The sequence below is a fragment of the Roseococcus sp. GW821-FHT12F05 genome, from assembly GCF_058806835.1.
Window position 1 is genome coordinate 55497 of sequence record NZ_JBXAQB010000012.1, and the last position, 54616, is coordinate 110112.

The 54616-nt window shown below is 70.4% G+C and carries 56 protein-coding genes (2 of these 56 only partly in view); 27 read left to right on the forward strand and 29 right to left on the reverse strand.

Features of this window, described 5'->3' with window-relative positions:
• From AC1ROY_RS24175 to AC1ROY_RS24230, 12 genes are all read right to left on the reverse strand, one after another.
• Positions 1-2402, reverse strand: the 5' portion of a protein-coding gene (locus tag AC1ROY_RS24175) for an ATP-binding protein (RefSeq protein WP_493151463.1). It extends 268 nt beyond the left edge of the window; 2402 of the gene's 2670 nt are visible here — the first part of the coding sequence; its start codon is at positions 2400-2402; the stop codon falls past the left edge of the window.
• A gap of 25 nt (positions 2403-2427) precedes the next feature.
• Positions 2428-2967, reverse strand: a complete 540-nt coding sequence (kdpC, locus tag AC1ROY_RS24180) for a potassium-transporting ATPase subunit KdpC (protein ID WP_493151464.1) — start codon at positions 2965-2967, stop codon at positions 2428-2430.
• Between the two features lie 2 nt (positions 2968-2969).
• Entirely contained in the window at positions 2970-4997 is a 2028-nt protein-coding gene (gene kdpB, locus AC1ROY_RS24185; RefSeq protein WP_493151465.1) for a potassium-transporting ATPase subunit KdpB, read from the reverse strand.
• Positions 4998-5007: 10 nt separating this feature from the next.
• On the reverse strand, positions 5008-6702 hold the full coding sequence (gene kdpA / locus AC1ROY_RS24190) for a potassium-transporting ATPase subunit KdpA (RefSeq protein ID WP_493151466.1): 1695 nt from the start codon (positions 6700-6702) through the stop codon (positions 5008-5010).
• A gap of 2 nt (positions 6703-6704) precedes the next feature.
• Positions 6705-6794: a K(+)-transporting ATPase subunit F gene (kdpF, locus tag AC1ROY_RS24195; protein WP_131548786.1), complete on the reverse strand. Its 90-nt coding sequence runs from the start codon at positions 6792-6794 to the stop codon at positions 6705-6707.
• Between the two features lie 215 nt (positions 6795-7009).
• Positions 7010-7978: a Bug family tripartite tricarboxylate transporter substrate binding protein gene (locus AC1ROY_RS24200; RefSeq protein WP_493151467.1), complete on the reverse strand. Its 969-nt coding sequence runs from the start codon at positions 7976-7978 to the stop codon at positions 7010-7012.
• The gene (locus AC1ROY_RS24205; RefSeq protein WP_493151468.1) at positions 7975-8871 is read right to left on the reverse strand and encodes an NAD(P)-dependent oxidoreductase; all 897 of its coding nucleotides are present in this window, start codon (positions 8869-8871) and stop codon (positions 7975-7977) included. The genes AC1ROY_RS24200 and AC1ROY_RS24205 overlap by 4 nt, the downstream gene beginning before the upstream one ends.
• 120 nt (positions 8872-8991) lie before the next feature.
• Complete coding sequence (locus AC1ROY_RS24210; RefSeq protein ID WP_493151469.1) at positions 8992-10011, reverse strand: LacI family DNA-binding transcriptional regulator; 1020 nt, start codon at positions 10009-10011, stop codon at positions 8992-8994.
• Complete coding sequence (locus tag AC1ROY_RS24215) at positions 10011-10775, reverse strand: SDR family oxidoreductase (protein ID WP_493151470.1); 765 nt, start codon at positions 10773-10775, stop codon at positions 10011-10013. The genes AC1ROY_RS24210 and AC1ROY_RS24215 overlap by 1 nt, the downstream gene beginning before the upstream one ends.
• Positions 10776-11732: a Bug family tripartite tricarboxylate transporter substrate binding protein gene (locus AC1ROY_RS24220; protein WP_493151471.1), complete on the reverse strand. Its 957-nt coding sequence runs from the start codon at positions 11730-11732 to the stop codon at positions 10776-10778.
• Between the two features lie 39 nt (positions 11733-11771).
• The gene (locus AC1ROY_RS24225; protein ID WP_493151472.1) at positions 11772-12731 is read right to left on the reverse strand and encodes a Bug family tripartite tricarboxylate transporter substrate binding protein; all 960 of its coding nucleotides are present in this window, start codon (positions 12729-12731) and stop codon (positions 11772-11774) included.
• Between the two features lie 34 nt (positions 12732-12765).
• Positions 12766-13557, reverse strand: coding sequence for an SDR family NAD(P)-dependent oxidoreductase (locus tag AC1ROY_RS24230; RefSeq protein WP_493151473.1), 792 nt, complete (start codon positions 13555-13557; stop codon positions 12766-12768).
• Between the two features lie 148 nt (positions 13558-13705).
• Here AC1ROY_RS24230 and AC1ROY_RS24235 point away from each other — a divergent pair, with 148 nt between their 5' ends.
• Genes AC1ROY_RS24235 through AC1ROY_RS24250 form a run of 4 tightly spaced genes read left to right on the forward strand, consistent with a single transcriptional unit; the run spans position 13706 to position 17862 of the window.
• Positions 13706-14680 (forward strand): Bug family tripartite tricarboxylate transporter substrate binding protein, encoded by a 975-nt coding sequence (locus AC1ROY_RS24235; protein WP_493151474.1) that lies wholly within the window; start codon positions 13706-13708, stop codon positions 14678-14680.
• Positions 14681-14690: 10 nt separating this feature from the next.
• Complete coding sequence (locus AC1ROY_RS24240) at positions 14691-16028, forward strand: MmgE/PrpD family protein (RefSeq protein WP_493151475.1); 1338 nt, start codon at positions 14691-14693, stop codon at positions 16026-16028.
• 11 nt (positions 16029-16039) lie between these two features.
• On the forward strand, positions 16040-16843 hold the full coding sequence (locus AC1ROY_RS24245) for an N-acyl homoserine lactonase family protein (protein WP_493151476.1): 804 nt from the start codon (positions 16040-16042) through the stop codon (positions 16841-16843).
• A gap of 59 nt (positions 16844-16902) precedes the next feature.
• The gene (locus AC1ROY_RS24250) at positions 16903-17862 is read left to right on the forward strand and encodes a Bug family tripartite tricarboxylate transporter substrate binding protein (protein ID WP_493151477.1); all 960 of its coding nucleotides are present in this window, start codon (positions 16903-16905) and stop codon (positions 17860-17862) included.
• On the opposite strand, the gene modC is transcribed toward AC1ROY_RS24250, so the two are convergent.
• The 4 genes from modC to AC1ROY_RS24270 form a co-directional block, all read right to left on the reverse strand.
• Positions 17863-18963, reverse strand: coding sequence for a molybdenum ABC transporter ATP-binding protein (gene modC / locus AC1ROY_RS24255; protein ID WP_493151478.1), 1101 nt, complete (start codon positions 18961-18963; stop codon positions 17863-17865).
• A gap of 91 nt (positions 18964-19054) precedes the next feature.
• Positions 19055-19750 (reverse strand): molybdate ABC transporter permease subunit, encoded by a 696-nt coding sequence (gene modB, locus AC1ROY_RS24260; protein ID WP_493151479.1) that lies wholly within the window; start codon positions 19748-19750, stop codon positions 19055-19057.
• Positions 19751-19904: 154 nt separating this feature from the next.
• On the reverse strand, positions 19905-20660 hold the full coding sequence (locus AC1ROY_RS24265; RefSeq protein ID WP_493151480.1) for a sulfite exporter TauE/SafE family protein: 756 nt from the start codon (positions 20658-20660) through the stop codon (positions 19905-19907).
• A complete protein-coding gene (locus AC1ROY_RS24270; RefSeq protein WP_493151481.1) occupies positions 20657-20824 on the reverse strand; it encodes a DUF3553 domain-containing protein in 168 nt (55 codons plus the stop codon). Before AC1ROY_RS24270 ends, AC1ROY_RS24265 begins: the two co-directional genes overlap by 4 nt.
• A gap of 223 nt (positions 20825-21047) precedes the next feature.
• On the opposite strand from AC1ROY_RS24270, the gene AC1ROY_RS24275 reads away from it, so the two are divergent.
• The 7 genes from AC1ROY_RS24275 (at position 21048) to AC1ROY_RS24305 (ending at position 28514) form a co-directional block, all read left to right on the forward strand.
• Entirely contained in the window at positions 21048-21662 is a 615-nt protein-coding gene (locus tag AC1ROY_RS24275; RefSeq protein ID WP_493151482.1) for a histidine phosphotransferase family protein, read from the forward strand.
• Between the two features lie 124 nt (positions 21663-21786).
• Entirely contained in the window at positions 21787-24336 is a 2550-nt protein-coding gene (locus AC1ROY_RS24280; protein WP_493151483.1) for a hybrid sensor histidine kinase/response regulator, read from the forward strand.
• 15 nt (positions 24337-24351) lie between these two features.
• Positions 24352-24840 (forward strand): chemotaxis protein CheW, encoded by a 489-nt coding sequence (locus AC1ROY_RS24285; protein ID WP_493151484.1) that lies wholly within the window; start codon positions 24352-24354, stop codon positions 24838-24840.
• Between the two features lie 11 nt (positions 24841-24851).
• Positions 24852-25229: a response regulator gene (locus AC1ROY_RS24290; protein ID WP_493151485.1), complete on the forward strand. Its 378-nt coding sequence runs from the start codon at positions 24852-24854 to the stop codon at positions 25227-25229.
• Positions 25226-26305 (forward strand): chemotaxis-specific protein-glutamate methyltransferase CheB, encoded by a 1080-nt coding sequence (gene cheB, locus AC1ROY_RS24295; protein ID WP_493151486.1) that lies wholly within the window; start codon positions 25226-25228, stop codon positions 26303-26305. The genes AC1ROY_RS24290 and cheB overlap by 4 nt, the downstream gene beginning before the upstream one ends.
• The gene (locus AC1ROY_RS24300; RefSeq protein ID WP_493151487.1) at positions 26302-27138 is read left to right on the forward strand and encodes a CheR family methyltransferase; all 837 of its coding nucleotides are present in this window, start codon (positions 26302-26304) and stop codon (positions 27136-27138) included. Before cheB ends, AC1ROY_RS24300 begins: the two co-directional genes overlap by 4 nt.
• Before the next feature lie 32 nt (positions 27139-27170).
• The gene (locus AC1ROY_RS24305; RefSeq protein WP_493151488.1) at positions 27171-28514 is read left to right on the forward strand and encodes an LLM class flavin-dependent oxidoreductase; all 1344 of its coding nucleotides are present in this window, start codon (positions 27171-27173) and stop codon (positions 28512-28514) included.
• On the opposite strand, the gene AC1ROY_RS24310 is transcribed toward AC1ROY_RS24305, so the two are convergent.
• The 3 genes from AC1ROY_RS24310 to AC1ROY_RS24320 all read right to left on the reverse strand — a co-directional run bounded on the left by AC1ROY_RS24310 (position 28511) and on the right by AC1ROY_RS24320 (position 30721).
• Entirely contained in the window at positions 28511-29353 is an 843-nt protein-coding gene (locus AC1ROY_RS24310) for a LysR substrate-binding domain-containing protein (RefSeq protein ID WP_493151489.1), read from the reverse strand. The two genes, AC1ROY_RS24305 and AC1ROY_RS24310, sit on opposite strands and share 4 nt — an antisense overlap.
• Positions 29354-29427: 74 nt before the next feature.
• Positions 29428-30201 (reverse strand): DUF2076 domain-containing protein, encoded by a 774-nt coding sequence (locus AC1ROY_RS24315; protein WP_493151490.1) that lies wholly within the window; start codon positions 30199-30201, stop codon positions 29428-29430.
• A gap of 109 nt (positions 30202-30310) precedes the next feature.
• Complete coding sequence (locus tag AC1ROY_RS24320; RefSeq protein WP_493151491.1) at positions 30311-30721, reverse strand: CoA-binding protein; 411 nt, start codon at positions 30719-30721, stop codon at positions 30311-30313.
• Between the two features lie 53 nt (positions 30722-30774).
• Here AC1ROY_RS24320 and AC1ROY_RS24325 point away from each other — a divergent pair, with 53 nt between their 5' ends.
• Positions 30775-31590 (forward strand): S49 family peptidase, encoded by an 816-nt coding sequence (locus AC1ROY_RS24325; protein ID WP_493151492.1) that lies wholly within the window; start codon positions 30775-30777, stop codon positions 31588-31590.
• 5 nt (positions 31591-31595) lie between these two features.
• Here AC1ROY_RS24325 and AC1ROY_RS24330 read toward each other — a convergent pair whose 3' ends face one another.
• Positions 31596-32006, reverse strand: coding sequence for a ketosteroid isomerase-related protein (locus tag AC1ROY_RS24330; RefSeq protein WP_493151493.1), 411 nt, complete (start codon positions 32004-32006; stop codon positions 31596-31598).
• On the reverse strand, positions 32003-32674 hold the full coding sequence (locus AC1ROY_RS24335) for an aspartate/glutamate racemase family protein (protein WP_493151494.1): 672 nt from the start codon (positions 32672-32674) through the stop codon (positions 32003-32005). Before AC1ROY_RS24335 ends, AC1ROY_RS24330 begins: the two co-directional genes overlap by 4 nt.
• A gap of 70 nt (positions 32675-32744) precedes the next feature.
• Here AC1ROY_RS24335 and AC1ROY_RS24340 point away from each other — a divergent pair, with 70 nt between their 5' ends.
• The 3 genes from AC1ROY_RS24340 to mtnA all read left to right on the forward strand — a co-directional run bounded on the left by AC1ROY_RS24340 (position 32745) and on the right by mtnA (position 34912).
• Positions 32745-33164: a DUF983 domain-containing protein gene (locus AC1ROY_RS24340; RefSeq protein WP_493151495.1), complete on the forward strand. Its 420-nt coding sequence runs from the start codon at positions 32745-32747 to the stop codon at positions 33162-33164.
• Positions 33165-33168: 4 nt separating this feature from the next.
• Entirely contained in the window at positions 33169-33639 is a 471-nt protein-coding gene (locus AC1ROY_RS24345) for a UPF0262 family protein (RefSeq protein WP_493151496.1), read from the forward strand.
• 193 nt (positions 33640-33832) lie between these two features.
• Complete coding sequence (mtnA, locus tag AC1ROY_RS24350) at positions 33833-34912, forward strand: S-methyl-5-thioribose-1-phosphate isomerase (protein WP_493151497.1); 1080 nt, start codon at positions 33833-33835, stop codon at positions 34910-34912.
• Between the two features lie 164 nt (positions 34913-35076).
• Here the strand turns inward: mtnA and AC1ROY_RS24355 are convergent, their stop codons facing one another.
• Positions 35077-35442 (reverse strand): hypothetical protein, encoded by a 366-nt coding sequence (locus AC1ROY_RS24355; protein ID WP_493151498.1) that lies wholly within the window; start codon positions 35440-35442, stop codon positions 35077-35079.
• On the opposite strand from AC1ROY_RS24355, the gene AC1ROY_RS24360 reads away from it, so the two are divergent.
• The 3 genes from AC1ROY_RS24360 (at position 35441) to AC1ROY_RS24370 (ending at position 37707) form a co-directional block, all read left to right on the forward strand.
• The gene (locus AC1ROY_RS24360) at positions 35441-36280 is read left to right on the forward strand and encodes a transporter substrate-binding domain-containing protein (RefSeq protein WP_493151499.1); all 840 of its coding nucleotides are present in this window, start codon (positions 35441-35443) and stop codon (positions 36278-36280) included. The two genes, AC1ROY_RS24355 and AC1ROY_RS24360, sit on opposite strands and share 2 nt — an antisense overlap.
• A 67-nt stretch (positions 36281-36347) precedes the next feature.
• Positions 36348-37028 carry an amino acid ABC transporter permease gene (locus tag AC1ROY_RS24365; RefSeq protein WP_493151500.1) on the forward strand — a complete coding sequence of 227 codons (681 nt, stop codon included), beginning with the start codon at positions 36348-36350 and terminating at the stop codon, positions 37026-37028.
• A gap of 4 nt (positions 37029-37032) precedes the next feature.
• The gene (locus tag AC1ROY_RS24370) at positions 37033-37707 is read left to right on the forward strand and encodes an amino acid ABC transporter permease (protein ID WP_493151501.1); all 675 of its coding nucleotides are present in this window, start codon (positions 37033-37035) and stop codon (positions 37705-37707) included.
• Here AC1ROY_RS24370 and AC1ROY_RS24375 read toward each other — a convergent pair.
• Genes AC1ROY_RS24375 through AC1ROY_RS24385 form a run of 3 tightly spaced genes read right to left on the reverse strand, consistent with a single transcriptional unit; the run spans position 37694 to position 41772 of the window.
• On the reverse strand, positions 37694-38548 hold the full coding sequence (locus AC1ROY_RS24375; RefSeq protein WP_493151502.1) for a MaoC family dehydratase: 855 nt from the start codon (positions 38546-38548) through the stop codon (positions 37694-37696). The genes AC1ROY_RS24370 and AC1ROY_RS24375 overlap by 14 nt on opposite strands.
• Positions 38545-40653 (reverse strand): acetate--CoA ligase family protein, encoded by a 2109-nt coding sequence (locus AC1ROY_RS24380; RefSeq protein WP_493151503.1) that lies wholly within the window; start codon positions 40651-40653, stop codon positions 38545-38547. Before AC1ROY_RS24380 ends, AC1ROY_RS24375 begins: the two co-directional genes overlap by 4 nt.
• Positions 40654-40692: 39 nt before the next feature.
• Positions 40693-41772: a M20 family metallopeptidase gene (locus tag AC1ROY_RS24385; protein WP_493151504.1), complete on the reverse strand. Its 1080-nt coding sequence runs from the start codon at positions 41770-41772 to the stop codon at positions 40693-40695.
• 135 nt (positions 41773-41907) lie between these two features.
• On the opposite strand from AC1ROY_RS24385, the gene AC1ROY_RS24390 reads away from it, so the two are divergent.
• From AC1ROY_RS24390 to AC1ROY_RS24410, 5 genes are read left to right on the forward strand one after another with little or no spacing between them, the layout of a single operon-like run.
• On the forward strand, positions 41908-42939 hold the full coding sequence (locus AC1ROY_RS24390) for a pyridoxal-phosphate dependent enzyme (protein WP_493151505.1): 1032 nt from the start codon (positions 41908-41910) through the stop codon (positions 42937-42939).
• Positions 42936-44435, forward strand: a complete 1500-nt coding sequence (locus tag AC1ROY_RS24395; RefSeq protein WP_493151506.1) for a M81 family metallopeptidase — start codon at positions 42936-42938, stop codon at positions 44433-44435. Before AC1ROY_RS24390 ends, AC1ROY_RS24395 begins: the two co-directional genes overlap by 4 nt.
• Positions 44432-45523, forward strand: a complete 1092-nt coding sequence (locus tag AC1ROY_RS24400) for an alanine racemase (RefSeq protein ID WP_493151507.1) — start codon at positions 44432-44434, stop codon at positions 45521-45523. The genes AC1ROY_RS24395 and AC1ROY_RS24400 overlap by 4 nt, the downstream gene beginning before the upstream one ends.
• On the forward strand, positions 45520-45930 hold the full coding sequence (locus AC1ROY_RS24405; RefSeq protein ID WP_493151508.1) for a 4Fe-4S dicluster domain-containing protein: 411 nt from the start codon (positions 45520-45522) through the stop codon (positions 45928-45930). The genes AC1ROY_RS24400 and AC1ROY_RS24405 overlap by 4 nt, the downstream gene beginning before the upstream one ends.
• On the forward strand, positions 45927-46760 hold the full coding sequence (locus AC1ROY_RS24410) for a heterodisulfide reductase-related iron-sulfur binding cluster (protein ID WP_493151509.1): 834 nt from the start codon (positions 45927-45929) through the stop codon (positions 46758-46760). Before AC1ROY_RS24405 ends, AC1ROY_RS24410 begins: the two co-directional genes overlap by 4 nt.
• Positions 46761-46779: 19 nt before the next feature.
• Here the strand turns inward: AC1ROY_RS24410 and AC1ROY_RS24415 are convergent, their stop codons facing one another.
• The 3 genes from AC1ROY_RS24415 to trxB all read right to left on the reverse strand — a co-directional run bounded on the left by AC1ROY_RS24415 (position 46780) and on the right by trxB (position 50779).
• Complete coding sequence (locus AC1ROY_RS24415) at positions 46780-48507, reverse strand: GGDEF domain-containing protein (RefSeq protein WP_493151510.1); 1728 nt, start codon at positions 48505-48507, stop codon at positions 46780-46782.
• A 407-nt stretch (positions 48508-48914) separates the two neighbouring features.
• A complete protein-coding gene (locus AC1ROY_RS24420) occupies positions 48915-49808 on the reverse strand; it encodes a LysR family transcriptional regulator (RefSeq protein ID WP_493151511.1) in 894 nt (297 codons plus the stop codon).
• Complete coding sequence (trxB, locus tag AC1ROY_RS24425; protein WP_493151512.1) at positions 49808-50779, reverse strand: thioredoxin-disulfide reductase; 972 nt, start codon at positions 50777-50779, stop codon at positions 49808-49810. The genes AC1ROY_RS24420 and trxB overlap by 1 nt, the downstream gene beginning before the upstream one ends.
• A gap of 158 nt (positions 50780-50937) precedes the next feature.
• On the opposite strand from trxB, the gene AC1ROY_RS24430 reads away from it, so the two are divergent.
• From AC1ROY_RS24430 to AC1ROY_RS24445, 4 genes are all read left to right on the forward strand, one after another.
• Positions 50938-51396, forward strand: a complete 459-nt coding sequence (locus tag AC1ROY_RS24430) for an Lrp/AsnC family transcriptional regulator (RefSeq protein ID WP_493151603.1) — start codon at positions 50938-50940, stop codon at positions 51394-51396.
• A gap of 98 nt (positions 51397-51494) precedes the next feature.
• Positions 51495-52487, forward strand: coding sequence for a TRAP transporter substrate-binding protein (locus tag AC1ROY_RS24435; RefSeq protein WP_493151513.1), 993 nt, complete (start codon positions 51495-51497; stop codon positions 52485-52487).
• Between the two features lie 89 nt (positions 52488-52576).
• Complete coding sequence (locus AC1ROY_RS24440) at positions 52577-53086, forward strand: TRAP transporter small permease (protein ID WP_493151514.1); 510 nt, start codon at positions 52577-52579, stop codon at positions 53084-53086.
• Positions 53086-54405, forward strand: a complete 1320-nt coding sequence (locus AC1ROY_RS24445) for a TRAP transporter large permease (RefSeq protein ID WP_493151515.1) — start codon at positions 53086-53088, stop codon at positions 54403-54405. Before AC1ROY_RS24440 ends, AC1ROY_RS24445 begins: the two co-directional genes overlap by 1 nt.
• Before the next feature lie 63 nt (positions 54406-54468).
• Here the strand turns inward: AC1ROY_RS24445 and AC1ROY_RS24450 are convergent, their stop codons facing one another.
• A protein-coding gene (locus tag AC1ROY_RS24450) for a threonine ammonia-lyase (RefSeq protein ID WP_493151516.1) crosses the window boundary here: on the reverse strand, positions 54469-54616 show its 3' portion. The gene runs 1055 nt beyond the window's last position; 148 of the gene's 1203 nt are visible here — the last part of the coding sequence; its start codon lies beyond the right edge, outside the window; its stop codon occupies positions 54469-54471.

Below are 54616 nucleotides of genomic sequence, written 5' to 3' on the forward strand. Positions count from 1 at the left end.
CCCGAATACTTCAACGCATTGTCCACGAGGTTCTCCAGCACGCGATCCAGCAGGGCCGGATCGAGGCGCGGTTTCGGAAGGCTGGACGGCACGTCGATGTCGATGCGCCGGCCAGGATAGGTCTTCTTCGCCCGCTCCGCGGCATTCTCCATCGCCTGCCCGACATCGAGAGGCTCGCCGCGCGGGGTGAGCTGTCCCGTCTCCAGCCGCACGATGTCGAGGATGGCCGACATCCAGCGCGCCAGCCGGGTCGCCTCCTCCTCGATGCTGGCGAGCAGGTCGGCGCGGGTGGCTTCGGACAGTTTCGAGATGCGCAGCGTCTCCGCCGCGCCACGGATCACGGTGAGCGGCGTGCGCAGGTCGTGGCCGAGGCTGGTGAGCAGCGCCGTGCGCAGCGCCTCCGTCTCGCCACGGGCGCGGTCGCGAGCGGCGGCATCGACAAGCCGCGCGCGCTCCAGCGCGACGGAGACCTGGTCCACCAGCGCCGCCAGAGCGCGATCGGCCTCCGGGTCCGGATGATCCTGCTCCGGGCGGATACCGAGCAGGCCGAGCATCGCACTCTCGCCGTCACGCAGCGCGGTGAGGGGAATGAAGCGCCAGGCGCTGTTGGGCAGGGTCGACGTGCCGCGGCCGGCCTCGCGCCCGTTGGCCATGGCCCAGCGCGCCGAGGCCATGGCGCTGTCGTCCAGCGTGGCATGGTCCGGCGTGATGGCGCGCAGCACGGGCTCGTCCGTCGAGGCTTCGCGCGCGAACTGGCCGGGGAGAGTGGCGGCCAGCGCATCGTCCAGCGGCAGCAGCAGGCAGGCGGGGCCGCCGGCGATGCGCGACGCTTCCTCGACGATGGCGGTCTGCAGCTCCGGCAGCGTGGCCTGCGCGTTCAGCCGGCGCGAGAGCGCGGCGAGGCGCCGCAGCGCGGCGAGGCGCGCGGCCGCCAGGCGCACGTTCCGGCCGAGGCGTCCCGTCGTGCCCGTCAGCAGCGCGGCGACGGCGCCAAACATCACGGCGCCCAATACGTCCTGCGCGGAGGCGATGGTCAGCGTGTAGCGCGGCGGCAGGAACAGATAGTTCCAGGCGAAGAAGGACAGCACCGCACCGAGGCTCGCCTGGACGGGGCCGGTGATCGCGGCGATCGCGACGATGGCGGCGAGGTAGACCATGCCGAGCCCGGCCTCGGGAATCCTGCCGTCCAGCGCGTCGCAGACCAGGGTGGCGCCGCCCACCAGGAGCGGGATGGCGAACCAGCTCGTCCAGGCGGGCCAGGGCCGAGGCGGCGGCGTGGGGCGGACGGCGGCATTGGGCACGACATGCAGCGCGAACTCCGTCGCGCGGCGGGCCAGCGCCATGATGAGCGTGCGGCCGAGGAGCCGCCGCAACAGCGGCGGGTTGCCTCGGCCGACGACGATATGCGTCGCATTCCGGGCGCGCGCATGGGCGAGAATCGCGGTGGGAAGGTCGCTCGCCGTCGTCACCTCCGTCTCGGCGCCGAGCTGCTGCGCGAGGGCAAGGCCGGGGCCGGGATCGCCGGGCTGGCCGGGCTGCTCCACATGCAGCGCCAGCAGCGGCGCGCGCAGCGCCACGGCGATGCGCTTCGCCTGGTGCAGCACTGCATCCGCCGGTGCATTGCCCGGCACCAGGGCCAGCACGCGGTCGCCCACCGGCCAGGGGCCGGCCACGGCGTTGCGGCGCATCCAGCCGGTGACGTCGGCATCCACGCGGTCGGCGGTGCGGCGCAGCGCCAGCTCGCGGAGCGCGGTGAGCGCGCCTTCCTTGAAGAAGCCGCGCATGGCCCGCTCGGCCTGCTCGGGGCGGTAGATCTTTCCCGCGCGCATGCGCTCCAGCAGCTCGGCGGGCGGGATGTCCACCAGCTCCACCGCATCGGCGCCGGCGAGCACGCTGTCCGGCACCGTCTCGGCGACGCGCACGCCGGTGACGCGGGCCACGGCCTCGGCGCTGCTTTCGAGGTGCTGGACGTTCATGGTCGTCCAGACCTCGACGCCCGCGTCGCGCAGCTCCTCGACATCCTGCCAGCGCTTGGGGTGGCGGCTGCCGGGCGCGTTGGTGTGCGCGAGCTCGTCGAGCAGCAGGATGGCGGGATGCCGCTGCAGCGCGGCGTCGAGGTCGAATTCCTGGAGCACCTGGCCGCGATAGGCGATGGCGCGCAACGGCAGGAGGGGGAGCGGGGCGATCGCCGCCTCTGTCTCCGCGCGGCCGTGGGTCTCGACGAGGCCCACCAGCACGTCGCGCCCGGCGGCCAGGACGCGCTTGCCCTCGGCCAGCATCTCGACGGTCTTTCCCACACCTGGCGCGGCGCCCAGGAACACCTTGAGGCGGCCGCGCCCCTCCCGCGCCGCAAGCTCGGCGAGGGCATCGGGGTCGGGTCGGGCGGATTCGGTCTCGGCCATCCGCCCGACTATAGCGCCAAGTCGCTCAGCGCAGGTTCTGAAGCGCCAGGTTGAGCCGCAGCACGTTCACGCGCGGCTCGCCGAGCAGGCCGAACTCGCGCCCCTCGACGAACTGCTGGACCAGCGCCGCCACCTGCGTCGCCGGCAGGTTGCGGGCGGTGGCGACGCGCTGGACCTGGGCCCGCGCATTCTCCGGGCTGATATGCGGGTCCAGGCCCGAGCCGCTGGCGGTCACGGCATCGGCGGGCACGTCGCGGGCGCCGCCGAGCCGTTCCTTGATCGTGTTCAGCAAGGTTTCGCTGGTCGGGCCCTGCTGCGACGCGGCCGAGGAGGACGCATCATAGGGCGCGGCCGAGGTTGCCGAGGGGCGCGGGTGGAACCACTCGTCGCCCTCGAAGTTCTGGCCGATCAGCGCTGAGCCGATAACGCGGTCGCCCTGCCGGACGAGGCTGCCGCCGGCCCGCTCGGGCATCACGCGTCCGGCGACGGCGGTGACCGCCAGCGGAGCCGCGACGCCCAGCAGCAGCGTAGAGCCGAGCAGCAGGGAAAGAAGGGGGCGCAACATGTTCAGGCAACTCCCAGGACAGTGAGGATCACGTCGATGATCTTGATGCCCACGAAGGGCGCGACGATTCCGCCGACGCCATAGATCAGCAGGTTCCGCCGCAGCAGCGACGCCGCGCCGACGGGCGCGTAGGACACGCCGCGCAGCGCGAGCGGAACCAGGCTCACGATGATCAGCGCATTGAAGATGACGGCCGAGAGGATGGCGCTCTGCGGGCTCGTCAGGTGCATCACGTTCAGTGCCATCAGCCCCGGATACTGCGCGACGAAGATCGCCGGCAGGATCGCGAAGTACTTCGCCACGTCGTTGGCGATGGAGAAGGTCGTCAGCGCGCCGCGCGTGATGAGCAGCTGCTTGCCGATCTCCACCACCTCGATGAGCTTGGTGGGGTCGCTGTCGAGGTCGACCATGTTGCCGGCTTCGCGCGCGGCCTGGGTGCCGGTCTGCATGGCGAGGCCGACATCGGCCTGGGCCAGGGCCGGTGCGTCGTTGGTGCCGTCGCCGGCCATGGCGACCAGGCGTCCTTCGGACTGCTGGGCCCGGATGTAGTCCAGCTTGTCCTGCGGCTTGGCCTCGGCGAGGAAGTCGTCCACGCCCGCCTCGGCCGCGATGGCCGCCGCCGTGAGCCGGTTGTCGCCCGTGACCATGACGGTCCGGATGCCCATCCGGCGCAGCTCGGCGAAACGCTCGCGGATGCCGGGCTTCACGATGTCCTTCAGCTCGATCGCACCGAGGATCCGGCCGTCCTTCGCCACGGCCAGAGGCGTGGCGCCGGCGCGGGCGATGCGGTCGATCCCGGCCGCCAGCTCCGGCGGCACGGGCTTCTTCAGCGCCGCCGAAAGGCTGTCCACCGCGCCCTTGCGGTAGGAGCCCTGCGGCAGGTCCATGCCCGAGAGACGGGTCTGCGCGGTGAAAGGCACGGGGCGCGCCTCGGAAGGCATCGGCGGGGCCACGACGCCGTGCCTGTCCTTCGCGAAGGCGAGGATGCTGCGGCCCTCCGGCGTCTCGTCGGCGAGGCTTGCCAGCACGGCGGCTTCGGCCACCTCCTGGATGTTCACACCGGGCGCGGCGATGAAGGAGGCCGCCGCGCGGTTGCCGAAGGTGATGGTGCCGGTCTTGTCCAGCAGCAGCACGTCCACGTCGCCAGCCGCCTCCACGGCGCGGCCCGAGGTGGCCAGCACATTGAAGCGCACCAGCCGGTCCATGCCCGCGATGCCGATGGCGGAGAGCAGCCCGCCGATGGTCGTCGGGATCAGCGTCACCAGCAGCGCGGAGAGCACGACCACCGAGGCCGCGGCGCCGCTGTAGCTGGAGAAGCCGACCAGCGTGGCGACGGCGATCAGGAAGACGATCGTCATGCCCGCCAGCAGGATGTCGAGCGCGATCTCGTTCGGCGTCTTCTGGCGTGAGGCGCCCTCGACCATCGCGATCATGCGGTCGAGGAAGGTGCTGCCGGGCTCGGCGGTGATGCGGACCAGGATGCGGTCGCTCACCACGAGGGTGCCGCCGGTGACGGCGCTGCGGTCGCCGCCGGCCTCGCGGATGACGGGCGCGCTCTCGCCCGTCACGGCGCTCTCGTTCACGCTGGCGATGCCCTGCACCACCTCGCCGTCGGAGGGGATGATCTCGCCGGCCTCGACCAGCACATGGTCGCCGCGGCGGAGCTCCGAGGCGTTGCGCGGGGCGGTGATGACGGGATCGTCCGGGTTCGGGACCCAGCGCGCCACCGTCTCGCCGCGCGAGGCGCGGAGCGAGGCGGCGCGCGCCTTGCCGCGGCCCTCGGCGACGGCCTCCGCGAAGGTCGCGAAGAGCACGGTCATCCAGAGCCACAGCGCGACGCCGGCCTGGAAGCCCCAGGTGCCGCCGAGCGCGGCGTCGCGGATGGCGAGCAGCGTGACGAGGATGGAGACCACCTCCGTCACGAAGATCACGGGGTTGCGGACCAGCTGCCGCGGATTGAGCTTTCGGAACGCGTCCCAGACGGCGGCCCGGATGATGGGGCCGTCCAGGAGGGCGGGTGCGGTGGTCATGTTCGTTCTCTCAGAAGGTGGTGCCGGCGAGCATCGCGAAATGCTCAGCGATCGGACCGAGGGCGAGGGCGGGCAGGTACTGCAGCCCGCCGAGGATCAGGATCACGCCCGCCAGCAGGCCGGCGAAGAGCGGGCCATGGGTGGGCAGCGTGCCCGGGCCTTCCGGCGTGCGCGGCTTGGCCGCCAGGCTGCCGGCAATGGCGAGCACGGGGATCACGTAGCCGAAGCGGCCGAGCGCCATGGCGATGCCGAGCGTCGTGTCGAGCCAGGGCGTGTCCGCCGTCAGCCCGCCGAAGGCCGAGCCGTTGTTGCCCGCCGCCGAGGTGTAGGCGTAGAGCATCTCGGTCAGGCCGTGCGGGCCGGCATTCGCCAGCGAGGACGAGCCGATGGCGATGTTCAGCGCGACGGCCGAGAAGCCCAGGATCACCGCCGGCAGCACGAGCACCGCCAGCATGGCGAGCTTCACCTCGCGCGCCTGCACCTTCTTGCCAAGATATTCGGGCGTGCGCCCGACCATCAGGCCGGCCACGAAGACGCTGAGCAGCGCGAAGACCACCATGCCGTAGAGGCCCGAGCCCACGCCGCCCGGCACGATCTCGCCGAGCTGGATGAGGAAGAGCGGGATGGCGCCGCCCAGGGGCGTGAAGCTGTCGAACATCGCGTTGACAGCGCCGCAGGAGGCGCCGGTGGTGGTGGCCGTGAAGAGCGCCACGAGCGCGTTGCCGAAGCGGACGTCCTTGCCCTCCATGTTGCCGAGATCCGGCGCCACGCCGGCCGCGATGTGCAGCGGGTTGCCGCCGGCCTCGGCCGCGTAGATGCCGAGCGTTGCGACGAGCACGAAGCCCACCATCACGGCGAGCAGAGCGCGGCCCTGCCGGCGGTCGCCGACGATGCGGCCGAAGGCGAGGCAGAGCCCGAAGGGAATCGCCACCTGCAGGATGATCTGGAAGGCTGTGGCCAGCGCCGAGGGCCCCTCGAAGGGGTGCAGCGAGTTCACGCCGAAAAAGCCGCCGCCATTGGTGCCCAGATGCTTGATGGCGAGCTGGAAGCCGACGGGGCCGAGCGGGATGGTCTGCTCCGCGCCGCCGAGCGTGGCCGCGGCGGCGCTGGCGTCCAGCGTCTGCGGCACGCCCATCGCGATGAAGGCGAAGGCCGCGACGAGGGAGACCGGCAGCAGGATGTAGAGCGTGACGCGCGTCATGTCCGCCCAGAAATTGCCGAGCTGCTGCAGCCCGCCGCGCGCGAAGGCCCGCGCCACCGCGAAGGCCAGCGCGATGCCGGTCGCGGCGGAGAGGAAATTCTGCACGGCGAGGCCGGCCATCTGGCTGAAGTGCGACATCGCCGCCTCGCCGGAATAGGCCTGCCAGTTGGTGTTGGTGACGAAGGAGATCGCCGTGTTGAAGGCCAGGAAGGGCGGGATCGCGGCGAAGCCCTGCGGGTTCAGCGGCAGCACGTCCTGCAGGCGCAGGATCATGTAGAGCAGCGCGAAGCCGCCCGCGTTGAAGGCCAGCATGGCGAGGAGGTAGCGCTGCCAGCTCTGGCCCGCGGGGTCCACGCCCGCGGCGCGCAGCAGCGCGCTGTCGAATTTGGAGAGGACACCGAGGCGCCCCTCCGCGATGGCGGCGAGCCATCTGCCGACGGGCACCGCCGCGATCACGGCGATGCCCAGCACGAGCGCGATCTGCGCCCAGCCGTTGAAGGTCATGTTCAGAGGCTTTCAGGCCGCAGCAGGGCCCAGAGGAGATAGACGAGCAGGCCGAATGCGACGGCGCCGCCGAGCCACAGTTCGAGCGTCATGGTCACACGCGCTCGCAGGCATGAACGTAGAGGGCGAGCACGGCGAAGAGGCCGAGCCCGCCCGGGAGAAGCAGGATGTCGAGCATGGCTGTCCCTATGGGTTCAGGGTGCAGACCATGCCGCCGCGGCGCGTAGCGCCGCGATATGGAAGGCGGGGCCGTCGTGTAAGTGCGACGTAAGGGGTGCGCCTGATCCGTGGACCAGGCACCCGAGGCTCAGTCGATCTTGATGTCCAGGGCGCGGATCGGCTCCTCCCACCGCGCCCGGTCCTCGGCGATGAAACGGGCGAAGGCCTCGGGCGTATTGGTGGCGAGCACCGCGGCCTGCGTGCGGAACACCTCCATCACGGCCGGCACGCGGGTCGCTTCGGCGATGGACTGGGCCAGCTTGTTGGCCGCCTCCATCGGCGTGCGCGCCGGCGCCAGCAGGCCGAACCAATTGCCGCCCTCGACCGAGACGCCGGCCTCGCGCAGCGTCGGCACGTCGGGCATCAGCGGCACGCGCTCCGCCGAGGAGACCACGAGCACCTTCACGCGCCCGTCGCGCGAAGCGGCCTCGGCGCCGCCGGCGGTGAGGAACATGCTGTCCACCTGGCCGGCGATGACCGCCGTGATGCCCGGCGCCTGGCCGGTGAAGGGCGCGTGCAGCGCCTCCAGATTGGCGGAGCGGAGCAGCAGCTCCATCGTCAGGTGCGAGGTGCTGCCAACGCCCCAGGAGGCGAAGCTGACCCGGCCCGGCTGCGCGCGGACCTTCGCCATGAAGCCGGCGAGGTCGTTGACACCCATGGCCTGGTTCACCGCCAGCGCGAAGGGAGCGCGGGCGAAGAGGCTGACGGGCTGGAAGTCCGCGGGGTTGTAGGCGAGACGGCGATAGACCAGCGGGTTGATCGCATGCGTCTCGGCATTGCCGAGGATGAGCGTGTGCCCGTCCGGGGCGGAGCGCGCGACGAATTCCGTGCCCAGCGCGCCGGTCGCGCCCGGGCGGTTCTCCACGACGATGGGCTGGCCGAGCGAGGTCTGCATGGGCTGCGCGAGCGCCCGCATGACCACGTCGGCGAAGGCGCCCGGCGGCCAGGGCACGATGACGCGCACGGGCCGATCCGGGAAGGCGGCCAGCGCCGGCGTGGCGAGCGCGGTCGTGCCGGTCAGCGCCAGCAGCGCGCGGCGGTTGATATTCGTGTTCATGATTTCTTGATCTCCACCCCTGCCCAGTTTTCCAGGATCTTCGCGACCGACGTGAAGTCGCTTTCCTTGCCGTAGGTGGCGGCGGTGACGCCCAGCATCTGGAGCACGGCGCTGCCGACCACCATCGGGACACCCATCCCCTCGGCCTCGCTTACGCAGAGGCCGACATCCTTCATCGAGAGCCCCGTGGTGAAGCCGAAATCGAAGGTGCGGGGGATGACGGCGCGCGGGAACTTGTCCTGCGTGGCGGAGTTGCGGCCGCTGCTGGCATTGATCACCTCGCACATCAGCGCGGGATCGAGCCCGGCCTTCACGCCCATGGCGATCGCTTCAGACGAGGCGACGAGCGCCGTGGCGGCCAGCATGTTGTTGCAGAGCTTCATCACCTGCGCCGAGCCCGGCTTCTCGCCGCAGAAGAACGGCTTGCCGAAGACCTTCAGCACCGGCTCCAGCGCGTCGTATTCGCCGCGGGGGCCGGAGACCATGAGCGCCAGCGTGCCGGCGGCCGCGCCGGATTTTCCGCCGCTCACCGGGCAGTCGAAGACGGAGCGGCCGGCCTCGGCGAAGCCGGCGGCGACCTCGCCGGCGATGCGCGGGCCGGTGGTCGAGAGGTCCACGAAGCAGCGGGCGCGCTGGCCGGCGATCACGCCGTCCGGGCCGAGCGCCACGTCGCGCAGGATGGCGGGGGTGGGCAGGCTGGCGAAGACGAGGTCCGCGCGGTCGCCGACCTCGCGCGGGCTGGCCGCCTCGGTGGCGCCCTTCGCGACGAGCTCGGCGACGATGCTGGCCACGCGGTCGCAGACGACGACCTTGTGGCCGGCCTCGAGCAGGCGCGCCGCCATGCGGCTGCCCATCTGGCCGAGGCCGATGAAACCCAGAACCTGGTCCGCCACTCGCGGTCCTCCCTTTAGCGATACCCTGGACGAGACGGCCATTCACGCAGCCTGGCGCCGCATGTTCAGCCCTCAAATGATACCGATACCATAATCACGACGCTTTTCCTGTCCAGCCCGTCACGTGCTGCCGCGATGGATGATCTCGAAGCGCAGATCCACTGCCACGGCGGCCGAAGAGCGGCCCTGGATGCGGTCCAGCAGCACCTCCGCGCTGCGCCGGCCGATCTCCAGCCGTGGCAGCTTCAGTGTGGTGACGGGCGGCACGAGATGGCCGAGCAGGTCGAAATTGTCGAAGGCCGCGATGGCGACCTTACCCGGCACCGGCCAGCCGCGCCGCGCGCATTCCAGCGAGGCGCCCATGGCCAGCACGTCGCCGGCGAAGAAGATCGCGTCGGGATTGCCGCCGCCCTCGACGAGCCGCAGCAGCGCCTCGGCGCCGGAGGCGAGGCCGGGCGGCATCTCCAGCATCAACCGCGGGTCGAAGCCCTGGCCCAGCTCCTCCAGCGCCGCCTTGTAGCCCCGCTGGCGGTCGCGGCTGCGCTGGTTCGCGGCCGCGGGCAGGCTGACGAAGCCGATGCGCTTGTAGCCGAGCCGTGCGAGATGCTGCGTCATGGCCTTCGACGCGTCGTGATTGGAGTAGCTCACCACCATGTCGAGCGGCTCGGGCGTCAGCGTGCCGTTCTCCACCACCGGCACGCCGGAGCGGCGGATCATGTTCACGGCGTCGGGCGTGTGCGTCGTGTCGTGCAGGATGAGTCCGGCCACGCGCTGCTCCAGGAAGGCGCGGATCGCCGCCTCCTCCGCCTCCGGGCTATAGGCGGAATCCGCGATCATGAGCTGATGGTCGTGCCGCCGCAGCACGTCGGAGATGCCCTGGATGGTGCTGGCGAAGAGCGAGTTCTCGATGCTCGGCACCACCAGCCCGATCACCTTGGAGCGGCTGGAGGAGAGGCTTCCCGCCACCTTGTTCGGAACGTAGCCGACGGCGCTCACCGCCTCGGCCACCCGCGCGCGCACGTCGGGCGAGACCTTGCTGGGATCCATCAGCGCGCGCGAGACGGTCATGGTCGACACCTGCGCGACGCGCGCCACGTCGCGCATGCGCACGGCGCCCTTGCGGGTGTCGTCGAGTGCCATCAGACGGCGCGCACCCAGCCGCCATCCACATCCAGGATGGAGCCCTGGATGTAGCTGGCGCCAGGTCCGGCGAGGAAGGCGACGACCTCGGCGATCTCCTCCGGCTCGCCGAAGCGCGCGACGCCGGTGTCGGCGGCCAGCGCGGCGGCGGCCTGCTCGGTGTCGAGGCCGCGTTCCTCCATCACCGTCGCGATGCGGCCGGTGAGGCGGTCGGTGCGGATGCTGCCCGGGTTCACGCAGTTCACGCGCACGCCGTCCTGCACGCCGCGATCGGCCATGGCCTTGGTGAAGTTCATCAGCGCGGCGTTGACCGAGCCGCCGATGGTGAAGTCCGCGCTGGTGACGCGGCCGCCGACGCCGGCGATCAGCACGGCATTGCCCTGCGCCTTTACCAGATGCGGCCAGGCCGCGCGCAGCAATCGCACGGCGCCGAAGAGCTTCAACGCGTAGCCGTCTTCCCAGGCGTCATCACCCAGCTTGAGGAAATCGCCGCGCTGTGTGGCGCCCGCGCTATGCGCGAAGATATCGAGCCGGCCCAGCCGCGCGACCGTCTCCTCCACGGCCATCGCCGCCGAATCCGCGTCGCGCAGGTCGGCGGCGATCGCGATCGCGCCGCGCAGCTTCGCCGCCTCCTCGTGCAGCGCCTCGGCCGATCGCGCGACCAGCGCCACCTGCGCGCCGGCGGCCGCCAGCCGCCTCGCGATCGCGAGCCCGATGCCGCGGCTCGCGCCGCTGACCAGCGCGACCTTTCCCGTCAGTGCCATCTATTCCATCCGGATGTCGGCGGCGCGCACCACGCGGCCGATCTTGTCCACCTCCTCGCGCATGAAGCGCGAGAAATCGTCGGCGCTGCCGGCCACGACCTCGGCGCCCATGTCGAGCAGGCGCGCCCGCTCGGCGGGCTGCGTGACGATGCTGTTCAGCCCCGCATTCAGCCGCTCGACGATGGGCTGCGGGATGCCGGCGGGGCCGACGAAGGCGTACCACTCGTCGATCACCACGCTGGGCAGGCCGGATTCGGCGATGGTCGGCACATTCGGCAGATAGGGCGCACGCTGGGCCGAGGTCACCGCGATCGCCCGGAGCTGGCCATCGCGCACATAGGGCAGGGTGGAGCTGGCATTGCCGAACATGAGGTTGAGATGGCCGCTGATCAGGTCCGTCAGCGCCGGCCCGCCGCCGCGATAGGGCACGTGCACCATGTCCACGCCCGCGGCCAGCGCGAACATCGCGCCGGCGATGTGCACGGAGGTGCCGATGCCGGGCGAGCCATAGGTGAGGCCGGGGTTGCGCTTCGCGTGCTCGACCAGGTCGCTCACCGTGCGGATCGGCGAGGACATGGGCACCACCAGGATATCCGCCACGCGGGCCAGCAGCTGGATCGGCGTGAGGTCGCGCAGCGCATCATAGGGCTGGCGCGAGATCAGCGTGGAGGAGATGACCGTGCTGATCACCATGCCGAAGGTGTGCCCATCCGGCTGCGCGCGCGCGATCTCGACGGTGCCGATGGCGCCCGAGGCCCCGCTGCGGTTCTCGACCACCACGGGCTGGCCGAAGACCTCGGACATCTTCGGCTGGAGCTGGCGCGCCAGGATGTCGGTGGTGCCGCCGGGCGGGAAGGTCACGACAAGCCGGATGGGCCGGGAGGGAAAGCTTTGCGCCAAGGCGAGGGAAGGTGCCGCGAGCACCAGCCCGCCGCCCAGGAGATCGCGTCTTCTCATATTCTGTGTATTTCCCCTCGTTGCCGGCCTTCCTGGCCGTCATTCCATTCGGATCTGCGCTTCGCGTACCACGCGGCCGATCTTCTCGACATCCTCGGCCATGAAGCTGGCGCATTCCTCGGGCGAGCCGCCCACCACCTCGACGCCCAGGTCGAGCAGCCGCGCCCGCTCGGCGGGCTGGCCGACGATGCTCATCAGCGCCGAGTTCAGCTTTTCGGCCACCGGCGCCGGCATGCCCGCGGGCCCGAGGCAGGCGTACCACTCGTCGATGGCGAAGCCGGGCAGGCCGGATTCCGCGATGGTCGGGACGTCCGGCAGGTAGGGCGCGCGCTGCGCCGAGGTGACGGCGATGGCCCGGAGCTGGCCCTCCCGCACATAGGGCAGGGTGGAGCCGGCATTGCCGAACATGAGCTGGATATGGCCGGCCACCAGGTCCGCCGTGGCCGGCCCGCCGCCGCGATAGGGCGCGTGCACCATGTCCACGCCGGCCATGAGCTTGAACATCTCGCCCGAGATGTGCACGGCCGAGCCGAAGCCGGGCGAACCGAAGGTCAGCGCGCCGGGGCGCCGCTTCGCCATGTCGATGAGGTCCTGCACCGAGCGGATCGGCGAGGCGGCGGGCACGGCGAGGATGTTCGCCACGCGCGCGATCAGCAGCAGCGGCGTGAAGTCGCGCAGCGGATCATAGGGCTGCCGCGTGAGCAGCGCGGCCGAGATCACCGTGCTCGTCACCATGCCGAAGACGTGGCCGTCATTGGGCGCGCGGGCGATCTCCGTCGCGCCGATGGCGCCCGAGGCGCCGCCCCGGTTCTCGACCACGACCGGCTGGCCCAGCGCGGCGGAGAGCGGCGGCTGGAGCTGGCGCGCGAGGATGTCGGTCGTGCCGCCGGGCGGCCAGGTCACGATCAGCCGCACGGGCCGCGAGGGAAAGGTCTGGGCCGAGGCGATGGCCGGCATCGCCAGCGCCAGCCCGGCGCCTAGGACGTCACGTCTTTTCATTGTTGTTGTCCTCCCTGTTTTTGTTGTTCTTATTCTAGCTGGCCGACCAGCCCCCATCCATCGGGATCACGGCGCCGGTGATGTCGCATCCGGCCTGGCTGCAGAGCAGCGCGGCCATGGCGCCGATGGCCTCGGCCGTGACGAAGCGGCCCGTGGGTTGCTTGCCCGCCAGGAAATGCGCGCTGGCGGCGGCCTGGTCGATGCCGGCGGATTCCATGGTCGCGCGGATTCGGCCCTCGATGTTCGGGGTCAGCGTGGAGCCGGCACAGATGGCGTTGCAGGTGACGCCGCTCTGCGCCGTCTCGAGCGCGACGGCGCGGGTCAGGCCGATCAGCGCGGTCTTGGTGGTGACGTAGCCGACGCGGCCGGTGGCGCCGATGAGCCCGTAGATCGAGGACATGTTGACGATGCGCCCCCAGCCGCGCGCCTTCATGCCCGGCAGCGCGAGGCGGCAGAGGTGGAAGGGGGCAGAGAGATTGACCGCGATGTCCTTCTCCCAATCCCCTCGCGCCATCTCCTCGACGAGGCCGAAATGCCGGATGGCGGCGTTGTTCACGAGGATGTCGACGGGGCCGAGGCGCGCCATCATCGCCTCGATGCTTTCGGGGTCGGCGAGGTCCGTGGCGTCGAAGCGCGCCTTCACGCCATGTTCAGCGATGCCGGCCAGGGCGGGCGCGGCCTCATCGGCGGTGGCGAGGCCGTGCAGGACGATGTCGCAGCCTGCCACGGCCAGGGCCGAGGCGACCGCATGGCCGATGCCGCCGACGGAGCCCGTGACGAGGGCGACGCGGCCGCGCAACCCTCCCTCGGCGCGCTGAGGCGCCATTTCTGTGACCGATACCATCTCCGGAAACTAGTCTGTGCCGGGGCTTTGCGGCAAGGGCAGCTCGGCCGGGTTTACGGAGTATCGCGCCTGCGTTACCGATATCACCAACGTCGCGGCCCGAGCCCGCGCGCTTTCGGGAAGGACATTCATGCTCGTCTCACGCCGATCGCTGGCCCTGGGCGCCGCGGTGCTTGCCACGCCTGCGCCCCTTTCTTCAGCCTGGGCGCAATCCTGGCCGCAACGCCCTGTGCGCCTCATCGTCCCCTATGCGCCCGGCGGCGGCACCGATGTCTTCGCGCGCGCCTTGGCCGAAGGGCTGCGGCCGCTGCTGGGCCAGCCCGTGCTGGTCGAGAACCGCGCCGGCGCCAGCGGCATCGTGGGCTCCGAGGTGGTGGTGCGGGCCGATCCGGACGGGCAGGTCTTCCTCGTGGACACTGGCAGCCACTCGCTCAACCCCTATGTGGCGCCAAGCCTGCCCTACAACACGCAGCGTGACTTCACGCCGGTCTCGCTGCTCTCGCGCTTCCCCATGCTGCTGGCGGCCGGCGCGATGCAGCCCTTCAGGACGGCGATGGCGCTCGTGGAGGCGGCGAAGGCCGCGCCCGCCACCATCGGCTTCGGCACCACGGACGCGGCGATCTCCTATGCCGGGAACCTCTTCACGCGGCTGGCCGGCATCCAGATGGTGGAGGTCTCCTATCGCGGCGCCGGTCCCATGCTGAACGACCTCATTGCGGGCCACCTGCCGACGAGCTGGAACAGCACCGTCGCCGCCCTGCCGCATATCCAGTCCGGGCGTGTCCGCGCGCTCGGCGTCTCGACGAAGGAGCGGACGGCGCTGATGCCCGACGTGCCGACGCTCGCGGAGGCCGGGATCGCCGGCTACGAGTTCGCCGGCTGGTACGGCATGCTGGGCCCCGCGAACCTGCCCGCGCCCATCGCCGCGCGGATGGGCTCCGCCATCGAGGAGGCGCTGCGCGATCCCGGCATCCGCCAGCGGCTGCTGGGCATCGGCGCCGACCTCAAGCCGCTGGGGCCGGACGAGTTCCGCACCTTCCTGCGGGAGGAGGACGAGCGCTGGTCACGCGCCTCGCGCGAGGGTTTGATCGTTCGCGCGCAATAGGAATCGCCAGATGACCAAGAGCCATGCCGCCGAGATCCTCGGCCGTTTCGTCGCGGATTCCCGCTGGGAGGAGATCGCGCCTGCGCTGCGGCAGGAGGCGAAGCGCTCCATCCTGAACAACCTGGGCTGCGGGCTCGGCGTCGCGAAGGACCCCGCGGTGACGACGGCGCTGGCCGTGATGCGCAACTTTTCCGGCGTGCCGGTCGCTACGGTGATCGGACAGGGCGTGAAGCTCGACCCGATGGCGGCGTCCTTCGTGAACGCCATCGCCTGCAACCTGCTGGACTATGACGACACGCATCTGCAGACGGTGATCCACCCGACCGCGCCCGTCGCGCCCGCACTGCTCGCCCTGGCCGAGCAGCGCGGCTTCTCGGGCGCCGAGGTGCTGCACGCCTTCCTGCTGGGCGGGGAGGTGGAGTGCCGGATCGGCAACGCCGTCTCTCCGGGGCATTATGCACGCGGCTGGCACATCACCGCCTCCTGCGGCGTCTTCGGCGCTGCGGCCGGCTGCGCGAAGCTGCTGGGGCTGTCGGCGGAGCAGACGGCGCATGCCATCGGCATCGCGGCCTCGGAGGCCGCGGGGCTCGTTGAGAACCTGCCGACGGCGGCGAAGAATGTCGGCGTCGGCAATGCGCCGCGCAACGGCATCCTGGCCGCGCTGCTGGCCGAGCAGGGCTACAAGGCGGCGCCGGCCTCCATCGAGGGGCCGCTCGGCTTTGCGCGCGCCACGGGCGACTCGCCGGACCTGGCGCAGATCACCGAGGGCCTCGGCACCCGCTGGGAGATCGGGCGGAACACCTACAAGCCCTATCCGGCCGGCATCGTCTTCCATGCCGTCATCGACGCCTGCCTCGCGCTGCGTGAGGAGCTGGGCGCCGCGCCGGATGCCATCGCCTCCGTCACCGTCGCCGGCGACGCCCTGCTGCTGGCGCGTGGCGACCGCGTGGTGAACAACGAGCGCGACGCGCGCGTGAGCATCCATCACAGCGCCGCGCTCGGCCTGGTGCGCGGCCGGGCCGGCGTCGCGGATTTCGAGATGCCCGCGGTGACCGATCCGGCGCTGGCCGCCTTCCGGTCCAAGGTTGCGGCGAAGCTGGACGAATCCCTGCCGCGCGGCGCCACGACGGTGACGCTGCGCCTCGCCGATGGCCGCGAGTTCCAGCGGACCGTCCTCCATCCGCGCGGCAGCTTCGAGCGGCCGATGAGCGATGCGGAGCTGGAAGAAAAATTCCGCGACAATGCCGGCATCGGCGGCTTCGCCGACCGCGCGGACGCCGCCATCGCCGCCCTCTGGGCCCTGGACGAGGCGCCTGGCGTGGGCAGGCTCATGGAAACGCTGGCCTAGGAGGAATGCCGATGAACTGGGAAGTCTTCGCCCTGCGCTACGCGCAGCACGAGCGGCAGGCGCAGGAGTGCTTCCTGCTCCCCGTGCCCGACCCGCACGAAGCCATGCCGATGGACTACTACGTCTGGGCCATACGCGCGCCCGACGGCCGCACCATCGTGATCGATGCCGGCTTCGACGAGGCCTCGGGCATGCGCCGCGGCCGCAAGCTGCTGCGCCCGGTCGCCGACTGCCTGCTTGCCGCCGGCATCGATCCCGCCGCCGTCGACGAGGTGGTCATCACCCATCTGCACTACGATCACGCCGGCAACCTCGACATCTTCCCCAAGGCCTTCTTCCACCTGCAGGAGCGGGAGATGGCCTTCGCGACCGGCAAGCACATGTGCTCGGCCTGCATCCGGCTGCCCTTCGAGGTGGAGCACGTAGTGTCCATGGTCCGCGCCCTCTATGCCGAGCGCGTGCGCTTCCACGACGGCGACGCCGAGATCGCGCCGGGCGTCACGCTGCACCGCGTCGGCGGCCATTCGGACGGGCTGCAGATGGTGCGCGTGCAGACGAAGCGCGGGCCGGTGGTGCTCGCCTCGGACGCCAGCCATTATTTCGCGAACATGGAGCGCGAGAACCCGTTCCCCATCGTCTTCGACCTGGGCGCGATGGTGCAGGGCTGGCGCCGGGCCCGCGCGCTGGCGGGCGGCGACGAATCCCTGGTCGTCCCCGGCCACGATCCGCTGCTGCGGAAGATGTATCCCGCGCTGCCTGGCTCCGACGGCGAGGTCCTGATCCTTCACGAGCCGCCACGGCCCGCGAAAGACTGACTTCCGGAACGTCCCGCGCTGCGCCATGTTTGTCGGAGCAGACAAATGGACAGCGTGCCATGCGCCGTCGCGAGTTCGCTCTCCTGCCGCCCCTGGCCGCGGCGGCGCCGGCCGGGGCACAGACCTACCCCATCCAGGCGATCCGCTGGGTGGTGCCCTATCCGCCTGGCTTCACCACCAACATCTCGCGCATCATCGGCGACGACATGGCGCGGCGGCTCGGCCAGCCGATCATCTACGAGAATCGCTCCGGCGCCACGGGCGTCCTCGGCTCGGACCACGTCGCGAAGTCGCGGCCGGATGGCTACACGCTGCTGATGGCGACCCAGGCCTCGCACACGGTGCTGCCGAACCTGATGCCGAACTTCCCCTATGATCCAGTGCGGGATTTCGCGGCGATCGGCACCATGGCGATCTTCCCCAACGTGCTCGTCGTCCGGCCCGAGCTCGGGCCGCGCGATGTGGCGGAGCTGCTGGCGCTCGCGCGCGGCCGGCCCGCCGGGTTGACCTACGGCTCCAGCGGCAACGGCTCCTCCATCCACATGGTGACCGAGGCGTTGGCGCTCGCCGCCGGCGTGCGGCTCGTCCATGTGCCCTATCGCGGCGCGACGGCGGCGCAGACCGATCTTCTCGCCGGCCATCTGGACCTGATGATCGACAACCTGCCCAACGCCATGCCGATGATCCTGGCTGGAAGGCTGCTCGCGCTGGCGACCGCGACGGAGGAGCGCACGCCGCAGCTTTCCGAGGTGCCGACGTTCGGCGAGCTCGGCCTTCCCGGCGTCGTGATGGAGGCCTGGATCGGCCTGATGGCGCCGGCCGGCACGCCCTTTCCTTACGTCGCGCGGCTCAACGGCGAGCTGAACAACACGCTGGGGACGATCGAGGTGCTCGACCGGCTGCTGGGGCTGGGCGCGATCCCGATCCTGGGGACACCGGAGGAATTTTCGGCGCGGCTCGCCGCCGACCTCGCCCGCTTTCGGGACTTTTTGCCTCGCGCGCGGATTCGGCTGGACTGATCAGCCGCCGCGGGCGTGGTCGAAGGTCACGGACTTGATCATCGCCCAGAGGGCGACGCCCGGCGCGAGCCCCAGGCGCTCCAGGGCATCACGCGTGACGCGGGCGAGCAGCGCGGTCTCGCCGATCGCGAGGTGGAGAAAAACCTCGTGCGGCGATCCCGCGGGCGCGATGGAGCGCAGCACCGCGGGCAGCACGTTCTGCATCGAGATTCCCTCCGGCGGCGCGAGCGCCACCGACACGTCGCGCGCGCGCAGCCGCAGGCGGAGGCGCGTGCCGACCGGCTCGGAATGCAGCGGTGCGAGGAGGCTGCCGCCGGCGAAATCGAAGCGCGTCAGGCCGCGCGCCGTGTCATGTGCCGCGATGGCACAGGGGATCAACACGCCGGCGTCGCGCCGCGCAGCGAGCGGCAGGTCGGTGCGGGCTGTCAGCTCCTCGACGGTCCCGGCGGCGAGCACCCGGCCGGCCTCCATCAGCACGAGCCGGTCGGCCAGTGCGTCCACCTCGTCCAGCGCGTGGGTGACGTAGAGGATGGGCAGCCGTGCCGCCTCGCGCAGCCGGGCGAGGAAGGGGAGGATCTCGGCGCGCCGGGTGGCGTCCAGCGCGGCCAGGGGCTCGTCCATCAGCAGCAGCCGCGGCCGCATGAGCAGCGCGCGGCCGAGCGCCACGCGCTGGCGCTCGCCGCCGGAGAGGCGGGCGGGTCGACGGTCCAGCAGCGCCTCGATGCCGAGCAGCGCCAGCACCTCGTCGAAGCCCGGGCCGGTGGCGCCGGAGGGCGCGCGGCGCATCCCGTAGCGCAGGTTGCTCGCCACGCTCATATGCGGGAAGAGCCTTGCCTCCTGGAAGACCAGGCCGCAGCGGCGGTGCTCCGGCGGGACCATGATGCCGCTGTTGGTGTCGAGCAGCGGCTCGCCGTCGAGAAGGATGCGGCCCTCCTGCGGCCTCAGGAGCCCGGCGACGGCGTTCAGGACGGTGCTCTTGCCGCAGCCGGAGGGGCCGAACAGCGCCGTCACACCCTCCGGCGCGGCGGTGAAGGCGGCGTCGAGCGTGAAGCCGCCGAAGCCGTGCCGCAGCGCGACGTCTAGGCCACGATGCGCTCGCATGCGCTCACTCATCATGGCCTGGCCGCCTTTGTTCCTGGCGCGTGATTCAGGCCTGCGGCGCCTTCGCGCCTCCGGTCGTCACGCTTCAGCATCAGAAGCGCCCCAGCAGCCGGTGCATGCGCCGCGCGATGAGCTCGGCCAGCATCAGGCCGCACATGGCCAGCGTGAAGGAGACGAGCGCGAGCCTCGCTGCCGTCGCCTCGCCGCCGGCGGTCTGGGTGGCGGCGTAGATCGCGAGCGGCAGGGTCTGCGTCTCGCCGGGAATGTTGGACGCGAAGGTGATGACGGCGCCGAACTCGCCGAGCCCGGCGGCGAAGGCCGTGACCGCGCCGGCCAGGATGCCCGGCGACATCAGTGGCAGGGTGACGGTGAGGAAGCGGTCGATCGGCCGCGCGCCCAGCGTGCTCGCTGCGGCCTCGAGCCTCGGGTCCACCTGCTCCAGCCCGAGCCGCACCGCGCGCACGATCAGCGGGAAGGACATGACGGCGGTGGCAAGCGCCGCGCCCTCGGTGGTGAAGACCAGGCGGATGCCGAACCACTCCATCAGCGGCGCGCCGATGGGCCCGCGCACGCCGAAAAGCAGCAGCAGCGCCCAGCCCACCACCACCGGCGGCACGACCAGCGGCAGGTGCACGAAGGCGTCGAGCAGGAAGCGGCCGGGGAAGCGCCCGCGTGTCAGGAGCCAGGCGATGCCGATCGCGGGCAGCAGCGAGACCAGCACGGAGCGGGAGGCGACATCGAGGCTGAGGCGGACCGCCTGCCATTCCTCGGCGCTGAGCTGGATCATGCCGCCGTTATAGTCGGGCAAAAATATCGAGAGCAAGGCGTTCCCGGCCAGCGTTCCGGCCGCACAGCGGCCGGCGCCGCCCACTCCGCTTCCCGGCCTGGCGCGCCAGTGGCGCGGCGAAGGCAAGGCCGCGGCCGCCCGCCGTCTGAGGGCATCAAACGAGCAACGCGAAGCTTCCGCTGGCGAGCAGCACGGCCAGCGCGAAGGGCTTGTAGAGGCGGATCGGGATCACGTGGAACAGCCCGGTCCCGATCCGGACGCAGAGGATCTGCACCGGCAGGATCCAGACCAGCTTCGCCAGCACGGCCAGGGTGAACAGCCCGCCCAGGGCCGGCCCCAGCACGGAGACGATGGCGATCAGCCCAAAAAAGAGGATCAGGTTCGCGCGGTGCTGCCGCGCCTCCTCGGGACCGGAGAGGAGGTAGAGGATCACCGGCGGGCCGCTCATGCCCGTGGCGCCCTTCAGCAGGCCCGCGGAGGTGCCGACGGCGAGGTTCAGCGGCAGCGGCCGGCTGCCGTGATACCGCCAGCCCGACATCAGCAGCGCGCCGAAGACCAGCACGAAGCCGCCGATGAAGCGGCGCAGCAGGTCCGGATCGGCCGAGAGCAGGACGAAGGTGCCGATAGGCGTCGCCAGGCAGGCGGCACCGCCGATCGGCAGGATCACGCGGCGGTCGGCGTCCTTGAAGGCGCGCGGCAGGAGCTGCAGCGAGATCACCAGCTCCATGAGCAGCACCACGGGCACGCCGTTGCGCGGCTCCCAGAGCGCCGAATAGACGGGGGCGAGGATGATCGCGGTGCCGAAGCCGGCATAGCCGCGCATCAGTCCGGCGATGGCGGTGGCGAGGAGGGCAGCCCAGAGCTGCCAGCTGCCCGGCAGCGCCAGGACCGTGGCGAGAAAATCGCTCAATCCTCGACCTGCTCCAGCGTGACCACCGCGAGGTTCAGCAGCAGCTTTCCGGCGTGCTCGAAATTCACCGTGACGCGGTTGCCGATGACCGACTGCACCTGGCCGAGGCCCCAATCCGGCCGGTCGGGGTGGCGCACGCGCATCCCCGGCTCGATCTCGCTCACCCCTGGCTTCCTCCGTTTCCCGATCCTTTGAACTGCAATCGGCGGGCGGAGGGAAGATGCCCGCGGGCGCCGGGCGGCGCATAAGCTGTCCAGGGAGCTAAAGAATCCGGCAACCATCGCGGGGCTAGGAGGGAATGGCACGGTCGCAAGGTGCCGGCCGGAAATCTGGCCCGGATCTTGCGCTGGAATGCGTTGCTTGGGCCGCCCTCCGGAGCCCGTCCAGATGAGAGAGAACCAGTTCATGTCGACCGACCCGCGCCTCGCGGAGCTGCTTGCCTCACGGATCTGCCACGACCTGGGATCGCCGGTCGCCAGCATCACCGCCCTGTTGCCCCAGGCCGCCGACCCCGCGGCGCACGAGATCCTGACCGAGACCACGGAGGAGCTGGGGGCGCGGCTGAAGCTCTTCTCCGCGGCCTTCGGCTCCAGCGACGAGCTGGCCTGGGGCGAGCTCGCGCCGCTGCTGCTGGGCGCGCCCATGGCCCATCGCGTGCGGTTCGACATGGCGGCGGCCGCGGCGCAGCTCCAGCCTGGCCGCGTCCGGCTGGTGCTTTCGGCCGCGCTGCTGGCCGCGGAGGCGCTGCCGCGCGGCGGGATCGTGCGGATCTCGCGCGATCCCGGCGGTTCCGTGGCGCTGCTGCCCGAGGGGCGCGACGCCGAATGGTCGCCGACGCTGATCCAGCTTCTCTCCGGCGGCAGTATGGAGATGGCGATCGCCGAAGGGCCGCGTCGCGTGCTGGCGCCCTGGGTCGTGGCCCAGGCGGAGGCCGAGGGTGTCGAGCTTGGCCTGGCCCTTTCGGCCGGAGTGGCCATCCCGCCGTTGCTGATGGGGGGCTGATTCTCGCCCCGCATTGCAAATTGCGGCGCGAATTCCGGCGCCGCCTTTACTCTTTCTTCGGAACCCGCGGCCCATCCTGCGAGACGACGCCCCCGATCGGGCGACGTATTCGAAGGGACCGCCGATGGACGACCTGCTCGCCGATTTCCTGACCGAAACGAACGAGGGGCTCGCCAGCCTGGACGCCGCGCTGCTGCAGCTGGAGCGGAATCCCTCGAACAGCGCGGTCCTGTCGGAGGTCTTCCGGACGGTCCATACGATCAAGGGCACCTGCGGCTTCCTGGGCCTGCCGCGTCTCGAGGGCGTCGCGCATGCCGCCGAGAACGTGCTGGGCCTCTGGCGCGACGGCACCCTGGCGGTGACGCAGGGTGGCATCACGCTGATCCTGTCCGCGGCGGATCGGATCAAGCAGATCGTCGCCGGGCTGGAGGCGACGGGCAGCGAGCCCACCGGCGACGACGCGCCGCTGAAGGCCGCCCTGGACGCCGCGGCCGCCGGCGAGGCGCCGAAGGAAGCGGCGCCCACCCCCGCCGTCGCGGCGCTGGCGCCCGTGGTCCCGGAGGTGCCGGCCGTCGTCGAGGCTCCCGCCGCGCCGCAGCCCGAAGCCGCGCCGGAGGTGACCGCCGGCGGCGGCAACGCACCGCAGACCATCCGCGTCGCGGTGGATGTGCTGGAGGACCTGATGGTCCTGGTCAGCGAGCTGGTGCTGACGCGCAACCAGCTCCTGCAGCTCGCCCGCTCCGAGGAGAATGCGGCCTTCGCCGTGCCGCTGCAGCGCCTGTCGCAGATCACCTCGGACCTGCAGGACGGCGTGATGAAGACGCGCATGCAGCCGATCGGCAATGCCTGGGCCAAGCTGCCGCGGCTGGTGCGCGACCTCTCCAACGATCTCGGCAAGCGCATCGAGCTCGACATGCGCGGCGCGGACACCGAGCTGGACCGCCAGGTGATGGAGCTCATCAAGGATCCGCTGACGCACATGGTCCGTAACAGCGCGGATCATGGGCTGGAGACGCCCGAGCAGCGCCGCGCCGCCGGCAAGGGCGAGACCGGGCGCATCCTGCTCAACGCCTTCCACGAGGGCGGTCACATCGTGCTGGAGATCGGCGACGATGGGCGCGGGCTGAACACGGAGCGGATCAAGGCCAAGGTCGTGTCGCAGGGCCTCGCGACGGAGGCGGAGCTTGCCACGATGAACGAGCGCGAGATCCACCGCTTCATCTTCCGGGCTGGCTTCTCGACGGCGGCCGAGGTGACCTCGGTCTCCGGCCGCGGCGTCGGCATGGATGTGGTGAAGACCAATATCGAGCGCATCGGCGGCATCGTGGACCTCCGCTCGCGCGAGCACCGCGGCACCACCTTCACCATCAAGATTCCGCTGACCCTGGCCATCGCCGCGGCGCTCATCGTGGAGGCGGGCGGCGAGCGCTTCGCCATCCCGCAGGCCGGCGTCCTGGAGCTGGTGCGCGTGGGCCCGGGCGACGGGCCGAAGGTGGAACTGATCAAGGAGGCGCCGGTGATGCGCCTGCGCGACCAGCTCCTGCCACTCATCCCGCTGAAGCGGCTGCTGCGCCTCGAGACGGAGACGGACGAGCCCGACGCCGAGAGCTTCGTGGTGGTGACGCAGGTGGGCTCGCAGCTCTTCGGCATCGTGGTGGACCGGGTCTTCGACACGGAGGAGATCGTGGTGAAGCCGGTGGCGCCGATCCTGCGGCACATCACCATGTTCTCCGGCAACACGATCCTCGGCGACGGCAGCGTGATCATGATCCTCGACCCCAACGGGATCGCCCGAGCGACCGGCCTCGGCGTCGAGACCGCCTCGGACAATGCCGCGATGCAGGCGCAGGGCCAGAGCAGCCGCGGGCTGAGCCGCAACACCTCGCTGCTGCTTTTCCGGGCCGGGGAGGGCGCGCCCAAGGCGGTGCCGCTCTCGCTCGTCGCCCGGCTGGAGAACCTGGAGATCGGGCGCATCGAGCAGGCGGGTGACAGCCTCGTGGTGCAGTACCGCGACAGCCTGATGCCGCTCGTGCCCCTGCACGGCTTCATGGCCCTGCCCGAATCCGGCAGCCAGGCGGTGCTCGTCTTCGGCGACGGCGAGCGGTCCATGGGCCTGATGGTGGACGAGATCCTCGACGTGGTGGACGCCTCGCTCGACATGGACGCGGCCGGCGTCCGCCCCGGCTTCCTCGGCAGCTGCGTCGTGGCCGGCAAGGTGACGGAGATCCTGGACACGGCCTTCTGGCTCAAGCAGGGCCAGGCGGACTGGTTCGAGCCGATGGCGGCCGGCGGCGGCCGGCCGAGCGTGCTGGTCGTCGAGGACAGCGACTTCTTCCGCAACCTCATCGTCCCCTCGGTGATCGCCGCGGGCTACGACGTCACGACCGTCGGCCATGGCCGGGAGGCGCTGCGCCTGCGCGACGCGGGCGAGGTCTTCGACGTGATCGTCTCCGACATCAACATGCCCGAGCTGGACGGCTTCGGCCTGGCCCGCGCGGTGCGTGAGGGCGGCATCTGGGCCGACCTGCCGATGATCGCGCTCTCCGGCCGGTCGGAGCCGCGCGACGTGGAGCGCGGCCGCGCGGCCGGCTTCAGCGACTACATCGCCAAATTCGACCGCGAGGCCCTGCTTCTCAGCCTGCGGCAGTGCCTGCAGCCGGCCCTCGCGCGCTGATCAAGGAAGCCATCCATGAACGCCACCCAGACCTCCAGGACCGAGTCCCGTGCCGCGGCCGGCGCCTTCAGCGCCGACGCGGCCGGCATGATGCTGACGCTGACCGTCGCGGGCCAGCTCTGCGGCGTCCCCGTCCTCTCCGTGCGCGACGTGCTCGGCGTGCAGGTGATCACCCGGATTCCCCTGGCGCCGCGCGAGGTGGCGGGCAGCCTCAACCTGCGCGGCCGGATCGTGACGGCAGTGGAGCTGCGCAGCCGCCTCGGATTGCCGCCGCGCGAGGCCGGCAAGGGGGCGATGTCCGTGGTGGTCGAGGTCGGTGGCGAGCTCTACAGCCTGCTGGCGGACCAGGTGGGCGAGGTGCTTTCGCTCAATGCCGAGGAGCGGTCGCCCAACCCGCCGACGCTGGACGCCTCCTGGCGCGAGTTCTCGCTCGGCGTGCATCGCCAGGGCGACAAGCTTCTGGTCCTGCTCGACGTCGAGCGGCTGCTGGCGCTCGGGGCCTGAGGGAGCGTCCGATGTCCAACGGCACCTGCCTCGTGGTGGATGACAGCGGCGTGGTGCGCAAGGTCGCGCGCCGCATCCTGGAGCGGCACGGCTTTGTCGTGCGAGAGGCGGAAGACGGCCAGCAGGCGCTCGACGCCTGCCGCAGCGAGATGCCGCGTGCCGTCCTGCTCGACCGCAACATGCCGGTGCTGGATGGCATAGGCTTCCTCCGCGCGCTGCGGGCGGAATTCGGGCCGGATGATCCGGTGGTGGTGATGTGCACGACGGAATCGGGTGCCGAGCGGATCCTCGAAGGGTTGGAGGCCGGCGCGCAGGAATATGTGATGAAGCCATTCGACGAGGAGATTCTCTGCGGCAAGCTGGCGCAGGTCGGATTGCTGGCCGCATGAGCATCATCCCGCCCCCCAAGCTGCGGGTGATGCTGTGCGACGACAGTTCCACAGTGCGCTCAGCGCTCGGGCGGCTGCTGGAATCCGATCCGGGCATCCAGATCGTGGCGCGTGTCGGCGACGGCGCGCAGGCGCTGGCGGCGCTGGACAACTCCTCGCCGTTGGAGCGCGCGCAGGTCGTGCTGCTGGACCTCGAGATGCCTGTCATGGATGGGATGACGGCGCTGCCGCTGATCCTGAAGCGCGAGCCGCGGCCTGTCGTCATCGTCGCCAGCGCGCTGACCCAGCGCGGCGCCGGCGCGACCATGGCCGCGTTGCGCGCCGGGGCCTCGGACTACATCCCCAAGCCGGGGGCCGCGGGCGGCGGGCTGGCCGATCCGCATTTCCGCGGCGAGCTGCTGGCCAAGGTGAAGGGCTGGGCGCGGCTCCGGCAGAAGCCGGCCGCGGTGCCGGCGCGGCCGCCGGTCATGGCAGCGCGCCCTCCGGCGCGGGGCGCCCTGCCGAAGGTCGTCTGCATCGGCAGCTCCACAGGGGGGCCGCAGGCGCTGGCGGCGCTGGTGCGGCGGCTGCCGCGGCAGATCGCGGTGCCGATGGTGATCGTGCAGCACATGCCCCGGGGCTTCACCGCGATGCTCGCGCAGCATCTCGACACGCTCGGCGGGCCGCGCGTGACCGAGGCCCGGGAGGGCGATGTGCTGGAAGCCGGACGCATCTTCCTGGCGCCCGGGGACCGGCATCTCCTGGCGAAGGTCGACGGTGACCAGGTCTCGCTGCATCTTTCCGACGCGCCGCCGGAGAATTTCTGCCGGCCAGCCGTGGACCCCACGCTGCGCAGCCTCGTCGCCGCCTATGGGCGCTCGGTGCAGGCCGTGATTCTCACGGGGATGGGGCATGATGGGCTCGCGGGCTGCCGTGCCGTCGTGCAGGCGGGCGGCCTGGCCTGGGCGCAGGACGAGGCGTCCTCCGTGGTCTGGGGCATGCCGGGCGCCGTCGCGCGCGCCGGCCTCGCCGCCGAGCAGGGCACGCCCGAATCGCTGGGCGACGCCCTCGCCGGCTTGTGCGGGAGGCGCAATTGATCGCTTCGACCTTCGAGTTCCTTGCAGGCATCGTAAAGTCGCGGTCCGGCGGCATTATCGGGCCCGATCAGCACTACATGCTGGAGACACGGCTCGCGCCACTGCTGAAGCGCGAGGCCATGCGCGATCTCGACGCGCTCGCGGCCCGGCTGAAGGCGCCGCGCGGCGATGCGCTGGCGCAGGAGATGACCGAGCTCCTCACCACCAACGAGAGCAGCTTCTTCCGGGACGGCCGCCCCTTCGAGCATCTGCGGGTGCTGCTGCCGGCGCTGCACGCGGTGCGCCCGGCGGGGCAGCCGTTGCGCATCTGGTCGGCGGCCTGCTCGACGGGGCAGGAGGCCTATTCCATCGCGATCATCCTGGCCGAGCTGGGGGATGCCGATCCGGGCTTCCGGACGCGGCGGGTGGAGATCCTCGGCACGGACATCACCGCGGCCGTGCTGGAGCGCGCGCGCGCCGGAATCTTCACCCAGTTCGAGGTGCAGCGCGGCATGCCCATCCGCACGCTGATGAAGCGCTTCACGCAGGAGGAGGGACGCTGGCGCATCCGGCCGGAGGTCGCGGCGCCCTGCCGCTTCGAGAAGGCCAACCTGTTGGGCGACCTGCGCGGCCTCGGTCGCTTCGACGTGATCTTCTGCCGCAACGTGCTTATCTATTTCGACGTGCCGACCAAGGCGCGCGTGCTGCGCGGCCTGGCGCAGCAGCTGGCGGCCGACGGCTCGCTCTATCTCGGCGCGGCGGAGACGGCGATCGGCATCACCAACGTGCTGGCGGCGCGCGGGGCGGAGCGCGGCGTCTATGGCCTGGCGGAGCCGCAGCGCCTCTCGGCTTGAGAGGCAGCGGCGCCGCGCGCAGGATGCGCCGCATGCCCCGCGAGATTCGCCTGAACGCCTTCGACATGGCCTGCGTCGGCCACATCCAGCAGGGGATGTGGACGCATCCGCGCGACACCAGCGCGGACTACAGGCGGATGGACCACTGGCTAGACCTCGCGCGGCTGCTGGAGCGCGGGCTGTTCGACGGGCTGTTCCTGGCCGATGTGCTCGGCATCTACGACGTGCTGGACGGCTCGGCCGATGCGGCGATCCGCAGCGCGGCGCAGGTGCCGCTGCTCGACCCGGCGATGGTCGTGCCTGCCATGGCCGCGGTGACGCGCGAGCTCGGCTTCGGCATCACCGCCAACCTCTCCTACGAGGCGCCCTATCTCTTCGCGCGGCGGATGAGCACGCTGGACCATCTGACCGGCGGCCGCATCGGCTGGAACGTCGTGACCGGCTACCTCGACAGCGCGGCGCGCGCGATGGGGCTGGAACGGCAGATGCGGCACGATGACCGCTACGACCTCGCCGAGGAATACATGGAGGTCGTCTACCGCCTCTGGGAAGAAAGCTGGGGCGAAGGCGCCGTGCTGCATGACCGCGTGGCCGGGCGCTATGCCGACCCCGCCGCCGTCCGGCGCATCCGGCACGAGGGCGCGCAATACCGGATCGACGCTTACCACCTCTGTGAGCCCTCACCGCAGCGCACGCCCGTGCTCTACCAAGCGGGCGCCTCGACGCGCGGCAAGGCCTTCGCAGCGCGGCATGCGGAATGCGTCTTCCTGAACGGCGGACCGGCGGCGGATGTGGCCCGTACAATCGCGGAGCTGCGCGCGCTGGCCGTGCCGCGCGAGCTGCGTGTCTTCGTCGGGGCCACGCTCGTCATGGGTCGAACCGAGGGCGAAGCCGAGGAAAAGCTCGCCGAATACCGCCGCCATTCCAGCGTCGAGGGTGCGCTGGCGCATGCGAGCGCCTCGCTCGGCATCGATTTCGGCCACTACGGCATGGACGAGCCCATCGAGGCCGGCCCGGGCAATGCCATCCAGTCCAATGTCGCGGCGATGCGGCGCGCAACAGGCCCGGCCTTCACCAAGCGCGGCCTCATCGACCAGTTCATCCTCGGCAGCCGCCAAAAGCCCATGGTGGGCAGTGTCGCTGACATCGCCGACCGGCTGATGGAATATGCCGAGGCCACCGGCGCCGACGGCTTCAACCTCTCGCGCACCGTCTTCCCCGAATGCCTGGGGGAGGTCGTGGACCAACTCGTCCCGGCGCTCCAGGAGCGCGGGGCCTACAAGCGCGCCTATGCGCCGGGCACCTACCGCGAAAAGCTCTTCAGCGGCGGGCCTCGGCTTGAAGCGCCGCATCCGGCCGCGGGCTTCCGGCGCTAACTCACCGCCCGCAGGTCGTTCAGCAGCGGCTCGACCAGCGGCGACTGGCCGGCGGCGTCGCCGAACAGGCACATCTCCGCGGTCCCGAGCGGCGGCAGGCCCTCCAGCTCCACCAGCCCATGCGGCAGGCCGGTGCGGCCGATCACCGTCGCCGCGAAGCCCGCCTGCGCCGCCGCCGCGATGCCCATCAGGCTCGGCGAGGTATAGACCACCTCGAAGCCGATCCCCGCACGGGCCAGCGAGGTCAGCGCGCGGTCGCGGAACATGCAGCCCTGCGGCAGCATCGCCAGCGGCAGCGGCCGATCGCGTGGAACCAGAAAGTCCGGCCCGGCGGCCCAGACCACCGCCTCGGTGAAGATGACGCGGCCCTCCGTCTCGCCGTCGCGGCGCTTGCCGAGCACGAGGTCCAGCTCCTCGCGCGCCAATGCCGCGCGCAGCTCGTGGCTGCGGCCCACCTCGACCTCGATGCGGACCTCGGGCCAGGTCCGGGCGAAGCGGGCCAGGGTCGGCGCCAGGTGCCGCGGCACGAAGTGGTCCGCGACGCCGAGGCGCAGCCGGCCCGAGACGGGCGGCGCCACGAATTGGCGCACGGCTTCCTCGTTCAGCGCCAGCATGCGGCGGGCATAGGCCAGCAGGGACTCGCCCTCGCGCGTCAGGGCGACCTGCTTGGCGCCGCGGGTGAAGACCGGCTTGCCCAGCAGATCCTCGAGCCGCTTCACTTTCAGGCTGATCGCCGATTGCGTGAGGCCGAGCGCCAGCCCCGCCGAGGTGAAGCCGCCGCGCTCGGCGACGGTGACAAAGCCGCGCAGCAGGTCGAGATCGAGGTCGGGGACACGCATCCGGTTCTTATCGGCCTCCGGACGTTCAAAAAAAAGGGCGGCCGAAGCCGCCCTTCCGGTCGAGCCGCTCAGGCTCAGGCCTGGTCGTCGTAGTCGCCGCCGCCGCCATCGTCATAGCCACCGGAGGCGTCGTCGTTGTAGCTCGCGTCGGTGGCACGGTTGTCCGTGTCGGCGCTGTCGTAGCCGGCGCCGCTGGCGTCCTGTGTGCCCCAGCCGGATGCCGCGGCCGCCGTGCCCGGATCGGTCCAGGCCGAGGAGGTCGGCACCGCCTCATTGGCGAAGCTGCCGGCGCCGGCCGCCGCGGTGCTCGCGGCGGCTGCCGCGCCATGGCTGCCGCTGAAAGCGTTCATCAGCATGTTGCCGACGACGAGGCCGCCGGCGACGCCCGCCGCCGTGGTCAGCGCGGTGCCGAGGAAGCCCGAGCCGCCGCCGCCCTGGATGGCCTGCGGGTTGTAGTTCGGCGGATACTGCGGCTGGGGCGGCGGCGGCATGGGCGCCGGGCGCGAGCCGCCGAGGCCGAAGAGGCCGCGGCTCTGCGCGGCCTGCGCCTGGCGGGTCGCGTTCTCCAGCTCCCATTCGAGCTGCTGGATGCGGTTCTGCGCCTCGACCAGCGCGTGCTCCTGCACGAAGGCGGTCTGGGTGATGCGGAACCGCGCCTCGGGGTAGCGGCTGAAGAGATCGGCGATGAGCGCGTCGGCCTCGGGCTCGACGGGCGGCAGCGGCGCCTGCTGCGGGCCGGTCTGCGGGACGCGCCCGCCCCAGGGACCGCTGGAGGCCGGTGCCGGCCGGGATGCGCCGGCGACGCGTGTCACATACTCCGTGATGATCCGGCGTTCTTCGTCAGTCATGGGATCCTTCCCTCCGAAAGGGCGATGCAGGCGGCCCCTCTCCGGGGCGAGACGTGGCCCGATTGGAAGCAGAATTCAAGAAGTGTGCAAACTGTAATCTTTTCTCAATCTATCCGATGCGCGCCGGCAGGCCGAGATGCCCCCATTCGATGGCCGGGCAGCGGTCCATGACCACCTCCACGCCCTTGGCGCGGGCGCGCTCGGCGGCGGGCTCGTTCACCACGCCGAGCTGCAGCCAGACGGCGCGCGCGCCGAGCGCCACGGCCTCGTCCATCACGCCGCCGGCGTCCTCGCTCCGGCGGAAGACGTCCACGAGGTCGAGCGGCGCGGCGTCGGCCAGCCGGCCCACCACCTTGCGGCCGTGGATCTCCTGGCCTTCCAGCGTCGGGTTCACGGGCGTCACGTCGTAGCCGCGGTCCAGCAGGAACTTCATCACGCCGTTGGAGGGCCGGTCCGGCCGGTCGGAGGCGCCGACCAGCGCGATGCGCTTCGTGGTGAGCAGCAGGTCCTTGATGTCCATTGCATTCCTCCTGGGGCTTGTGCCTCGGCGGCGAGCCCGCATGTCTTGCCGTCATGTGGTATCCCTTCCGTTCCCGCCCACCCCTCGTCGCGCTCGTCCGGCTGGAGGGGCTGATCGCCGCCCGGACCGGCCCCTTCGGCGGGCTGAACGCGGCGGGCTTGAACCCCGTCCTGGAGCGCGCCTTCGGGCTGAAGCGGCTATCGGCGGTCTTCCTGGCGATCAACTCGCCCGGGGGCTCGCCGGTGCAGTCCTCGCTGATCGCCCGCCGCATCCGGCAGCTCGCCGAGGAGAAGAAGGTGCCGGTGATCGCCGTCACCGAGGATGCGGCGGCCTCCGGCGGCTACTGGATCGCCTGTGCGGCCGACGAGATCATCGCCGACCCGGCCTCGATCCTCGGTTCCATCGGCGTGATCTCGGCCGGCTTCGGCTTCCAGGAGGCGATCGGGCGGCTCGGCATCGAGCGGCGCGTGCGGACGGCGGGGACGGAGAAGTCGCTCAACGATCCTTTCCGGCCGCAGACGCCGGAGGACACGGCCCGGCTGGAGGAGCTGCTCGCTCAGCTCCATATCGAGTTCAAGGACTGGGTGCGCTCCCGCCGCGGCGCGAAGTTCAAGGCGCCGGAGGAGGAGCTCTTCACCGGACGCTTCTGGATCGGCCGGCGCGCGATCGAGCTCGGCCTCTGCGACGGTCTGGGCGACGCGCAGGGTGAGGCGCGCCGCCGCTTCGGCGAGAAGGTGCGGGTGGTGACGATCGGCCCGCGCAAGCGGCGCTTCCCGATGAGCCTGCTGCCGGGTGCCGGCGCCATGCTGGCCTCGGGCGCCCTGGACGCGGCCGAGGAGCGCGCGGCCTGGGGGCGGCTGGGGCTGTAGGGGCGCTACTCCCGCAGCGGGATGCGCACCTGCGCCAGCCAGTTCTCCAGGTTGTAGTAGTTGGTCACCCGCGAGATCTTCCCCTCCCGGGTCGAGAAGAAGGCGCCGACCGGCAGTACATAGGTCTGCCCGTCCGCCCGCGGCAGCCCGGCATCGGCGGTGAGGTAGGTGCCGTGGACGGTGAACTCGGCGGCGGCGCGGTGGCCGTCCGGCGTCGCCATCACGACCAGATCCTCGATCCGCTCGCGGTAGCTGCGCTCCATCCGGGCGAGGAAGGCGCGGAAGGCCTCGATCCCGTGCTCGCGCCGGCCCTGGTTGATGTCGTGCGCGACGTCCTCGGTCAGGCAGTCCAGCATGCCCGCCCAGTCGCCCGCGTTGAAGGCCGCGTAGTAGCGGCGGATCAGCGCCTCGCTCACGTGGCGACCATCGACGGCACGCGGGCGCCCACCACGGCCAGGATCGCGGCCACGGCGGCCGCCTGGCAGGGCTCGATGATCGGCAGGCCGCTCGCCTCCGCCGCCACGCCCACATGCCCGGCCATGCCGGCGCAGCCGAGGACGATGACCTCGGCCCCCTGCGCCTTCAGCTCGCGCGCGGCCGCCGCGATGCGGGCCTGCGGCGCGACCGGATCGGTGAGGACCTCCATGGGCAGGTCCAGCGGGATCCAGGCGGCCATCTGCCCCTCGACTCCGAGGCTCTGCAGCGCCCGACGCTGCCGTGGCAGCGACTTCTGGGTGAAGCCGATGACGCCGAAGCGCTCGGCCCGGGTCAGCGCCGCCGTCACGGCGCAGCGGAACATGCCGAGCACCGGCCTGTCGGTTACGGTGCGCACCGCCTCCAGCCCGGGATCGCTGACGCAGCCGATGACATAGGCGTCCGCCGCCTCGCGCTCGACCTCGCGGCAGAGCGGCTCGGCCACGCCGAACCAGTCGCGCCAGGTGACGATGGCGGGCGGCCCGTCCGCGAGCCGTGTCACGTCGATGCGCGGCAGCCCGGGGGCGGCGAAGGGCGCGACGGCCTCGACAATCCCGTCGGTGCAGGAGCGCGAGGAATTGGGATTGATGATCAGGATACGGCCATGCATTCCGGGAGCATGGCAGAAGCCGCGTTTTCTTGCCATCTTAGGGGCCGCAACAGCATTAGTGCGGTGCACCATGCCCGATATCGCCCCCACCTCCTGGGAACCGGCCCGCCGGGTTCCCGAGCCCCTGTATGCCGCGCCGCCGCTGAAGACGGCGCTCTGGCGCGGGATCCGCAACCGCTGCCCCATCTGCGGCGAGGGCAAGGTGTTCAAGGGCTTCCTCCGCGTCGTGGACGAGTGCGAGAACTGCGGCGCGCCCCTCGGCACGCTCCGTGCGGACGATGCGCCGCCCTACTTCACCATCTTCATCGTGGGCCACCTCTTCATCCCGCCGGTCCTCATGATCGAGCGGCATTTCTCGCCGCCGATCTGGATCCAGATGGTGGTCTGGGTGCCGCTCTTCGCCATCGCCACGACCCTGCTGCTGCGCCCCGTCAAGGGCGCCACGGTCGGGCTGATGAGCCGCTTCGGTTTCACCCAGCCCGAAAGCTGAGGCCGTGGGCGAGCGCCGGCTGGTCCGGATCGAGCTGCCGGACGCCCCGCCTCCGCCTTCCGCTTATGCCGAGGCCGACCGGCGCCAGGCCATCGACGACCTGCTGCGCGGCAACAGCTTCGATCCCGTGGGGCTGGGCGCCGGCCCCTTCGTGCTGCACCTCATGGTGCGCGAGGGGCGCCTCATTCTCGACATCCGCGATGCCGAAGATCGGCCGCTGCGCGCCATCATCCTGGTGCTCGGGCCCTTCCGCCGGCTCATCAAGGACTATCTGATGCTGGTCGCGAACCATGAGGAGGCCGTGATGTCGGGTGCGATGGACGCCCGGGTCCAGGCCATCGACATGGGCCGGCGCGGACTGCACAACGAGGCGGCGGAGCTGCTGACGATGCGGCTCGAAGGCCGGATCGCCGTGGATTTCGAGACGGCGCGGCGCCTCTTCACCCTGATCGCGGCGCTGCACCAGAGGGTTTAAGCTTTGGTGACAGACCTTTCCCTGGGCGGCGCCTCAACGCAGTATCCGGCCACGGTCGTGTTCGCCTTCGCTGGCGAACGCGCCAGCTACGGGGCGGCCGGCGCCGCCCACTCCACTTCCCAGCCGGGCACACGCGTGGCGCGGCGAAGCCAAGCGCGCGGAGCGCGCGCCCGGCGTTTGAGGGCATGAAAATATGAAGATCGACGGCGTCTCCTACCGCAGCGTCTGGCTGGATACCGACGGCTGGTCGGTGAATATCTTTGACCAGACGAAGCTGCCCTGGCAGGTCGAGGTGATCCGCCTCACCGGCTGGGAGCAGGCCGCCCACGCCATCCGCTCCATGCAGGTGCGCGGCGCGCCGCTGATCGGCGCCGTCGCGGCCTATGGCGGGGCGCTGGCCATGCGCGAGGATCCCGCGAAGCTCGACGAGATCCTGGAGGCGCTGAACGAGACGCGCCCGACCGCGATCAACCTGCGCTGGGCGCTCGATCGCCAGCGGGCCAAGCTGCACAACCTGCCGCTGGAAGCCCGCGCCGCCGAGGCCTATGCCGAGGCCGCCCGCATCGCCGACGACGACGCCGAGACCTGCCGCCGCATCGGCGAGAACGGCCTGCCCCTGCTCAGCGCGATCGCCGAGAAGAAGGGGCGGGTGAACGTGCTCACCCATTGCAACGCCGGCTGGCTTGCGACGGTGGACTGGGGCACGGCGCTCTCGCCCATCTACCAGGCGCATGACGCCGGCATCGACGTGAAGGTCTGGGTGGACGAGACGCGCCCGCGCAACCAGGGCGCGGCGCTGACGGCCTTCGAGCTCGGCGCGCATGGCGTGAAGCACACGGTGATCGCCGACAATGCCGGCGGCCACTACATGCAGCACGGCGAGGTCGACATCGTCATCGTTGGCACCGACCGCGTGACGCGCACCGGCGACGTGGCCAACAAGATCGGCACCTACCTCAAGGCGCTGGCCGCCAGGGACAACGGCGTGCCCTTCTGGGTCGCGCTGCCGCATTCCACGCTCGACATGCGCGTGCGCGACGGCGTCGCGGAAATCCCCATCGAGGAGCGCAGCGGCGCCGAGGTGACGGACATGACCGGCCGCACCGCCGATGGCCGGATCGAGACGGTGCGCGTGGTCTCTGCCGGCAGCCCGGCCGCGAACCCGGCCTTCGACGTGACGCCGGCGCGGTTGGTGACCGGCCTCATCACCGAGCGCGGCCGCTGCGCGGCGACCGAGCAGGCGTTGCTGGAACTCTATCCCGAGAAAAGGTGAGCCCGCCTGGGAATTCCGGCGGCGGAGGATCCGCGAGGGATTTTTCGTGCCCGGAACGCGCCGGACGCCGTCGATGCTGGTGGCATCGACAAGTCCGGTAACGCGCCGGGCGCGGAAGAGACCCGCGGAGCCGACGCGCCGGAATTCCCAGGCGGGCTCAGGCCTCAGCCGAGCCGGTGGATGTCCGTCCGGCCGCGCTCCAGGAACTGCAGGCCGAGGACGATGAGTACGCCGCCCGCCGCCGCCGCGATGGCGGCGAAGCCCGGCGCGACTCGGCCGGGCGCCATGCCGTCGGTCAGCAGGATGCCCACGACGCCCAAAATCAGGGCGAGGCCGAAGAGGACAAGGCTGAAACCGAAGCGCTGCATGGTGGTGATCTCCTGAGCCTCCTTTTGTCGGAGCGTCCGGGCGGCAAGACGGAAGAAGCAGGGCATTTTCAAGGCAGTGCTGCCCGCAGCGCAGGCAAGTTGCGTCCCGCCGCGAAGCCATGGAAGCTTGTTGCGTCGAGTTCCAGGGAAGATCCGCCTCATGCGACGCCTCCTCCTCGCCGCAGTCCTTGCGGCCGTGGCTTCCGTGCCTGCCCTTGCGCAGACCCAGCCGCCGCTGCGTTGCGCGGTGGACGGCACCTTCGCCCCACACGCGTTCCCCTCGCTGCAGGGCGGCGTGCAGGGCTTCCAGATCGACCTCTTCCGCGAGGTGGCGCGCCGCATGGGCCGCGAGATCGTGATCGACAGCGCCAGCTTCTCCGGCCTCATCCCCGCGCTCAATGCCGGCCGCTACGACTTCCTCTGCGCCCCCACCACGGTGACGCCCGAGCGCGCCCAGAGCCTGCTCTTCACCGAGGGCTACCTCTGGACCGAGCTGCAATTCGGCATCCGCCGCGGCACGCCGCCCATCCGCTCGGAGGAGGATCTGCGCGGCAAGACCATCAGCGTGAACAAGGGCACGCCCTACGAATCCTGGGTGCGCAACAATGCCGAGCGCCTGAACCTGACGCTCATGGCTTTCGACACGCAGCCCGACGCGGTGCAGGCCGTCATCCAGGGCCGGGCCTATGCCAACCTCTCCGGCAACACCGTGATCCGCTACAGCGCGAGCCGCACGCCGCAATACATCGCCGACTACGTGCTGCCGGGCACGCGCTTCCACTGGGGCACGCCCTTCCGGCTGGACTCCGGCGCGATGCGCAACCAGGTCGAGGACGTGCTGACCTGCATGAAGCGCGACGGCACCGTCGCGCGGCTGAGCGAGAAATGGTTCGGCAGCCGGCCGGGACCGGATCAGGCGGAGGTGATGGAATTCCCGGGCTACGGGCCGCCGGACCTGCCGGGCTACGATCCCACGCCGCAGAATCCGACTTGCGGGTGACGGGCTGCGAGGGGCTCTGCCCCTCGCGCTCCCCGCCAGGGAACTCGTTCCCTGGACCCTCATTCCTATGAGCAATTGGGACAGGTTCACCGACAGCTTCTTCAATGCGCGCGTGGGCTGGGAGTACGCGCCGAAGATTCTGGACGGGTTATGGCTGACCATCCTGCTCGCGGGCTGCATCATCGTGACAGGCATCGCGGTCGGGCTGATCCTGGCGGTCGTCCGCGCGATGGGCATCCGGCCGCTGAACTGGCTCATCATCTTCACGGTGGACCTGTTCCGGGCGCTGCCGCCGCTGGTCATCATCGTGCTGCTCTTCTTCGGGCTGCCGGCCGCTGGCATCAACATGTCCGGCTTCGTCGCGGCCTGGCTGGCACTCTCGCTGGTGCTGATGGCCTTCGCCGAGGAGATCTTCTGGGCCGGCATCACCGCCGTGCCGCCGGGGCAATGGGAGGCCTCGCGCAGCCTGGGCCTGCCCTATCTCGTCACCTTCGGGCTGATCATCTTGCCCCAGGCCGTCCGCATGGTGATCCCGCCACTGGTGAACCGCACCATCGCCATCACCAAGGGCACGGCGTTGGCCTCGGTGGTGGCGGTGCCCGACATCCTCGGCGCCGCGCAGGCCGGCGTCTCCTTCTCCTTCAACCCGACGCCGCTGACCCTGGGCGCCGTGGCCTACCTGATCCTCTTCCTGCCCGTGGTGATCCTCGGCCGCTGGGTCGAGACGCGCTTCGCGTGGAAGCGCTGACGCCATGGACGATTTCATCGAGGCCTTCTTCAACTTCGGTATCCTGGCCGAAGCCTGGCCCATCCTGCTCGACGGCCTGCTCCAGACGCTGCTGCTCTCGGCGCTGGTCGTGCCGCTCGGCATCCTTGGCGGGCTGATCCTGGCCTTGCTCTCGACGGCCCGGACCCGGTGGATCCGCTGGCCGCTGACGGCCTGGGTGGATATCTTCCGGGCGCTGCCGCCGCTGGTGCTCCTGATCTTCATCTATGCCGGCCTGCCCTTCGCGGGCTTCGAGGTCTCGGCCTTCACCGCCGTCGCGATCGGCTTCTTCCTCAACACCGGCGCCTATTACGGCGAGATCATGCGTGCCGGCATCGAGAGCGTGCCGGCCGGGCAGATGGAAGCGGCGCGCTCGCTCGGCCTCTCCCGCGCGCAGGGGATGCGGCTGGTGGTGCTGCCGCAGGCCTTCCGCAACGTGCTGCCGGACCTGATCTCCAACACGCTGGAGGTGGTGAAGCTGACCTCCATCGCCGCCGTGGTGGCGCTGCCCGAGCTGCTCTTCCAGGCCCGCCAGGCACAGAGCGTGACCTTCAACGCGACGCCGATCATGGCGGCCGCGGTGGCTTACTTCATCCTGCTCTGGCCGGTCGTGCGGCTGCTCTCGAAGCTGGAGAACCGGCAGCTGGCTAAGCGAGCCTGAACAGACCGTTGCTCACCACGACCACATCGCGCTCCACGACGCGCGCCCGGAAGGACGCGCCCCCCGCCTCGCGCCAGATCTCCGTGCGGATGGTCTCGCCCGGATAGACCGGCGAGGAGAAGCGCAGATCCATCCGTCCGAAGCGCGCCGGATCGTAGTCGCAGAGCTCGCGCATGAGCGCGTGGCACACCACGCCGAAGGTGCAGAGCCCGTGCAGGATGGGCGCCTTGAACCCGGCGGCGCTCGCTACGCCAGGATCGATATGCAGCGGATTATGGTCGCCGTTGAGGCGGTAATAGGCCGCCTGCTCCGGGCGCGTCGGCAGGTCGAGCGTGATGTCCGGCGTGCCGGTCGCCTCCGGATGCGGCGCCTTCACCGGGCCTGGCTGGCCGCCGAAGCCGCCGTCGCCGCGGGCGAAGGTGGTCTGCTCCAGCGTGGCCAGCTTCTCGCCCGTCACCGCGTCCACCACGACGCGCTCGGAATAGATCATCGCGCCCTTGCCGGGGCCGCGGTCCACGATGCCGGTGACCTTGGTCGTGCCGACAATCTCGCCGGAGGCGGGCAGGGGCTTGTGCAGGACCAGCGATTGCTCGCCATGCACCACCTTCACCCAGTCCACGCCGGTGGCCGGATCCTTTACCCAGAAGCCGGGATAGCCCAGCACCACGGCCATGGAGGGCATGGCGCGCAGGTTCGGCTCGTAGGTGAAGGGAAGCTGGCGCAGGTCCAGCGGGTCCTGACCCAGGCCGACGGACAGGTTGTACAGCGCCACGTCCTGCCAGCGGATCGTCGTGCGGATCTCCGGGATTGGATAGGCGAGAAGCTTCTCCTCGACGATCACTTGGCGGCCTCCACCTGCGAAATCTCCAGCACGGCGTCGGCGGCATAGGCGCCTTCGCCCTCGGGCAGCACCAGCAGCGGGTTGATGTCGATGGAGGCGAGCTGCGGGCCCGCCGCCGCGGCGAAGGTGGAGAGGTTCGCCAGGGCCTGCGCCAGCGCTTTCACGTCGGCCTTCTTCCGGCCCCTGATCCCGTCGAGCAGCGGAAAGCCCTTCAGGCCCCGGATCATCGCCTCGGCCTCGTCGGCATCGAAGGGGCAGCGCCGAAAAGTCACGTCCTTCAGCACCTCGATGAAGATGCCGCCCAGCCCGACCATGGCGACCGGCCCGAAGACGGGGTCGCGCACCATGCCCAGCGCCATCTCCACCGCGCCCTTGATCTGCTTGGCGACCAGCACGCCCTCCAGCCGCGCGCTGGGCGCGCGCCTGGCGGCGCGCTCCATCAGCGTCGCATAGCCCTCGCGGATGGCGGCCTCGCTCTCGATGTCGAGCAGCACGCCGCCGATCTCACTCTTGTGCAGGATGTCCGGGCTCAGGATCTTCAGCACGACCGGGAAGCCGAACTCCTTCGCGGCGGCCAGCGCGGCGTCCACATCGGCGCAGGCGCGCTCCGGCACCGCGGGCACGCCGGCGGCGGAGAGGATGCGCTTGCTCTCGGCCTCCGAGGGCGTGTGCGTGGGCAGCGTGACCTTCGGCAGCAGCCCGGCCACCGTCTCCGCCTTCGCGAAGGCGTCGCCGAAGCGGCCCAGCGCATGCAGCGCGTTCACCGCTCGGGTCGGATCCTCGAAGACGAGGAAGCCGTCCGCCTCCCATTCGCGCACCATGTCCGGCGGCGCGATGATGGAGAGCGCCCAGAGCCGGTCCGGATGCTCGTCCATCACGGCCTTGAGCTGCGCGCGGATCTTCGGCGCCACGGTGCGCGAGCCGCCCACCTGCGAGAAGAAGATCAGGCAGGATCTGTAGCCGCCATCCACCGCCATGCTGCGCGTGAACTCGCCGACCATCTCGATCTGGTTGATGGCCTGGGCGGTACAGTCCACCGGGTTCCGCGGCGCGCAGAAGGAGATGAGGCTGCGCAGGCGGTCCTGCGCGGCCTGGGGCATGGCGGGCATCGGGAAGCCCACCGCATCCGCCGCATCCGAGATAAGCACGCCGGCGCCGCCGGAGACCGTCATCACGCCCAGCGTGTTGTTCGCGGGATAGATGCGCTTGGTCGCGGCATAGGCGATGTCCAGCAGCTCCTCCGTGTTGCGTGCGCGGACCACGCCGAATTCCTGCAGCACGGCATCCGTGATGGCGTCGTCGCCGGCGATCGAGGCGGTGTGCGACTGGGCGGCGGCGCCGCCGAGCTCGCTCCGGCCCACCTTCATCATCACGATGGGTTTTCTGTTCGCGCGCGCCAGCTGAAGCGCGGCCAGGAATTTCTCGCTCTCGCGGATGCCCTCCGCATAGGCGCAGATCACGTCGATCTCGGGCGACTGCGCCATCCAGCCCAGCACGTCGCCCAGCGCGACCTCGCCCTCGTTGCCCGTGGTGACGACGATGTTCGCGCCGATGTTCCTGTCACGCGCCAGCGAGAAGAGGTGGGTGCCGTAGGCGCCGGACTGGCTGGCGATGCCGATGCGCCCGCCCGCCACGGGCCAGCCGCTGTCGAAGGAGGCGGTGAAGGTCGGATAGAAGCCGATGGAATCGTTGAACAGGCCCAGGCAGTTCGGCCCGAGCAGCCGCATGCCGTGCTTCTTCGCCATGGCCACCAGGCGGTCCTGCGCGGCGGCGCCGGCCTCGTCCACCTCGGCGAAGCCGGCGGTGAAGACGATGGCGGCCTTGCAGCCCTTTTGCCCCAGTGCGTCGATGGCCTCGATCGCCGACTCGCCCGGCACGGCGACGATGCCGACATCCGGCACCGCCGGCAGGCTCGCCACGTCCGGATAGGCCTGGATGCCCTGCACCGTCGGGCGCTTCGGATTGACCGGGTAAATGATCCCCCGAAATCCGCGCTGCGTCATGTAGGAGATGGGGCGGCCGCCGATGCGGGTCGGCTCGTCGGAGGCGCCGATGATCGCGATCGAGCGCGGGCTGATCAGCGGATCGAGCGAAGAGAAGTCCATGTTGATTTCGTTTCCTCCGAGAGCCGACCGAGCGGTCGGTCAGGCCTGCAGCATCCTTTGGAAGATCGTGACGGCCTGCGCAAGCTCCGCCACCGCCACCTGCTCGCGCGGCGTATGGGCGTATTCGATGCTGCCCGGGCCGAGCACGACGCAGGGCGCCACGACCTGGAGTTCGGAGGCGTCGGTGCCGTAGGGCGCGGTGCGCGGCGGCTGGCCGGTGACCTGGGATGCCAGCTGGATCAGCGGATGGTCCACCGGCAGCTCGGGCGGGCGGCCCTCGCGCATCTCCTCCAGCGTGAGGCCGTTGGCCTTGGCGGATTCCCGCATGGCGGCCACCACGGGCGTCGGGTCGATGCGGTGGCTGTAGCGGAATTTGATGCGCGCCGTGGCCTTCGCCGCCGTCACGTTCACGGCGGTGCCGTGGTTGTCGATGACGAGGTTGAAGTCGCTGAAGGGCGGGTCGTAGGCCGGATCCTGCAGCGAGGTGTCGTTGCGCAGCCGCTCGAACATCGCCTTCACCTCGACCAGGAAGGGGATCAGCGCCCAATTGGCGTTCAGCCCCTTGCCGGTGGAGGAGTGCGCCTGCACACCCTCGGCCGTCGCGGTGAAGGCGATATGCGCGCGATGGCCGCGGACGGGGATGAGGCTGGTCGGCTCGGCGACGATGGTGCCGCGCAGCCCGGCGCGCTTCGCCAGCTTCGAATGCTCGGCGATGGTGCGGGCGCCCTGCTTGGTCGTCTCCTCGTCGGTGGTGATGAGCAGCGTGGCGCGCGGGCTGGCCTTGGCGGCCATGATGCAGGAGGCGACATTGGCCTTCATGTCCACCGAGCCGAGCCCGTGCAGGATGCCGTCCGCGATGCGGCCGCTCCAGGGATCCTCGGTCCAGCCGGTATCGGGCACCGTGTCCATGTGGCCGGAGAGGGCCAGGCCGCCCGGCCCGCCACGATGCGCGACGAGGCAGCGCTTCGCCACGCCGGCGCCGTCCGTGTAGTCGAGCCGCTCGATCTCGAAACCTTCCAGCTCCGCTTCGATTCGGTCGGCGACGGGGATGTTGGAGAGGGGGCTACGGCTGTCGATCCGCACCAGATCGACGGCGAGACGAACGAGGTCATTTTCCATGGTCGCGCAGGCTTGCCCGAAGCGGGCGCGCGCGCAACCCTGGCCGGCATGGCTTCCTACATCGATCCGCGCTCCGGGCGCAGCTATCCTCTTGAAATCCCACGCTGGTGCGGTGATGACGGCGCGCCACTGCTGGTGAGCGATCTGCCGGGAATCAGCCGGGACGACATCGCGGGCGGCATTCGCAGCATCTGGCGCTACGCCGCCGCGCTGCCCTTCCTGCCGGCGCAGCCCATCACCATGGGGGAGGGCTGCACGCCGCTGGTGGAGCATGACCTCGGCGGGGCGACCGCGCTGCTGAAATGCGAGTGGTTCATGCCGACCGGCAGCTTCAAGGATCGCGGCGCCTCGGTGATGCTGTCCCTCCTGCGCGAGCAGGGGATTTCCGCCGTGCTGGAGGACAGCTCCGGCAACGGCGGCGCGGCGGTGTCCGCCTATGCGGCGGCGGGCGGCATGGCGGCGACGATCTTCGTCCCCGCCAGCACCAGCGCCGCCAAGACGGTGCAGAGCCGCGCGGTCGGCGCTTCCATCACGCTGGTTCCCGGCTCGCGCCAGGATTGCGCGGATGCCGCCGAGCGCGAGGCGGAAAACATCTTCTACGCGAGCCATAACTGGCAGGCCTTCTTCCTCCAGGGCACCAAGACGCTGGCCTATGAGCTCTGGGAGGATCTCGGGTTCGTTGCGCCGGACAATGTGATCGTCCCCTGCGGCGCGGGCTCCAACGTGCTGGGCGCCTACATCGGTTTTTCGGAACTCCTGCGGGCGGGACAGATCAAGAAGCTTCCGCGTATCTTCGCGGCCCAGCCGGCGAATTGCGCGCCCATCGCGCGGGCGGCGCTGGGGCTCGATCCCGTCGAGGCTAAGCCCACCATCGCCGAGGGCACCGCCATCTCCAAGCCGCTGCGCACGGCCGAATGCCTCCGGGCCATGCGCGAGAGCGGCGGCGGCGCGGTGATGCTGAGCGAGGAGGAGATCGCCGCGGCCGCGCTGAGCCTCGCCAGGAAGGGCGTCTATGTGGAACCGACCTCGGCCCAGGCGGCGGCGGCCGTGCCCAAGCTCATCGCCTCCGGCAAGATTGCGGCGCGCGAGACGACGGTCGCGGTGCTGACCGGCACCGGCATCAAGTCCACGCCGCGCTACGCCGAGATGCTGGGGGTCGCGATATGAAGAACCCGCGCATCGCGCTGCTGGGCTTCTCCATCGAGTGCAACCGCTTCGCGCCGATCGCGACGGAAGCCGACTTCGCCTATCGCTGCCTGCTGCGCGGCGAGGCCGTCGTCACCGACGCGCGCAGCGCCTCGCCCCAGGCGCTCGGCGAGATGCCGGGCTTCGTCACCGACATGGACGCGGCCGGCCCCTGGGTGCCGCATCCGATCCTGCTCGCCATGGCCGAGCCCAACGGGCCGGTGGACCATGCCTTCTTCGAGAAGCTCATGGCCGAGTGGCAGGCCGGGCTGCGGCTGTTGCGCGGCCAGGTGGATGGCGTCTTCTGCGTGATGCACGGCGCCGGGCTGACGACGGTGCTCGACGATCCGGAGGGTGCCGTGCAGGCACTCGTCCGCGCCGAGCTGGGCGAGATCCCCTTCATCTGCAGCTACGACCTGCACGCCAATGTCTCCGACGTCAATGTCGCGCTGAATGACGCCTATGTCGGCTACCTCACCAACCCGCACATGGACATGCGCGAGCGCGGTGCCGAAAGCGCGCAGCTCATGCGCCGCCTGCTGGCCGGCGAGCGGTTCTTCCGCGCGCATCGCCGCCTGCCGATCGTGGCGCCCACGGTCTCGCTGCTGACGGCGCAGGGGCCCTATGCCGAGGTCATCAACCTCGGCCAGGAGGGCAGGGCCGCCGATCCGCGCATCGCCAACGTCTCCGTCATGGCCGGCTTCGCCTATGGCGACACGCCCTTCAACGGCATGACGGCCATCGTGACGGCCACCCACCAGGGCGCCGCCGACCGCCTCGCCGACGAGCTGGCCGACGCCGCCTGGGCGCGGCGCGATCGCTTCGTGGCGCGCCTCACCAGCCTGGAAGAGGCAACCGAGCGCGCCCTGACCAGCGCGACCCCGCTCGCCTTCGCCGATGTCGCCGACAATCCCGGCGGCGGCGGAAGCGGCAACACGATGTGGCTGCTGGAATCCTTCCATCGCGCCGGCGTGCAGGGCGCCGTCTTCGGCGTGATCCACGATCCGGCGCTGGCCGCCGAGGCGCACGGGCTTGGCGTCGGAAAGACCTTCGAGGCCCGCTTCAACCGCGCCGCCGAGCAGGACCCCTTCCGCCGCCCCTTCGCCGCCGAGGCCAAGGTGATGGCGCTCTCCGACGGCAAGGTCACGGGACGACGCGGCATCTTCGCTGGCACCGCCATGCAGCTCGGTGAGACGGCCTGGATCCAGATCGGCGGCATCTCCGTCGTCGTTATCAGCCAACGTACGCAATGCGCCGACCCTGCCTTCCTCGAGCATCTCGGCATCGACGTGGGCAAGGCCCGCGCCGTGGTGGTGAAGTCGCGTGGCCATTTCCGCGGCGGCTTCGACGAGTTCTTCAAGCACGAGCAGATCGTCGAGGTGGATGCGCCCGGCCTGACCTCGCCCATCCTCACGCGCTTCGACTGGAAAAAGCTGCCCCGGCCCGTATTGCCGATCGACCAGGACACCTCTCGATGACTCTCGACGACATCCAAACCCCGGCCCTGGTGCTCGACCTCGGCGTGCTGAAGCGCAACCTGAAGCTCATGACGGACGCGCTGGCGCGCCACCCCGGCGTGGTGCTGCGCCCGCACATGAAAACAGCGAAGTCCATCGAGGTCGCGAAGCTGGCGGCGCCGGATTTCGGGCCGATCACCGTGTCGACGCTAGCGGAGGCCGAGTATTTTGCGAAGGCCGGCTGGATCGACCAGATCTATGCGGTCGGCATCACGCCGCAGAAGCTGGAGCGCGTCGCAGCCCTGAACGCCGAGGGCGCCCGCATCAAGATCATCACCGACGACGTGGAGATGGCGGAGAAGATCGCCGCGCATCCCGGCCTGCTCGCCGCGCTGGTCGAGGTGGACAGCGGCGAGCATCGCGGCGGCATCGTCCCCGAGGGTGCCATGGCTGTGGCGAAAGCCTTGGGCAAGAAGATGCTGGGCACCTTCACCCATGGCGGCCACTCCTATGCCGGCCGCAGCGAGGCCCAGATGGCCGAGGTCGCTGAGGCCGAGCGCAAGGCCGTCGCCGACACCGCCCAGGCCATGCGCGAGGCCGGACTGAAGGTGAAGATCACCTCCATGGGCTCCTCGCCCACGGCGCTCTACGCGAAGAGCCTGGAGGGCGTCACCGAGGTCCGCGCCGGCGTCTACATGTTCGGCGACCTCTTCCAGGGCCAGATCGGCACGCATCCGCTGCAGGATATCGCCGTGACCGTGCTGGCCAGCGTCATCGGCAAGCGGCCCGATCGCGGCACGATCCTGCTGGACGCCGGCGGCCTCGCCATGAGCAAGGACCGCAGCACCGAGGCCACGCCCAAGGATTTCGGCTTCGGCCTGATGCTCGATATCGATGGCCAACCGAGCTTCGGCGATGCCATCATGCGCCGCGCCTATCAGGAGCATGGCGAGGTGCTGGTCCCCGGCAACGCCTCCTTCCGGATCGGCGACAAGGTGCGGGTCGCGCCGAACCACACCTGCATGACCGTCGCCGCCCACACGCAGTACCATGTGGTGGATGGCGGTCGAGAGGTGATCGGCGTGTGGGACAGGGTGAACCACTGGTGACAGCGCGACACGCCGATCTGGCCGGGCTGCGGGAGAGCGAGACGGCACGGATGCTCGCCGCCTGCTCGCAATGCGGCGCATGCTTCGAGGCCTGCCCGATGGTGCCCTACGCGCCTGATGCGAAGGGCGCGGACAAGTCCGAGGTCGTGCGCGGCGTGCTCGACGTGCTGACCGGCGGGCAGGGCGATGCCGCCTCCCGCAACTGGATCGCCGTCTGCACGCGGAGCGCGAGCTGCAATGAGGCCTGCCCCGAGGCCGTCAATCCGATGCTGATGCTGCGCCTCGCCAAATGGCGCGCCAACGAGACCGGCGCCCTGCCCAAGCGCGACGCGGCGGAAACGATGTCGCGCGTGAAGGTCTTCGCGCGGCTTTCCTTCTCCGAGGACGAGCAGAGGGACTGGCTATGACCCAGAAAAGCGTCTTCTGGTACGGCTGCAACATGACGCGACACGGCGAGATCATCCGCCTGAGCGAGCGCATCCTCCAGGCCGTCGGCGTCGAGGCCGCGCCGGTCGGTGGGCCATCGGCCTGCTGCGGCAGCCCCAAGGAGAGCACGCCGAAGATCGCCGAGGGCATGGGCAACCGCACCATGAAGACCTTCAACGAGAGCGGCGCGCCCCGGGTCATCACCTGGTGCCCCTCCTGCCACATGAATCTCGACGACTTCATGGGGCAGACCAACGAGCAGAAGTTCGACAGCCGGCACCTTTGCGAGGCGCTCCACGAGCGGCGCGACCGGCTGGCGCCGCTGCTGGCGCATCCGGTGAAGGCGCGCTTCTTCGTCGACCGCCATGTGGGCTTCAACGGCCGCGTGCCGGTGAACGAGATCATCCCGGAACTGCTGAGCATGATTCCCGGCGCCAGCTTCGCCGACCATGCCTACCGCGCGCCGAGCTACATGTGCTTCGGCCTCGCCCCGATTCCAGGCGCCCTGGCCGATGCCCAACGCGCCACCCTGGCCGCGATGCGCGAGACGGGCGCGGACACGCTCATCACCATCTTCCACTCCTGCCATCGCGAGATGATCGGGCTGGAGCGGGACCACGGCATCCGCGTGGTGAACTGGGTCCATCTGCTCGCCGAGGCGATGGGGATCCCCTACGAGGACGAGTATAAGGCCTGGCGCAACGCCGAGGATCCGCTGGCGGCCATCGGCCCCGAGCGTGTGGCCGCGGCCGGCGAGGTGGCGGTCCAGAAGCTGGTGGTGCCGGAGCTGACGCGGCCGCGGCTGGTCTGAGCGCGGCTCGCCGCAGGCCTCACGCCAGATCCTGCGTCATGACGCGGTTCCGCCCCGTCTCCTTGGCCTTGTAGAGCGCGCCGTCCGCGGCGGCGACGAGGTGCGGCCAGATTCCGGGGCGGAGCTCGCCCTGGGCTGTGCCGAAGCTGGCGGTGACGTTCAGCGTCTGGCCGGAGCCGAGGTCGAAGGGCGTGTCCTGCATGGCCCGACGCAGCCGCTCCGCGATCTCGGGCGCGTGGCTGCTCGGGTCGCCCAGGATGACGGCGAATTCCTCGCCGCCAAAGCGGGCAAGGATGTCCTCCTCCCGCAGGGTCGCCCCCAGCCGCCGCGCCGTCTCCTTCAGCACCTCGTCGCCCGCGGTGTGGCCGTAGGTATCGTTGACACGCTTGAAATGGTCGATGTCGAGCATGATGAGGTTGATCGGCTGCGATCCGTCGCCCGCGCCGGTCAGGCCCTCCGCCAGCCGCTCCAGGGCGCGGCGGTTGAACACGCCGGTCAGCCCGTCCCTTTCGGCCTGCCGCCGGAGCTGCTCGGTCAGCGCCCTGCGCTCGATCAGCTTGATGCGAAGCGAGGCCAGCGCCTCGTAGAGGTCGCGCATCTCGCCCCGGGGAGGCGCCGGGTCGGCGACCGCATCGAGCTTGTCGTCGGCGAGCTCGACGACCCGTCGGCGCGCCCGGAGCAGCGGCCGGAACAGCAGGTTCTGGCTGGCGAGCAGGAGCAGCAGAACCAGCAGCAGCGCCAGGCCGGTGATTGCCGCGACCACGGCCAGCTCCCGCTGCGCCACGGCGGCGTCCTCGCGCAGCTCGGCCATGGCCGCCTCGATGAAGGCGTCCCGCAGCTTCTCGAGGGGACGGAAGGTCGGCACGATCGCGCTGGTGAACTTGGTGGGCGTGAGCTCGTAGCGGCCGGTGCGGGCGTCCTCGAAGGTCTTCCGCAGGAGCGCCATGCCCTCGCCCAGGAAGCGTGTGGCCGCGGCCTCATGCGCGCGGAGGACGGCGGGGTCGCGGCTCGTCGCGGTCAGCTGCGCGACGAGGAGCCAGAGCTCGCGTGCCCGTCCCTCCGCCCGCTCGAAGGCGGCGCGGCGGGCCTCGACCATCGGCTCGCTGCGGACCATCGGGATGACGAGGTTCGAGCCCATCCGGCCGGCATATTCCCGCAGTTCGCTGAGCATGCGCATCACCAGCGCCCGGCCCAGCAGATCGGTCCGCGCGGCGAGGAGGCTGTTCATGCCGAGCCCGACGAGCGGCTGCGCGAGGTCGTAGACCGAGAAGAGGCTCTCGACCACGTCCGCGACCTCGGCGGTGGTGGTGTCGGCGACCGGCTCCGCGGCGAGCCTGTCCACCTCCTGGCGTGCCCGCTCCAACGCCCGCCGGATGGGAGGGACGCCGCCGGCGAGCGCGGGGGTCGCGGCGGCCTCGGCCAGGACCGCGTCCGTCGCGGTGCGGGCGTCGCGCAGCAGCCCCCGGGAGGCGGTGGCGGCGTCGGGCTCCTCGCTCATCACGCGGTTGGAGGGTCCGCGCTCGGCGGACACGCGGTTGGCGACGTTCAGGGCCAGGCGGAAGGCTGCGAGGCTGGCCAGGTTCTGGCGGCTGGTCTCCAGATCCTGGCGCGACCGCAGGATCAGGCCGGTCCCGAGCGCAAGCGAGCAGGCCATGACGAGAATGATCGTCGCCCAGAACCGGAGATTCAGGCTGAGCCCGCCGCCCATCCGGGAGAAGTCGCCGGTCCTCGTCCGCTGCGACGTCATTCGCGGGCTCTCCACAGGAAGGCCGGGCGGGATTGTCGCATGCCTCAGGCACGCCATCGAAGAGATATCCAGAAAACCGCTTCCGTCGCCAGCCTCAATCCGGCGACGGGGTCGCCGCGAGCATGAAGGTCGCTACACGTTCCGGTTGTGGAATGTCTGCCTGCCCGGACAAAAAGAAGCCCCGCCAAGGCTTTCGCCAGGCGGGGCAGTCATACAGGGAGACTTCACGTCTGGAAGACGCAGGATCGGGAGACCCTATCGACGCTAGAACGTCGATGCCCCTGAATTTAGGCGTTTTGCTGCCCTGCGAAAGATAGCTTTGCTTGCATCAGCATTGCGCGAAACGCATGCGGCAGAGAACGATCCGCGATGGCGGAATCACCGAAGCATTCTCTCGGCAAAACTGATCAGTGCGAATTCGAGGCCAGCTCGGTGACGAGGAAATCCCGGAAGACCGAGACCCGCTTCGAGGACCGCATCTCCTCCGGGTAGACGAAATAGGCGTTGATCTTCGGCGCCTTCAGCTCCGGCAGCACGACCACCAGCCCTTCCAGCTCGTGCCCCATGTAATCGGGCATCGCGGCCAGCCCGAGGCCGGACTGTACGGCCCGCAGCATGCCCGTGAGGCTGTTCACCTCCACTGTGCCGCGCCGCCCCTGGCCGGGCCGGCGGCCCACCTCGGCGAGCCAGTTGATCTCTTCGACCGGCGGCCGGTAGTCGCCCCAGATGATGAGGCGGTGCGCGTCCAGATCTTCCGGCCGCTGCGGGATGCCGTGCTTCTTGAGGTAGTCCGGGCTGCCCACGATCCGCCAGCCGAAGGTGGCGATGTGCCGCTGGATCAGGTCCGGCTGGCGGGGCGGATGCATGCGGATGGCGACGTCCGCCTCGCGCATGGCGAGGTCGAGGTCGGCGTCGTCCAGGACCACGGAGACGTTGATCTCGGGGTAGCTCTCCAGGAACTTGTGCAGCCGGGGCGAGAGCCAGGAGCCGCCGAAACCCGTCGTGGTCGTGACCTTGAGCCGGCCCGCTGGTCGCTCGCGCCCCTCGGTCAGCAGCGCCTCGGTCATGGCGAGCTTCGCGAAGACCTCGCGCACCGTGCGGTTCAGCGTCTCGCCGGCCTCCGTCAGGATCAGGCCGCGGGCGTGGCGGTGGAAGAGCGGCACCGACAGCGCCTCCTCCAGCGCCTGGATCTGGCGCGAGACGGCGGATTGCGAGAGGGCCAGCGTCTCACCCGCATGGGTGAAGCTTCCCGCCTCGGCGACCGCGTGGAAGACGCGGAGCTTGTCCCAGTCCAATGGCATCAGGCGGCGGCCTTCTCTTGGGCATGTTCCTGTTCGGCCAGGAATTTTTCTGCGTCGAGGGCCGCCATGCAGCCCGTGCCCGCGGCCGTGACCGCCTGGCGGTAGATCCTGTCGGCGACATCGCCCGCGGCGAAGACGCCCGCGATGTTGGTGCGCGTGCCGCCGGGCTCCACGACCAGGTAGCCCGCCTCGTCCATGTCGAGCTGGCCGCGGAAGAGGCTGGTCGCGGGGTCATGCCCGATCGCGACGAAGATGCCGTCCACCGCCAGCTCGCGGCGCTCGCCGGTCTTCGTGTGGCGCAAGGCCAGGGCCCGAGCGACGGGGCGGCCGGCGTCCGTGCCGATCATCGCCTCGGTCGCCATGTCCCAGAGCACCGTGATGTTCTCCCTGGCGAAGAGCCGCTGCTGGAGGATGCGTTCCGCCCGCAGCGTGTCGCGGCGATGCACGAGGGTGACGTGCTTCGCCAGATTCGCGAGGTAGAGCGCCTCCTCGACCGCGGAATTCCCGCCGCCGATGACGGCGACGTCCTTGCCGCGGAAGAAGAAGCCGTCGCAGGTCGCGCAGGCGGAGACGCCGAAGCCGGAAAGCTCCTGCTCGCCCGGGATGCCGAGCCAGCGCGCCTGGGCGCCGGTCGCGATGATGACCGAATCGGCCAGATAGACGTCGCCGCTGTCGCATTCCGCACGGAAGGGGCGGCGCGAGAGGTCGACCCTGGTCACGATGTCGTATTTCAGCTCGGTGCCGACATGCTCGGCCTGGGCGCGCATCTGGTCCATGAGCTCGGGGCCCATGATGCCCTTGGCGAAGCCCGGGTAGTTCTCGACATCCGTCGTGATGGTGAGCTGGCCGCCCGGCTGCATCCCCGCGACCAGCACGGGCTTGAGCCCCGCCCGGGCCGCGTAGATGGCGGCGGTGTAACCGGCGGGACCAGCGCCGATGATCAGGAGACGGGTCGGGACGATAGCGGGCACGGCAAAATCCAAGTGATGGCGTGTGTTGAGCGCATATCTGCCCATCTTGCTCTGCGGGACAAGGCTACGGCTTGCATATCGCCGCTTCCGCAATGATATTGCGTCATAAGTGGAAATCAGGCAACGAATCAACGCGCCGTAAACCAATCTGGGGACACATGGCAGAACTGGACGCGATCGATCTGCGGATTCTCGCGGAACTACAGGCGGATGGGCGAATCACCAATGTGGAGCTCGCGAGTCGCGTGGGCCTCTCGGCGCCGCCCTGTCTGCGCCGGGTGCGGCGACTCGAGGAGGCCGGCGTGCTGCGCGGCTACCATGCCGATGTGGAGCCGGGGGCCCTCGGTTTCGAGGTCACCTTCTTCGCGATCGTCGGATTGGAGAGCCAGAAGCAGGCCATCCTCGACGCCTTCGAGGCGGAGGTGATCGCCTGGCCCGAGGTGCGCGAGTGCCACATGATCCGGGGGGGCGGCGATTTTCTGCTCCGGCTGGTGGCGCGGAGCACCCCGCATGAGAACGAACTGACCGGGCGGCTCACCGGTGCGGCCAATGTGCTGAAGGTGCAGACGCTGCAGACCATCCGGACCGCCAAGAACGCGGCCGGCGTCCCGTTCTGACCGGCCGGGCAACAGAATCCTTCCATTTCCTGACGCTGAAGTCATAGGCTTGGGCCCAAGGGCGCGAAACAGCGTCCGGGGACGACCGGGAGGACAACATGGAACGCCGAGTATTCGCGGCCGGCGCTGCCGCCGGCCTATTGGCCGCGCCCACAGTGCTGCGCGCGCAGCAGCCCATCACCCTGAATGGCGCCGTGCAGTTCAACGACGACCACGTCTTCAACCGCGCGCTGCTCCGCTTCGAGGAGCTGGTGAGGCAATACGCCAACCGGCCCATCAACTTCATCCTGCACCGCAATTCCAGCCTCGGGCTGGAGAAGCAGTATTTCGAGTACATGTCGGCCGGGCGGGCGGTGGATTACGGGATCGTGTCGCCGGCGCACATGTCCACCTTCAGCCGCGCCGCGCCCTTCATCGACGCGCCCTTCCTGTTCCGCGACCTGAACCACTGGAACCAGGTCATCGACCAGGACCTTCTGGCGCCGGTGGCGACCGAGATCGAGCGGCGGGCGCGCGTCATGCTGATCGGCTATGCCGGCGGCGGCGTGCGCAACATCTTCGCGAACAAGCCGGTCTCGAACAACGCCGAGATGCGCGGCCTGCGCGTGCGCGTGCAGGGTGCCGCGATCTGGAACCGCACCTTCCAGGCGGCCGGCATGGCGCCGCAGGTCATCGCCTATAACGAGATCTACAATGCCATCCAGAACAATGTGCTGGAGGCCGGCGAGAACGAGGCGGCGGGCGTGCTGCACATGCGCTTTTTCGAGGTGGCGCCGCATCTGGCGCTGACCCAGCACGCCATCACCATCCGTCCCATCTGCTTCTCGTCGCAGACCTTCGCGCGGCTGCCGCGCGAGGTGCAGGAGGCGGTGCGCCGCGCGGGCCGCGAGGCCGGCGCCTTCGGCCGCCAGGCCGAGAGCACGGAGGATGAAGCGACGCTGGTCCGGCTGGAAGGGGAGGGCAAGCTGCGCCGCATCCCCTTCTCCGGACGCGACCAGATGCAGGCGGCGGTGGCGCCCGTCATGGCCGCCTACGCCCGCGAGATCGAGGCGGAGAACATGCTCGCCCGCATCAACGCGGTGACTGGCTAGAGGCGCATCCGTCCTCGCGATCCGCGCGGCCGCATCGGGCCGCGCGGACGGTCCCCCTGCGATCCTCATTCTTCCCCGAACGGAATGACATGTCCCCTTCCACGGCCCGCGGCGCGTTCCGCCGCCTGACCACCGCCTACAGCCGCTTCCTCGAGTTGCTGCTGGTCACGACGGTCGCGATCCTCATCATCCCCGTCACGCTCCAGGTCTTCGCGCGCTTCACCGACTGGCTGCCGCGCTACCTGTGGACCGAGGAGGCCGCGCGCTTCCTGCTGGTCTGGATGATCATGATCGGCGCCATGATCGGCGTGCGCGAGGGCTCGCATTTCGTCGTCGACCTCTTCCCCTCGCTCTCGGGGAAGAAGAAGGCGGCGCTGGACATCCTCTCCGGCGTCTTCGTGCTGATCTTCGCCGGCGTCTTCCTCTGGTGGGGCATCGAGTTCACCGAATTCGCCTGGTACCGCATCAGCGAGCTCGCGGAATGGCCGCTCTGGGTGATCCACATTGCCTGGCCCATCGCGGGCTTCACCTGGCTGCTCTTCGCCGGCGAGCGGATGTGGGACGACATTCAGATCCTCCTCGGCCGGGGAGACGTCTGATGGGCAGCGCCGTCCTCTCGGCGGGCCAGGCGGCCTGGATCCTCTTCGGCATCTTCTTCGGGCTGCTGGCGCTGCGCGTGCCGGTCGCCGTCGCGCTGGGGCTGGCCTGCCTGCCCATCCTGCTGATCGAGCCGCACCTCTGGCCGATGGTCCTGCTGCAGGAGACCTTCAACGCCTACAACAGCTTCATCCTGCTTGCCGTCCCGTTCTTCCTGCTGACGGCGAACCTGATGAACATCGGCGGCATCACCGACCGGTTGCTGCGCTTCTCGCGCGCGCTGGTGGGGCATTTCCCGGGCGGGCTGGCGCAGGTGAACGTGGTGCTGTCGATCTTCTTCGCGGGCATCTCCGGCAGCTCGACGGCGGATGCGGCGAGCCAGGCGAAGCTCTTCATCGAGGCGCAGCGCCGGGAGGGCTACGACGACAGCTTCTCCGTCGCCATCACGGCCGTCTCGGCGGTGCTGGCCGTGATCATCCCGCCCTCGATCCTGATGATCGTCTGGGGCGGCGTGCTGACCGTCTCGATCGGCGCGCTCTTCCTGGCAGGCATCCTGCCCGGGCTGCTCATCGGCTTCGCCCAGATGGGCACGGTGCATGTCTATGCGGTGCGGCGCGGCTATCCGACCTATCCGCGCGCGACCCTGCGCGAGGTGGGGGCGTCCCTTGTCGTCTCGGTCCCGGCGCTGATGACGCCCTTCATCATCATCGGCGGCAAGATCTTCGGCTGGTTCACGGCGACGGAGAGCGCCTGCATCGCAGTGCTCTATGCGGGCCTCCTCTCGCTGGTGGTCTATCGCGAGATGGGCCGGCGGCAGCTCTACGAGGCCTTCAGCGAGACAGGGAAGCTGTCCGCCATCACGCTGTTCTGCGTGGGCACGGCGAGCGCCTTCGGCTGGATGCTGGCCTTCTACAACATCCCGCAGGCGCTGATGTCGGGCGTCATGGCCTGGGGGATGGGTCCGATCGCGACGGGCTTCTTCATCGCCGGCGTCTTCCTGGTGGTGGGCTGCTTCCTGGACGCGATCCCGGCGATCATCATCGTGGGCGCGATCCTCCAGCCGATCGCGATGCAGGCGGGGCTGCACCCGGTGCATTTCGCGATGATCGGGATCGTGAGCCTCGCCTTCGGGTTGGTGACGCCACCCTACGGACTGTGCCTGCTGATCGCCTGCGCTGTGGCGAAGATGCGGGTGATCGATGCGCTGAAGGACACCGGCATCATGCTGATCCCGATGCTGGCGGTGCTGGCGCTGCTGATCGTCTGGCCCGACATGGCGCTCTTGCTGCCGCGCCTGATCGAGCCCGATTTCATGCGGTGAAGGGGTCCAGGGGCTTGTAGTCCCTGGTGGGGGGGAGTGTGAGGGGGCGAAGCCCCTCTCACGTCACCCGCGCCGCACGACGTACTCGCCCGCTTCCAGCGCCGCGACGATCGCATCCGCCTGCGCCCGGTCGCGCACCTCGATCATGAGTTCGAGTTCGGCGGTCTGCACGGAGGGCGCCGCGAAGAGGCGCTGGTGGCTCACCTCGATG

Bases quoted from the DNA above. Each gene is read 5' to 3' on its own strand.
- AC1ROY_RS24290 (WP_493151485.1), top strand. From the start codon at position 24,852: ATGTCCAACGGCACCTGCCTCGTGGTGGATGACAGCGGCGTGGTGCGC.
- AC1ROY_RS24395 (WP_493151506.1), top strand. From the start codon at position 42,936: ATGAAGAACCCGCGCATCGCGCTGCTGGGCTTCTCCATCGAGTGCAAC.
- AC1ROY_RS24275 (WP_493151482.1), top strand. From the start codon at position 21,048: ATGAGAGAGAACCAGTTCATGTCGACCGACCCGCGCCTCGCGGAGCTG.
- modC (WP_493151478.1), bottom strand. From the start codon at position 18,963: ATGCGAGCGCATCGTGGCCTAGACGTCGCGCTGCGGCACGGCTTCGGC.
- AC1ROY_RS24280 (WP_493151483.1), top strand. From the start codon at position 21,787: ATGGACGACCTGCTCGCCGATTTCCTGACCGAAACGAACGAGGGGCTC.
- AC1ROY_RS24415 (WP_493151510.1), bottom strand. From the start codon at position 48,507: ATGACGTCGCAGCGGACGAGGACCGGCGACTTCTCCCGGATGGGCGGC.
- AC1ROY_RS24360 (WP_493151499.1), top strand. From the start codon at position 35,441: ATGCGACGCCTCCTCCTCGCCGCAGTCCTTGCGGCCGTGGCTTCCGTG.
- AC1ROY_RS24400 (WP_493151507.1), top strand. From the start codon at position 44,432: ATGACTCTCGACGACATCCAAACCCCGGCCCTGGTGCTCGACCTCGGC.
- mtnA (WP_493151497.1), top strand. From the start codon at position 33,833: ATGAAGATCGACGGCGTCTCCTACCGCAGCGTCTGGCTGGATACCGAC.
- AC1ROY_RS24250 (WP_493151477.1), top strand. From the start codon at position 16,903: ATGCGCCGTCGCGAGTTCGCTCTCCTGCCGCCCCTGGCCGCGGCGGCG.
- AC1ROY_RS24220 (WP_493151471.1), bottom strand. From the start codon at position 11,732: ATGAGAAGACGCGATCTCCTGGGCGGCGGGCTGGTGCTCGCGGCACCT.
- AC1ROY_RS24355 (WP_493151498.1), bottom strand. From the start codon at position 35,442: ATGAGGCGGATCTTCCCTGGAACTCGACGCAACAAGCTTCCATGGCTT.
- AC1ROY_RS24245 (WP_493151476.1), top strand. From the start codon at position 16,040: ATGAACTGGGAAGTCTTCGCCCTGCGCTACGCGCAGCACGAGCGGCAG.
- AC1ROY_RS24435 (WP_493151513.1), top strand. From the start codon at position 51,495: ATGGAACGCCGAGTATTCGCGGCCGGCGCTGCCGCCGGCCTATTGGCC.
- AC1ROY_RS24200 (WP_493151467.1), bottom strand. From the start codon at position 7,978: ATGAACACGAATATCAACCGCCGCGCGCTGCTGGCGCTGACCGGCACG.
- AC1ROY_RS24285 (WP_493151484.1), top strand. From the start codon at position 24,352: ATGAACGCCACCCAGACCTCCAGGACCGAGTCCCGTGCCGCGGCCGGC.
- AC1ROY_RS24430 (WP_493151603.1), top strand. From the start codon at position 50,938: ATGGCAGAACTGGACGCGATCGATCTGCGGATTCTCGCGGAACTACAG.
- AC1ROY_RS24410 (WP_493151509.1), top strand. From the start codon at position 45,927: ATGACCCAGAAAAGCGTCTTCTGGTACGGCTGCAACATGACGCGACAC.
- AC1ROY_RS24320 (WP_493151491.1), bottom strand. From the start codon at position 30,721: ATGGACATCAAGGACCTGCTGCTCACCACGAAGCGCATCGCGCTGGTC.
- AC1ROY_RS24235 (WP_493151474.1), top strand. From the start codon at position 13,706: ATGCTCGTCTCACGCCGATCGCTGGCCCTGGGCGCCGCGGTGCTTGCC.
- AC1ROY_RS24365 (WP_493151500.1), top strand. From the start codon at position 36,348: ATGAGCAATTGGGACAGGTTCACCGACAGCTTCTTCAATGCGCGCGTG.
- AC1ROY_RS24340 (WP_493151495.1), top strand. From the start codon at position 32,745: ATGCCCGATATCGCCCCCACCTCCTGGGAACCGGCCCGCCGGGTTCCC.
- AC1ROY_RS24210 (WP_493151469.1), bottom strand. From the start codon at position 10,011: ATGGCACTCGACGACACCCGCAAGGGCGCCGTGCGCATGCGCGACGTG.
- AC1ROY_RS24315 (WP_493151490.1), bottom strand. From the start codon at position 30,201: ATGACTGACGAAGAACGCCGGATCATCACGGAGTATGTGACACGCGTC.
- AC1ROY_RS24240 (WP_493151475.1), top strand. From the start codon at position 14,691: ATGACCAAGAGCCATGCCGCCGAGATCCTCGGCCGTTTCGTCGCGGAT.
- AC1ROY_RS24380 (WP_493151503.1), bottom strand. From the start codon at position 40,653: ATGGACTTCTCTTCGCTCGATCCGCTGATCAGCCCGCGCTCGATCGCG.
- AC1ROY_RS24385 (WP_493151504.1), bottom strand. From the start codon at position 41,772: ATGGAAAATGACCTCGTTCGTCTCGCCGTCGATCTGGTGCGGATCGAC.
- kdpA (WP_493151466.1), bottom strand. From the start codon at position 6,702: ATGACCTTCAACGGCTGGGCGCAGATCGCGCTCGTGCTGGGCATCGCC.
- kdpF (WP_131548786.1), bottom strand. From the start codon at position 6,794: ATGACGCTCGAACTGTGGCTCGGCGGCGCCGTCGCATTCGGCCTGCTC.
- AC1ROY_RS24440 (WP_493151514.1), top strand. From the start codon at position 52,577: ATGTCCCCTTCCACGGCCCGCGGCGCGTTCCGCCGCCTGACCACCGCC.
- AC1ROY_RS24445 (WP_493151515.1), top strand. From the start codon at position 53,086: ATGGGCAGCGCCGTCCTCTCGGCGGGCCAGGCGGCCTGGATCCTCTTC.
- modB (WP_493151479.1), bottom strand. From the start codon at position 19,750: ATGATCCAGCTCAGCGCCGAGGAATGGCAGGCGGTCCGCCTCAGCCTC.
- kdpB (WP_493151465.1), bottom strand. From the start codon at position 4,997: ATGACCACCGCACCCGCCCTCCTGGACGGCCCCATCATCCGGGCCGCC.
- AC1ROY_RS24420 (WP_493151511.1), bottom strand. From the start codon at position 49,808: ATGCCATTGGACTGGGACAAGCTCCGCGTCTTCCACGCGGTCGCCGAG.
- kdpC (WP_493151464.1), bottom strand. From the start codon at position 2,967: ATGTTGCGCCCCCTTCTTTCCCTGCTGCTCGGCTCTACGCTGCTGCTG.
- AC1ROY_RS24215 (WP_493151470.1), bottom strand. From the start codon at position 10,775: ATGGCACTGACGGGAAAGGTCGCGCTGGTCAGCGGCGCGAGCCGCGGC.
- cheB (WP_493151486.1), top strand. From the start codon at position 25,226: ATGAGCATCATCCCGCCCCCCAAGCTGCGGGTGATGCTGTGCGACGAC.
- AC1ROY_RS24225 (WP_493151472.1), bottom strand. From the start codon at position 12,731: ATGAAAAGACGTGACGTCCTAGGCGCCGGGCTGGCGCTGGCGATGCCG.
- AC1ROY_RS24370 (WP_493151501.1), top strand. From the start codon at position 37,033: ATGGACGATTTCATCGAGGCCTTCTTCAACTTCGGTATCCTGGCCGAA.
- AC1ROY_RS24335 (WP_493151494.1), bottom strand. From the start codon at position 32,674: ATGCATGGCCGTATCCTGATCATCAATCCCAATTCCTCGCGCTCCTGC.
- AC1ROY_RS24310 (WP_493151489.1), bottom strand. From the start codon at position 29,353: ATGCGTGTCCCCGACCTCGATCTCGACCTGCTGCGCGGCTTTGTCACC.
- AC1ROY_RS24325 (WP_493151492.1), top strand. From the start codon at position 30,775: ATGTGGTATCCCTTCCGTTCCCGCCCACCCCTCGTCGCGCTCGTCCGG.
- AC1ROY_RS24230 (WP_493151473.1), bottom strand. From the start codon at position 13,557: ATGGCGCCTCAGCGCGCCGAGGGAGGGTTGCGCGGCCGCGTCGCCCTC.
- AC1ROY_RS24305 (WP_493151488.1), top strand. From the start codon at position 27,171: ATGCCCCGCGAGATTCGCCTGAACGCCTTCGACATGGCCTGCGTCGGC.